56 protein-coding genes and 1 pseudogene (1 of these 57 running past the window's edge) are annotated in these 55,703 nt (G+C 63.3%); 40 read left to right on the top strand and 17 right to left on the bottom strand.

Features of this window, described 5'->3' with window-relative positions; genetic code table 11:
- Positions 1-99 precede the first annotated feature (99 nt).
- The gene (locus tag DCY11_RS15140) at positions 100-966 is read right to left on the bottom strand and encodes a hypothetical protein (protein ID WP_108683563.1); all 867 of its coding nucleotides are present in this window, start codon (positions 964-966) and stop codon (positions 100-102) included.
- Between the two features lie 126 nt (positions 967-1,092).
- Positions 1,093-1,995, bottom strand: a complete 903-nt coding sequence (locus DCY11_RS15135; protein WP_108683562.1) for an AraC family transcriptional regulator — start codon at positions 1,993-1,995, stop codon at positions 1,093-1,095.
- A 221-nt stretch (positions 1,996-2,216) separates the two neighbouring features.
- Here DCY11_RS15135 and DCY11_RS15130 point away from each other — a divergent pair, with 221 nt between their 5' ends.
- On the top strand, positions 2,217-2,951 hold the full coding sequence (locus DCY11_RS15130; RefSeq protein WP_108683561.1) for an SDR family oxidoreductase: 735 nt from the start codon (positions 2,217-2,219) through the stop codon (positions 2,949-2,951).
- Between the two features lie 5 nt (positions 2,952-2,956).
- On the opposite strand, the gene queC is transcribed toward DCY11_RS15130, so the two are convergent.
- On the bottom strand, positions 2,957-3,685 hold the full coding sequence (gene queC / locus DCY11_RS15125) for a 7-cyano-7-deazaguanine synthase QueC (protein WP_108683560.1): 729 nt from the start codon (positions 3,683-3,685) through the stop codon (positions 2,957-2,959).
- 126 nt (positions 3,686-3,811) lie between these two features.
- Between queC and eno the strand changes: the two genes are divergently transcribed.
- From eno to DCY11_RS15060, 13 genes are all read left to right on the top strand, one after another.
- On the top strand, positions 3,812-5,086 hold the full coding sequence (eno, locus tag DCY11_RS15120; protein ID WP_108683559.1) for a phosphopyruvate hydratase: 1,275 nt from the start codon (positions 3,812-3,814) through the stop codon (positions 5,084-5,086).
- Positions 5,087-5,158: 72 nt separating this feature from the next.
- Positions 5,159-5,482 (top strand): septum formation initiator family protein, encoded by a 324-nt coding sequence (locus DCY11_RS15115; RefSeq protein ID WP_069444744.1) that lies wholly within the window; start codon positions 5,159-5,161, stop codon positions 5,480-5,482.
- A gap of 123 nt (positions 5,483-5,605) precedes the next feature.
- On the top strand, positions 5,606-6,655 hold the full coding sequence (gene pdhA, locus DCY11_RS15110; RefSeq protein ID WP_371515050.1) for a pyruvate dehydrogenase (acetyl-transferring) E1 component subunit alpha: 1,050 nt from the start codon (positions 5,606-5,608) through the stop codon (positions 6,653-6,655).
- Positions 6,656-6,659: 4 nt separating this feature from the next.
- Complete coding sequence (locus DCY11_RS15105) at positions 6,660-8,102, top strand: pyruvate dehydrogenase complex E1 component subunit beta (RefSeq protein ID WP_108683557.1); 1,443 nt, start codon at positions 6,660-6,662, stop codon at positions 8,100-8,102.
- The gene (locus tag DCY11_RS15100; RefSeq protein WP_108683556.1) at positions 8,099-8,587 is read left to right on the top strand and encodes a hypothetical protein; all 489 of its coding nucleotides are present in this window, start codon (positions 8,099-8,101) and stop codon (positions 8,585-8,587) included. Before DCY11_RS15105 ends, DCY11_RS15100 begins: the two co-directional genes overlap by 4 nt.
- A 56-nt stretch (positions 8,588-8,643) precedes the next feature.
- On the top strand, positions 8,644-9,687 hold the full coding sequence (locus DCY11_RS15095; protein WP_245409533.1) for a dihydrolipoamide acetyltransferase family protein: 1,044 nt from the start codon (positions 8,644-8,646) through the stop codon (positions 9,685-9,687).
- 23 nt (positions 9,688-9,710) lie between these two features.
- Positions 9,711-10,301, top strand: coding sequence for an N-acetyltransferase (locus tag DCY11_RS15090; RefSeq protein ID WP_108683554.1), 591 nt, complete (start codon positions 9,711-9,713; stop codon positions 10,299-10,301).
- On the top strand, positions 10,298-10,903 hold the full coding sequence (locus tag DCY11_RS15085) for a GNAT family N-acetyltransferase (RefSeq protein WP_108683553.1): 606 nt from the start codon (positions 10,298-10,300) through the stop codon (positions 10,901-10,903). The genes DCY11_RS15090 and DCY11_RS15085 overlap by 4 nt, the downstream gene beginning before the upstream one ends.
- Positions 10,900-12,312: a dihydrolipoyl dehydrogenase gene (gene lpdA, locus DCY11_RS15080; RefSeq protein ID WP_108683552.1), complete on the top strand. Its 1,413-nt coding sequence runs from the start codon at positions 10,900-10,902 to the stop codon at positions 12,310-12,312. The genes DCY11_RS15085 and lpdA overlap by 4 nt, the downstream gene beginning before the upstream one ends.
- An 83-nt stretch (positions 12,313-12,395) precedes the next feature.
- Positions 12,396-12,629 (top strand): GlsB/YeaQ/YmgE family stress response membrane protein, encoded by a 234-nt coding sequence (locus DCY11_RS15075; RefSeq protein ID WP_069444752.1) that lies wholly within the window; start codon positions 12,396-12,398, stop codon positions 12,627-12,629.
- Positions 12,630-12,665: 36 nt separating this feature from the next.
- Positions 12,666-12,935 carry a GlsB/YeaQ/YmgE family stress response membrane protein gene (locus DCY11_RS15070; protein WP_069444753.1) on the top strand — a complete coding sequence of 90 codons (270 nt, stop codon included), beginning with the start codon at positions 12,666-12,668 and terminating at the stop codon, positions 12,933-12,935.
- A 21-nt stretch (positions 12,936-12,956) separates the two neighbouring features.
- Positions 12,957-13,919: a lipoyl synthase gene (gene lipA / locus DCY11_RS15065; protein WP_108683551.1), complete on the top strand. Its 963-nt coding sequence runs from the start codon at positions 12,957-12,959 to the stop codon at positions 13,917-13,919.
- Between the two features lie 15 nt (positions 13,920-13,934).
- Entirely contained in the window at positions 13,935-14,405 is a 471-nt protein-coding gene (locus tag DCY11_RS15060; RefSeq protein WP_108683550.1) for a type II toxin-antitoxin system RatA family toxin, read from the top strand.
- 8 nt (positions 14,406-14,413) lie between these two features.
- On the opposite strand, the gene DCY11_RS15055 is transcribed toward DCY11_RS15060, so the two are convergent.
- Together DCY11_RS15055 and DCY11_RS15050 are read right to left on the bottom strand one after the other, a co-directional pair.
- On the bottom strand, positions 14,414-14,914 hold the full coding sequence (locus DCY11_RS15055; protein ID WP_108683549.1) for a CinA family protein: 501 nt from the start codon (positions 14,912-14,914) through the stop codon (positions 14,414-14,416).
- Positions 14,911-16,086, bottom strand: a complete 1,176-nt coding sequence (locus DCY11_RS15050; RefSeq protein ID WP_245409397.1) for a bifunctional 2-C-methyl-D-erythritol 4-phosphate cytidylyltransferase/2-C-methyl-D-erythritol 2,4-cyclodiphosphate synthase — start codon at positions 16,084-16,086, stop codon at positions 14,911-14,913. The genes DCY11_RS15055 and DCY11_RS15050 overlap by 4 nt, the downstream gene beginning before the upstream one ends.
- A gap of 252 nt (positions 16,087-16,338) precedes the next feature.
- Between DCY11_RS15050 and DCY11_RS15045 the strand changes: the two genes are divergently transcribed.
- From DCY11_RS15045 to hflX, 6 genes are all read left to right on the top strand, one after another.
- Positions 16,339-17,457, top strand: a complete 1,119-nt coding sequence (locus tag DCY11_RS15045; RefSeq protein WP_108683547.1) for a nitrogen regulation protein NR(II) — start codon at positions 16,339-16,341, stop codon at positions 17,455-17,457.
- Between the two features lie 15 nt (positions 17,458-17,472).
- Complete coding sequence (gene ntrC / locus DCY11_RS15040; RefSeq protein WP_108683546.1) at positions 17,473-18,918, top strand: nitrogen regulation protein NR(I); 1,446 nt, start codon at positions 17,473-17,475, stop codon at positions 18,916-18,918.
- 194 nt (positions 18,919-19,112) lie between these two features.
- On the top strand, positions 19,113-21,473 hold the full coding sequence (locus DCY11_RS15035) for a PAS domain-containing sensor histidine kinase (RefSeq protein WP_159080063.1): 2,361 nt from the start codon (positions 19,113-19,115) through the stop codon (positions 21,471-21,473).
- Complete coding sequence (locus DCY11_RS15030) at positions 21,463-22,860, top strand: sigma-54 dependent transcriptional regulator (RefSeq protein ID WP_069444762.1); 1,398 nt, start codon at positions 21,463-21,465, stop codon at positions 22,858-22,860. Before DCY11_RS15035 ends, DCY11_RS15030 begins: the two co-directional genes overlap by 11 nt.
- A 169-nt stretch (positions 22,861-23,029) precedes the next feature.
- Positions 23,030-23,284 (top strand): RNA chaperone Hfq, encoded by a 255-nt coding sequence (hfq, locus tag DCY11_RS15025; protein ID WP_045367265.1) that lies wholly within the window; start codon positions 23,030-23,032, stop codon positions 23,282-23,284.
- 78 nt (positions 23,285-23,362) lie between these two features.
- Positions 23,363-24,697 carry a GTPase HflX gene (gene hflX, locus DCY11_RS15020; RefSeq protein WP_108683544.1) on the top strand — a complete coding sequence of 445 codons (1,335 nt, stop codon included), beginning with the start codon at positions 23,363-23,365 and terminating at the stop codon, positions 24,695-24,697.
- 8 nt (positions 24,698-24,705) lie between these two features.
- Here the strand turns inward: hflX and mazG are convergent, their stop codons facing one another.
- The gene (mazG, locus tag DCY11_RS15015; RefSeq protein ID WP_108683877.1) at positions 24,706-25,575 is read right to left on the bottom strand and encodes a nucleoside triphosphate pyrophosphohydrolase; all 870 of its coding nucleotides are present in this window, start codon (positions 25,573-25,575) and stop codon (positions 24,706-24,708) included.
- Between the two features lie 191 nt (positions 25,576-25,766).
- The gene (locus DCY11_RS15010) at positions 25,767-27,293 is read right to left on the bottom strand and encodes a leucyl aminopeptidase (RefSeq protein WP_108683543.1); all 1,527 of its coding nucleotides are present in this window, start codon (positions 27,291-27,293) and stop codon (positions 25,767-25,769) included.
- Positions 27,294-27,573: 280 nt separating this feature from the next.
- Between DCY11_RS15010 and lptF the strand changes: the two genes are divergently transcribed.
- The 7 genes and pseudogenes from lptF (at position 27,574) to rsmA (ending at position 35,151) form a co-directional block, all read left to right on the top strand.
- Positions 27,574-28,755 carry an LPS export ABC transporter permease LptF gene (lptF, locus tag DCY11_RS15005; RefSeq protein ID WP_069444763.1) on the top strand — a complete coding sequence of 394 codons (1,182 nt, stop codon included), beginning with the start codon at positions 27,574-27,576 and terminating at the stop codon, positions 28,753-28,755.
- Between the two features lie 8 nt (positions 28,756-28,763).
- Positions 28,764-29,873 (top strand): LPS export ABC transporter permease LptG, encoded by a 1,110-nt coding sequence (gene lptG, locus DCY11_RS15000; protein ID WP_108683876.1) that lies wholly within the window; start codon positions 28,764-28,766, stop codon positions 29,871-29,873.
- A gap of 209 nt (positions 29,874-30,082) precedes the next feature.
- Positions 30,083-32,281 carry an LPS-assembly protein LptD gene (locus tag DCY11_RS14995; RefSeq protein ID WP_371515049.1) on the top strand — a complete coding sequence of 733 codons (2,199 nt, stop codon included), beginning with the start codon at positions 30,083-30,085 and terminating at the stop codon, positions 32,279-32,281.
- A 5-nt stretch (positions 32,282-32,286) separates the two neighbouring features.
- Positions 32,287-32,655, top strand: a pseudogene (locus tag DCY11_RS16230) (hypothetical protein); the annotation flags it as partial.
- 212 nt (positions 32,656-32,867) lie between these two features.
- On the top strand, positions 32,868-33,224 hold the full coding sequence (locus DCY11_RS16015; RefSeq protein ID WP_245409394.1) for a hypothetical protein: 357 nt from the start codon (positions 32,868-32,870) through the stop codon (positions 33,222-33,224).
- Between the two features lie 53 nt (positions 33,225-33,277).
- Positions 33,278-34,306, top strand: a complete 1,029-nt coding sequence (gene pdxA / locus DCY11_RS14980; protein ID WP_108683539.1) for a 4-hydroxythreonine-4-phosphate dehydrogenase PdxA — start codon at positions 33,278-33,280, stop codon at positions 34,304-34,306.
- Positions 34,303-35,151, top strand: coding sequence for a 16S rRNA (adenine(1518)-N(6)/adenine(1519)-N(6))-dimethyltransferase RsmA (gene rsmA, locus DCY11_RS14975; RefSeq protein ID WP_108683538.1), 849 nt, complete (start codon positions 34,303-34,305; stop codon positions 35,149-35,151). Before pdxA ends, rsmA begins: the two co-directional genes overlap by 4 nt.
- A gap of 24 nt (positions 35,152-35,175) precedes the next feature.
- Here rsmA and gmk read toward each other — a convergent pair whose 3' ends face one another.
- The 7 genes from gmk to fabD all read right to left on the bottom strand — a co-directional run bounded on the left by gmk (position 35,176) and on the right by fabD (position 41,996).
- Positions 35,176-35,820, bottom strand: coding sequence for a guanylate kinase (gmk, locus tag DCY11_RS14970; protein ID WP_108683537.1), 645 nt, complete (start codon positions 35,818-35,820; stop codon positions 35,176-35,178).
- Between the two features lie 9 nt (positions 35,821-35,829).
- The gene (locus DCY11_RS14965) at positions 35,830-36,717 is read right to left on the bottom strand and encodes a YicC/YloC family endoribonuclease (RefSeq protein WP_108683536.1); all 888 of its coding nucleotides are present in this window, start codon (positions 36,715-36,717) and stop codon (positions 35,830-35,832) included.
- Between the two features lie 173 nt (positions 36,718-36,890).
- Positions 36,891-38,099 (bottom strand): endolytic transglycosylase MltG, encoded by a 1,209-nt coding sequence (gene mltG, locus DCY11_RS14960; protein WP_159080062.1) that lies wholly within the window; start codon positions 38,097-38,099, stop codon positions 36,891-36,893.
- Positions 38,100-38,415: 316 nt separating this feature from the next.
- Positions 38,416-39,681, bottom strand: coding sequence for a beta-ketoacyl-ACP synthase II (fabF, locus tag DCY11_RS14955; protein ID WP_108683875.1), 1,266 nt, complete (start codon positions 39,679-39,681; stop codon positions 38,416-38,418).
- 110 nt (positions 39,682-39,791) lie between these two features.
- Complete coding sequence (locus tag DCY11_RS14950; protein ID WP_045367288.1) at positions 39,792-40,028, bottom strand: acyl carrier protein; 237 nt, start codon at positions 40,026-40,028, stop codon at positions 39,792-39,794.
- A gap of 256 nt (positions 40,029-40,284) precedes the next feature.
- The gene (fabG, locus tag DCY11_RS14945) at positions 40,285-41,022 is read right to left on the bottom strand and encodes a 3-oxoacyl-[acyl-carrier-protein] reductase (protein ID WP_108683534.1); all 738 of its coding nucleotides are present in this window, start codon (positions 41,020-41,022) and stop codon (positions 40,285-40,287) included.
- 32 nt (positions 41,023-41,054) lie between these two features.
- Positions 41,055-41,996 carry an ACP S-malonyltransferase gene (gene fabD, locus DCY11_RS14940; protein WP_108683533.1) on the bottom strand — a complete coding sequence of 314 codons (942 nt, stop codon included), beginning with the start codon at positions 41,994-41,996 and terminating at the stop codon, positions 41,055-41,057.
- Positions 41,997-42,344: 348 nt separating this feature from the next.
- Here fabD and rpsF point away from each other — a divergent pair, with 348 nt between their 5' ends.
- From rpsF to DCY11_RS14880, 11 genes are all read left to right on the top strand, one after another.
- Positions 42,345-42,797 carry a 30S ribosomal protein S6 gene (rpsF, locus tag DCY11_RS14935; RefSeq protein WP_108683532.1) on the top strand — a complete coding sequence of 151 codons (453 nt, stop codon included), beginning with the start codon at positions 42,345-42,347 and terminating at the stop codon, positions 42,795-42,797.
- A complete protein-coding gene (rpsR, locus tag DCY11_RS14930) occupies positions 42,797-43,042 on the top strand; it encodes a 30S ribosomal protein S18 (RefSeq protein WP_045367299.1) in 246 nt (81 codons plus the stop codon). Before rpsF ends, rpsR begins: the two co-directional genes overlap by 1 nt.
- Positions 43,043-43,168: 126 nt before the next feature.
- Complete coding sequence (locus DCY11_RS14925; protein ID WP_108683531.1) at positions 43,169-44,146, top strand: DUF2232 domain-containing protein; 978 nt, start codon at positions 43,169-43,171, stop codon at positions 44,144-44,146.
- Between the two features lie 39 nt (positions 44,147-44,185).
- Complete coding sequence (rplI, locus tag DCY11_RS14920; protein WP_108683530.1) at positions 44,186-44,821, top strand: 50S ribosomal protein L9; 636 nt, start codon at positions 44,186-44,188, stop codon at positions 44,819-44,821.
- Between the two features lie 398 nt (positions 44,822-45,219).
- Positions 45,220-46,203 (top strand): cyclopropane-fatty-acyl-phospholipid synthase family protein, encoded by a 984-nt coding sequence (locus DCY11_RS14910; RefSeq protein WP_108683528.1) that lies wholly within the window; start codon positions 45,220-45,222, stop codon positions 46,201-46,203.
- Between the two features lie 104 nt (positions 46,204-46,307).
- Entirely contained in the window at positions 46,308-47,810 is a 1,503-nt protein-coding gene (locus DCY11_RS14905) for a replicative DNA helicase (protein ID WP_108683527.1), read from the top strand.
- Complete coding sequence (gene alr, locus DCY11_RS14900; RefSeq protein ID WP_245409393.1) at positions 47,807-48,961, top strand: alanine racemase; 1,155 nt, start codon at positions 47,807-47,809, stop codon at positions 48,959-48,961. Before DCY11_RS14905 ends, alr begins: the two co-directional genes overlap by 4 nt.
- 27 nt (positions 48,962-48,988) lie before the next feature.
- Entirely contained in the window at positions 48,989-50,371 is a 1,383-nt protein-coding gene (radA, locus tag DCY11_RS14895; protein WP_108683526.1) for a DNA repair protein RadA, read from the top strand.
- A 118-nt stretch (positions 50,372-50,489) separates the two neighbouring features.
- Positions 50,490-51,050, top strand: coding sequence for a CvpA family protein (locus DCY11_RS14890; protein WP_108683525.1), 561 nt, complete (start codon positions 50,490-50,492; stop codon positions 51,048-51,050).
- 63 nt (positions 51,051-51,113) lie between these two features.
- On the top strand, positions 51,114-52,613 hold the full coding sequence (purF, locus tag DCY11_RS14885; protein WP_108683524.1) for an amidophosphoribosyltransferase: 1,500 nt from the start codon (positions 51,114-51,116) through the stop codon (positions 52,611-52,613).
- Positions 52,610-53,323 (top strand): SDR family NAD(P)-dependent oxidoreductase, encoded by a 714-nt coding sequence (locus DCY11_RS14880; protein WP_108683523.1) that lies wholly within the window; start codon positions 52,610-52,612, stop codon positions 53,321-53,323. The genes purF and DCY11_RS14880 overlap by 4 nt, the downstream gene beginning before the upstream one ends.
- Before the next feature lie 24 nt (positions 53,324-53,347).
- On the opposite strand, the gene DCY11_RS14875 is transcribed toward DCY11_RS14880, so the two are convergent.
- Together DCY11_RS14875 and DCY11_RS14870 are read right to left on the bottom strand one after the other, a co-directional pair.
- Positions 53,348-54,145, bottom strand: a complete 798-nt coding sequence (locus DCY11_RS14875) for an MBL fold metallo-hydrolase (protein ID WP_108683522.1) — start codon at positions 54,143-54,145, stop codon at positions 53,348-53,350.
- Positions 54,142-54,948 carry a TatD family hydrolase gene (locus DCY11_RS14870; RefSeq protein WP_108683521.1) on the bottom strand — a complete coding sequence of 269 codons (807 nt, stop codon included), beginning with the start codon at positions 54,946-54,948 and terminating at the stop codon, positions 54,142-54,144. The genes DCY11_RS14875 and DCY11_RS14870 overlap by 4 nt, the downstream gene beginning before the upstream one ends.
- Positions 54,949-55,103: 155 nt before the next feature.
- Here DCY11_RS14870 and DCY11_RS14865 point away from each other — a divergent pair, with 155 nt between their 5' ends.
- Positions 55,104-55,451 carry a glutaredoxin domain-containing protein gene (locus DCY11_RS14865; protein ID WP_108683520.1) on the top strand — a complete coding sequence of 116 codons (348 nt, stop codon included), beginning with the start codon at positions 55,104-55,106 and terminating at the stop codon, positions 55,449-55,451.
- An 11-nt stretch (positions 55,452-55,462) separates the two neighbouring features.
- Positions 55,463-55,597: a hypothetical protein gene (locus DCY11_RS16075; RefSeq protein WP_256385625.1), complete on the top strand. Its 135-nt coding sequence runs from the start codon at positions 55,463-55,465 to the stop codon at positions 55,595-55,597.
- 93 nt (positions 55,598-55,690) lie between these two features.
- Here DCY11_RS16075 and DCY11_RS14860 read toward each other — a convergent pair whose 3' ends face one another.
- Positions 55,691-55,703, bottom strand: partial view of a hypothetical protein gene (locus DCY11_RS14860; RefSeq protein WP_108683519.1) — the final stretch only. Its footprint extends 536 nt past the window's final position; 13 of the gene's 549 nt are visible here — the last part of the coding sequence; its start codon lies beyond the right edge, outside the window; its stop codon occupies positions 55,691-55,693.

The raw sequence follows: 55,703 nt of genomic DNA, 5'->3' as shown, positions 1-55,703 counted from the left end.
CCATTGAAAATCGCCCAGGCACTAATCTTGCGCTAGATGCCAAAGGCTTGGTTGAGCGCAAATGCCTGGGCGATGATACGTCCTAGAGGCGCTGGAAGCCTACTCGGCCTGCCTCTCTTCAACGGGTGGGCTGTACTTGCCCGGGATGACCTTCTCAGGCGGGTTGGTGCCCGGAGGATTGATCGACCGGATGAAGGCGATGATCTGCCAGAGGTGGTCGGACGTCTTGATGACGTGTCCCATTTCCGGCATCGGCGCTTTCACGGTTCCGTACTGGTAGCGCGTGAATCCTTGCTTCTGCAGCTCCGCGGATCCGAGCGCGATCAGACGGAACAGCACGTCGTCGGTGTTGCCCCAGAACCAAACGCCTTGGCTGAGGGCAGGGCAAAAACCGCCGCCACCGCCGCCGCCATGGCACTCGTTGCAGCCCGGCAGGCGGAATTGCTTCACAAGATAATCGGGATTGTCCTTGTGTTCTTCCTTCAGCTCTTGCCAGTCGTAAGGGTTATGCAGTTCGCCTGGCGGCGTCTTGGCGATTAGCTCGAAGGGAGGCGTCTTGTCGCCCTTCTTGCAGCACTTGTCCTCTGCTTCCTCGGCCGCAAGTTCCGACTCGGCGGCTTCCTGAGCTTCGGCTTCCTCCGTGGCAACCGGATCCGTTGGAGGTTGTTCTGCTGGTTCTGATGCGGCTTCACCGTCGGCATCACCAGTGTCGGCCTGGGCAACGCGCATGGACGTGTCGGTCACGGTTGCACTGGAATCGGTTCCCGCTGCGCTCGGAGGCACATCGTCCCCGGCGCCATTGGACGGAGCCTGGGCTTCGGAGCGTTCGACCTGCTCAGCCACGGCCGCGAAGGCCATGTTGTCCTTGAACGGCTCGCTGGTCACGAGAGCCGCCCCCACAATAAACGCACCCGCCAAGAACAGGCCAAGCGCGCTCACCCATTTCGGGCGTTTGGGCTGGTTCATATTTTTCCTCTAATTACCTAGAAATTCTCACGCACCAGGACGGTGCGCAGTCCCCAACCTATAGCACAGGATTCCCATAGACGAGGGGAGGCGGCGACGTTCCCGCCGCAGGTTCGCGGGGCGCACTCAGGCGGCGACGAACCCGCCTGGAACCTCTTTCAGGCGGGCGATATCGCGTTGCGGTGGCAGGCCGAACAGGCGGCGGTACTCGCGGCTGAACTGCGATGGGCTGGCATAGCCGACGCTATGGCTTGCAGCCGCGGCGTCGCAGAGACCTTGAAGCATCAGCCGCCGCGCTTCCTGAAGCCGCATCTGCTTCTGATATTGCAGCGGGCTCATGGCGGTCACCGCCTTGAAGTGGTTATGAAGGGCGGACGCACTCATTCGTGCCACGTCGGCCAGATCCTCGACCCGGAACGGCTCGCGATAGTTGCGCTTGATGTAGTCGATGGCACGGCCGACCTGCTGCAGCCGGCTGTCACCGAGTGCAATCTCCCGAAGCTTCGCCGCCTGGTCGCCTTGCAGCAACCGGAACAGCAACTCGCGTTCGAACAGCGGCGCCAGGACGGGAATATCTCGAGGCGTCTCAAGCAGGCGAAGGAGGCGGACTGCGGTGTCCGTCAATTCGGGTGTGACCTTGCTGAGGCCGAGCGCCGGAGCTGGCTCACGGCTGTCCGGACCCGGACTTGTATCGAGCAGCAGCATCCCGAGTGTCGCGACATCGAGATTGAACTTCACGCACAGATAGGGCTCGGCCTCGGAAGCCTCGATGATTTGGCCGACGACCGGCACGTCGACCGAGATCACAAGATACTTGTCCTGATCGTACAGGTAGACCGCATCGCCCAGGATGGCCTGTTTGCTTCCTTGCGCAATGATGCAGACCGCCGGCTCATAGACCGCGTGCAAGGGCAGGGTCGGACGTGAACTGCGGATCACGAACAGCCGCGGGACGGCCGTTGCGTGGACTCCATCCGTCTTGGCCGATCGGTCAATCAGGCTGGCAAGCTCGGATTGGCTCGTGCTCATGAGAATTGTCTCGGAAGACTGCTGTGGCCGGGGAAATCTATGCCCTTTGATGCGCCGGGAAGAGGGGGCGCGCAAGAATGCCGCAGCCGGAGGAGCCCAAACGTGGAGGATTAGGCAACACTGCGCGAGCTTTGGTCTACCGCTGATCGGGGTCCCGGCACCACGTTCTGCCTCAGACGAGGCGGGACTCTCCCGCCGCATGAGGAAAGGAACGTGAGACCATGTCGAACATCGAAGGAAAAGTCGTCGCCATCACCGGTGCAAGCAGTGGGATCGGCGAATCCGCGGCAAGGCATCTGGCCAAGAAGGGCGCGCGTGTCGTCCTCGGCGCACGACGCACCGACAAGCTCGAGAAGATCGTCGGAGAAATCCGGGCCGCGGGCGGTACCGCCGAGTTCCGCCCCCTCGACGTGACGAGCCGCGAGAGCGTGGAGGAGTTCGTACAATTCGCCGACAAGACGTTCGGCAAGCTTGACGTCGTCGTCAACAATGCCGGGCTCATGCCGCTGTCGCCGCTCGAAGCGCTGAAAGTGGACGAGTGGGACCGGATGATCGATGTCAACATCAAGGGCGTCCTCTACGGTATCGCCGCAGGCCTGCCGATCATGAAGCGCCAGGGCTATGGGCAGTTCGTCAACATCTCGTCCATCGCCGCCCACTCCGTGCTGCCGACCGGCGCCGTCTATTGCGCCACCAAGTATGCCGTCAACGCGCTGTCGGACGGCCTGCGCCTGGAAAACGCGGACATCCGGGTGAGCGTGGTCTCGCCGGGCGTCACCGAGTCCGAGCTGGCCGACACCATCACGCATGGCGACACTAAGACGATGATCGACGAGTACCGCAAGACCGCGCTCCCGGCCCAAGCGATCGCCGACGCCATCGCCTACGCGATCGAACAGCCTGACAGCGTCGATGTGAACGAGATCATCGTGCGGCCGACAGCAGCCACGCGGTAACGCTCCTAACCGGCCTGCGCCATCTCTCGCCATTCACGGTAGCCCTTGGCGCGCAGATCGCAGGCCGGGCAGGTCCCGCAGCCATAGCCCCAATCGTGCTTGGTGGCGTGGTCGCCCCTGTAGCAGGTATGGGTCTCTTCCAGGATAAGATCGATGAAGGTGGCGCCCCCGAGCTTGTCCGCGAGGGCCCAGCTCTCAGCCTTCGATAGCCACATCAGCGGTGTCTCAATGGAAAACGGGATCTCCGTGCCCAAGCCGATGGCCGTCTGAAGCGCCTGCATCGTCTCATCCCGGCAGTCCGGATAGCCGGAATAGTCGGTCTCGCACATGCCGCCGACCAGCACGTTCAGGCCCCGGCGATAGCCGAGCGCCGCCGCATAGACGAAGAACACCAGGTTGCGCCCTGGGACGAAGGTGGAGGGCAGACCGGACTCCGTCATGACAATCTCGGCGTCGGACGTCAGCGCCGTATCCCCAATCGCGCCGAAGCTGGAGATATCGATCATGTGATCGGGACCGAGACGCGGGGCCCAGTCCGGAAAGCGCTCGGCAATGGCCGAGCGGACCCGTTGCCGGCACTCGAGTTCGATGCTGTGCCGCTGGCCGTAGTTGAAGCCGACGGTCTCCACGCGGGCGTAGCGGTCCAAAGCGTAGCCCAGGCACGTCGTGGAATCCTGGCCGCCGGAGAACAGGACCAGAGCGCCGGCCGGTTCTTCTGCGGGGGGTGATGCCATGAACTATCTCCCGATTGGGCCCAAGACGCGGGGACGCGCCTCCTGGACATATACGCCTTCCCGTTCTCGTCCGCCTAGGCTATGACGGCCTCAAAACATCACAGAGTTTCTTGGGGGGACACCCACATGGCAGCCATCGCGACCATCGTCGGCAGAGAAATCCTTGATAGCCGCGGCAACCCGACCGTTGAAGTCGATGTTGTCCTCGAGGACGGCCATCACGGCCGCGCCGCTGTTCCGTCGGGCGCTTCGACCGGCGCTCACGAAGCCCACGAGCTCCGCGACGGCGGGCCCCGGTATGGCGGCAAGGGCGTGAGAAAGGCGGTCGAGGCGGTCAACGGCGAAATCCGAAAGGCGCTGGACGGTTTCGACGCCGACGACCAGCGCGGCCTCGACCAATTGTTGTGCGACCTCGACGGAACCGAGAACAAGAAGCGGCTCGGCGCCAACGCCATTCTCGGCGTTTCCCTGGCTGCGGCGAAGGCCGCGGCAGCTGCCAGCGAGAAGCCGCTCTACGCCTATCTCGGAGGAGACGACGCAAACCTGCTGCCCGTGCCGATGATGAACATCGTCAATGGCGGCATGCACGCGGACAATCCCATCGACTTTCAGGAATTCATGATCGTTCCCGTCGGCGCGCCTAGCATCGCTGAGGCCGTCCGCATGGGCGCCGAGGTGTTCCACACGCTGAAGAAGGGCCTTCACGACGCGGGCTTCGGCACGGCCGTGGGCGACGAGGGCGGCTTCGCGCCTAATATCGAATCCACGCGCGCCGCGCTCGACTTCGTCATGAAGGCAATCGAGACCGCCGGCTACCATCCGGGCAAGGACATGTATCTCGCCCTCGACGTGGCGGCGACCGAGTTCTTCAAGGACGGGCAATACGTGCTGGCGGGCGAGAACCGCACGCTCTCCTCCGAGGAGATGGCGGCCTATCTCGCCGACCTTGCCTCCAACTATCCGATCTTCTCCATCGAGGACGGCATGTCGGAAGACGATTGGGACGGCTGGCGCACGCTGACCGAGGCAATTGGCGACCGCGTCCAACTCGTGGGCGACGATCTTTTCGTGACGAACGTTACGCGCCTAAAAGAGGGCATCGACAAGCACATCGCCAACGCCATCCTCATCAAGGTCAACCAGATCGGCACGCTGTCGGAGACGTTGGACGCGGTGAATATGGCACACGATGCGAACTACAATGCCGTCATGTCGCACCGGTCCGGGGAAACCGAGGACGCCACGATCGCCGATCTCGCCGTCGCGACCAACTGCGGACAGATCAAGACGGGCTCGCTGGCGCGTTCCGACCGGGTCGCCAAGTACAACCAGCTCATCCGCATCGAGGAGGAGCTTGGCCCCAAGGCGCGCTACGCCGGGACGACGATCCTGAAGGCCTAAAATCCGCAGGCCGGTAACCGCGCCTTAACGACCACGCAACGATGTTTGTGATTCGCTGCGTGGGGAGGAACGATGCGGTTCAGGGCGTTCATATTCCCGCTTCTGGCTTTGGGAGCGGGCGGCTATTTCGGCTACCATCTGCAAAATGGCGACCACGGGCTGGCGGCGAAGACCGACTTGCAGCGCCGTGCGGCCGTGCTGGAAGGGGAGCTCGAAGGGCTGCGCGAGGTCCGGCAGCGGATCGAGCGGGACGTGGCGCTCTTGGAGCCCGACAGCCTCGATCCGGACATGCTGGACGAGCGGGCCCGGGCCATTCTCAACCTGGCGCATCCGAGCGACCTCGTCATGATGAACAGACGACCGCCCGATCCCACGGGACCGCTGATCAAGCGCTGAAATCCGGCGCCGCGCCGGACTTTATGCAGCAGTCCGTGTCTTTGGGCTGACTTTGGAGTCGTGCTAGCTTCGGTGGCAAGCACGGTGTGAGTCGCAAGGAGGCCCGGATTGACCAGCCCAAGCCTGACGCCTGGAGCGGCCAATTTCTGGATGGACCAGAAGCCCTCCGAGAGCCCTAATGAGCCAACGCCTCCGGCCGGCTCCAATCTCACACCCGACGAGTACCTCACCGCCTACCGCAAGATGCTTCTCGTCCGCCGGTTCGAGGAGAAGGCCGGACAGCTCTACGGCATGGGCTATATCGGCGGCTTCTGCCATCTCTATATCGGCCAGGAAGCCGTGGTCACCGGCATGATGTTGGCCAAGCGCGACGGCGACCAGGTCATCACGTCCTATCGCGATCACGGCCACATGCTGGCCACCGGCATGGACCCCAAAGGCGTCATGGCGGAGCTCACCGGACGGCAGAGCGGCTACTCCAAAGGCAAGGGCGGCTCGATGCACATGTTCTCCGTGGAGAAGGGCTTCTACGGCGGCCACGGCATCGTCGGCACGCCGGCGCCGCTCGGTTCGGGCATCGCCTTTGCCAACAAATATCGCCGCAACGACAATGTGTGCCTGACCTTCTTCGGCGAGGGCGCAGCCAACCAGGGCCAGGTCTACGAGAGCTTCAACATGGCCTCGCTGTGGAAGCTCCCGGTGCTCTACATCATCGAGAACAATCATTACGCCATGGGCACCTCCGTCGAGCGCGCCTCGGCCCAAGCCCAGGACCTCCATCATCGCGGGCTCGCCTTCGGGATTCCGGGACGCGAAGTCGACGGCATGGACGTGGCGGCGGTGAAGGAAGCTGGCGAGAAGGCGCTCGCCCATATCCGCGCCGGCAACGGCCCCATGATCCTGGAGATGCTGACCTATCGGTATCGCGGTCACTCGATGTCGGATCCGGCGAAATATCGGACACGGGAAGAGGTGCAGGACATGCGTCAGCACCACGATCCGATCGAGCTCGTCCACAAACGCCTCACCGATCTCGGCCGTCCCGAAGACGAGATGAAGGCGATCGACAAGGAGATCCGGGCGATCGTCAACGAGGCCGCGCAGTTCGCCCAGGATGAGCCGGAGCCGGACGCAAGCGAGCTTTGGACCGACGTCGTGGCGACGAAAGGCTAAGGCGATGCCTACCGACATTCTCATGCCCGCACTGTCGCCCACGATGGAGGAGGGCACGCTCGCCAAATGGCACGTCAAGGAGGGCGATGCTGTCCAGACCGGCGATGTGATCGCCGAAATCGAGACCGACAAGGCGACGATGGAAGTCGAAGCCATCGAGGACGGTGTCATCCAGTCGATCCTCGTGTCGGAAGGCACCGAGCATGTGCCGGTCAATCAACCCATCGCCGTGATGCAATTGGAGGACGACGAAGCCCCGGCGGAAGGCGGGCCTGCGGTCGCGGCGCCGCCGCCCACTTCCACGTCGGCACAGGCTGAACCTGCGGCACCCGCCGCGCAGGAGCCGCCACCGGACTTTGGCGAAACCGAGCCTGCAGTCGAGACCGCTCCCGCAGGCCCGCAAGCCGCACCGGCCGAGCCTGCCCCTGAACCCGACATCCCGCCCGGCACCGAGACCGTGGACATGACCGTGCGCGAAGCCTTGCGCGATGCCATGGCCGAGGAGATGCGCCGCGACGGCGACGTCTTCGTCATGGGCGAGGAGGTGGCCGAGTATCAGGGGGCCTACAAAGTCACCCAGGGGCTGCTGGAAGAATTCGGCGACCGCCGCGTCATCGATACGCCGATCACGGAGTATGGCTTTGCCGGCATCGGTGTGGGCGCGGCCTTCGCGGGGCTCCGGCCGATCGTCGAGTTCATGACCTGGAACTTCGCGCTGCAGGCCATCGACCACATCATCAACTCCGCCGCCAAGACGCTCTATATGTCGGGCGGCCAGATGCACTGTCCGATCGTGTTTCGCGGCCCCAACGGGGCGGCTGCCCGCGTCGCGGCCCAACACAGCCAGGACTTTTCCGCCATCTACGCCCAAGTTCCCGGACTGAAAGTCATCGCGCCGTACAGCGCATCCGACGCAAAGGGGCTGTTGAAAGCGGCGATCCGCGAGAACAGCCCTGTGGTGTTCCTGGAAAACGAAATTCTCTACGGCCAGACCTTCCCGGTTCCCAAACTCGACGACTTCGTTCTGCCGATCGGCAAGGCGCGCATTGCACGGCCAGGACGCGACGTGACGCTCGTCTCCTATTCGCGTGGCCTGGCCTACACCATCGACGCGGCCGAACGATTGGCGGAAGAGGGGATAGACGCCGAGGTCATCGACCTGCGCACCTTGCGGCCGCTCGATATCGACACCGTGCTGGCCTCGGTGCGGAAGACCAACCGCATCGTGACCATCGAGGAAGGCTGGCCCATCTGTTCCGTCGGCACTGAGATTTGCGCGCAAGTAACGGCAGGCGCTTTCGACTATCTCGATGCGCCGCCGCTCAAGATCACAGGCGCGGACGTTCCCATGCCGTACGCCGCCAATCTCGAGAAGCTGGCGCTGCCCTCCGTGGACCTTGTCGTCAGCGCGGCCAAATCTGTTTGCTACCGTGAGGATGCCGCATGACGGACTTTTGGCTGACCGACGAGGAAATGGACAAGGAAATTGAGGCCAACCGGGCGGTGTGCCAGCGGCTCGACGACTACGACCGGGACGAGGACGGCTGGGAGGAAATCTGGGAGGGCGTCTTCGCGATCCTGGTCGAGCATATGGACGAAGTGCGCGAAGTGTTCGACCTCGACCCGCGCAAGTCGGAACTATTTTCGGAGTTCCCGGATCTTCTCTGGGCGGCCTGCGACCCGCAGCAGCCCATCATCTACTCGCCCGTGTTCCGCGAATTCGGCATGCCTGTGTTCGACGGCGGGCCGGCCATGACCACGCTGCGCTACGATCCGTGGACAGGCAAAGCGCTTCCGCCGTCCGTGCGCGATGAGTTCTTCGAAGAGGCCGAAAAGATCCTGGGCCATGAGGTCGGCGTGCTCGACGAGGAACTCGATACGCTCCCCGACGCTTATCAGCGTGAGACTTGGTGGATCGAGAAGGGACTTTGACCATGAACGTCCCCGTGGGTCACAATGGTCCGCACGACAGCTCTGCTGAGCATGTGATGGACCGGATCGCGGAGCAAATTCTGGGAAGCTCGCAAGACGGAAACGCCGGCGCAGGACGTCTGTTCGCCTCTCCGCTCGCACGGCGCATCGCTCGCGATCGCGGCATCGACCTTGCCGCGCTGACGGGCTCCGGCCCCCACGGCCGCATCGTCCTCGCCGACGTCGAGCGCGCCTTGGCGGAACCGCAACCGCCGAAAGCCGCGCCAGTCGAAGGCGCACCGGCGGCTGAGCCTGAAGCACCCGTCCATGGTGAACTCATGCGAGCGCCGTCAACCGCGGCCGTCCCAGGCATGGCGCAACCCATGCCGGACAAGCAGATCCTCGCGCTATACGAGCCGGGGCGCTACGAAGTCGTGCCGCACGACACGATGCGCCGCTTCATCGCCGACCGGCTCACGCTCGCCAAGCAGACGATCCCGCATTTCTATCTCAACATCGAATGCGAACTCGATGCGTTGCTGGCCGCCCGCGAGCGGTTGAACGACATGGCGCCGCATGAGGGGCCCCGCGCCTTCAAGCTCTCGGTGAACGACTTCATCATCAAGGCAATGGCCATGGCGCTGCAGACCGTGCCGGCCGCGAACGCGACCTGGACGGAGCAGGGCATCCTGCGCCATCGCCCATCGGATATCTCCGTGGCCGTGGCGCTCGAAGGCGGCGGGCTCTACACGCCCGTGATCCGCGACGCCGAGCTCAAGAGCCTGTCGGAGATCTCCAACGAGATGCGCGATCTCGCGTCCCGTGCTCGCTCCAAACGTCTCGCCCCACACGAATATCAGGGCGGCGCGACATCGATCTCCAATCTCGGCATGTTCGGCATCGACAGCTTCGACGCGGTCATCAACCCGCCGCACAGCTCGATCCTCGCCGTGGGGCGCGCGGAGAAGAAGCCTATCGTGAAGGACGATGCCATCAAGATCGCCACGATGATGGGCGTGACGCTGTCTTGCGATCATCGGGTCATTGACGGTGCGCTGGGCGCGGAGCTCCTTGCCGCCTTCAAGGCCTATCTCGAAGACCCCGTGACGATGCTGGTCTAGCGGGGAGGCCGTCCGACTCTTCCATGGCGCTCGAACCCACATTCCGCCCGGCGACGCTGGCAGACGCCGCCGCGCTGGCCGTGCTCGTGGATATCGCGGCCAATGGCCTGGCGAACCAAATTTGGCTGGATCAGGCCGGTCCCGCTCAATCGGCGCTTGAAGTGGGGCGTCAATCGGTGCGACGGCCCGAGGACGTGGACTCCTATCGCAATGCGACAATCGCCATGATGGGCCCGGAAATCGCCGCCTGCGTGATCGGCGGACTGCCGGAGGCTCTCTATGACGCGTGCCGACTGGACGAGAAGCCAGACATCTTTCGCCCGGTTGGACGGCTCGCGCTGCAAGCGCCGGGGACCTGGTTCATCGACGTCATTGCCAGTTTCGCCGAGTTCCGGGGATACGGTCTCGGGTCGAAGCTTCTCGCGCTTGCGGCCACGAAGGCTCGGGAGGCCGGCGCTGCCGGCAACAGTCTCGTCGTCGGCAGTTGGAACACCGGCGCCGAACGCCTCTATAGACGCTGCGGATTTCTACCGGTGGCACGGGAGCCCGCAATCTTGCCGGAGTCGTACCCGCAATCTGGAGACTGGATCTTGATGCAAAGGCCGCTGACGTGACAACGCCGCCGACATTCCGCCCGGCGACGCTCGCGGATGCTGCGGCGCTGGCGATGCTCGTGGACATCGCGGGCGAGGGCGCGCCGAACCGGCTGTGGCTCGACATGGCGGGCCCTGGCCACTCGGCGCTCGAAGTCGGTCGCGAGCGCGCGCGCCGTGAGGAGGGCGGTTTCTCCTATCGCCACACCACCATTGCCGAGATCGGCGATGAGATCGTCGCGTGCCTCATCGGCTACCGGCTGGATGACCCGTACGACCTCTCCGGCGTCGACGAACTGCCCGCCATGTTGCAACCGCTCGTGCGCCTCGAAGCCCAGGCCCCCGGCACATGGTATGTGAACGTGCTGGCGACGTTTACGGAGCACCGCGGAATGGGCCTCGGCATGAAGCTTCTCGATGTCGCGAACGAGCGGGCGCGTGAAACCGGCGCCCCGGCCGCAAGCATCATCGTGGGCAGTTGGAACGAGGGAGCCGGGCGGCTCTACCGGCGGGCCGGATACGAGCAGATCGCAAGTGAACGTGCGGTGCTTCCGCCGGACCTGCCGCAATCTGGAGACTGGATCTTGATGACACGGCCAGTGACGACGGGGGCGCTCGCATGACCTCCGGCACGGAATTCGATCTCGTCGTCATCGGCGGCGGACCCGGCGGCTACGTGGCGGCGATCCGCGCCGCCCAGCTCGGCATGCGCACGGCCGTCATCGAGCGGGAGCACCTCGGCGGCATTTGCCTGAACTGGGGATGCATCCCCACGAAGGCGCTGCTGCGGACCTCGGAGCTCTACCGGCAGATCAAGGAAGCCGAGGCGTTCGGCCTGCGCGTCGACGGGCTCGGCTTCGATTTCGGCCAGCTCATCCAGCGCAGCCGCAACGTGGCCGACAAGCTCTCCCGCGGCGTCGCCTTTCTGATGAAGAAGAACAAGATCGCCATGTTCGATGCAACGGGACGCCTCGAAGGCCCCGGACGCGTCGCACTCAACGCCAAGGACGGCACCATCCTGCCGTCGGTCACGGCGCAACACATCGTCATCGCGACCGGTGCGCGGGCCCGCAGCCTTCCCGCTCTGGAACCCGACGGGGTCCGCATCTGGACCTACAAGGAAGCGATGGTGCCGCCGCGTCTGCCGCAATCGCTTCTCGTCATCGGCTCGGGCGCGATCGGCATCGAGTTCGCGAGCTTCTATCGGGCGCTCGGCGTCGAGGTGACGGTCGTCGAAGTCCAGGATCGCATTCTGCCGGTGGAGGACGAGGAGATCTCGAAACTCGCCCATATGGCTTTCACCAAACAGGGCATCGCAATCCATACCGGCACGACCGTCGAGAACCTGCACCATACCGACGAAGGTGGCGTCTCGGCCCGGCTGCGTGCCGCCGACGGCAACACCACCGACGTCGCCGCCGAGCGCGTCATTCTGGCGGTCGGGATTACCGGCAACGTCGAAGGCCTCGGCCTCGAACAGCATGGCGTGACGGTCGACCGGGGGCACATCGTCATCGACGAATGGTGCCGCACGGGCGCGCCTGGTGTCTATGCCATCGGAGACGTGGTCGGACCGCCATGGCTCGCCCACAAGGCCATGCATGAAGGCGTCCTCTGCGTTGAGAAGATCGCGGGCATCGAAGGCGTCCATCCGCTCGACCCGCGCAACGTGCCGGGCTGCACGTATTGCACGCCGCAGATCGCGAGCCTTGGCCTGACCGAAGCCGCTGCGCGCGAGGCGGGTTATGAGCTCAAGGTCGGGCGTTATCCGTACTCCGCCAACGGCAAGGCCATTGCGCTGGGCGAGACCGACGGTCTCATCAAGACGATTTTCGACGCCAAGACCGGCGCTCTACTCGGCGCGCATATGATCGGCGCCGAAGTCACGGAACTGATTCAAGGATTTGCCATCGGCAAGACGCTCGAGACGACCGAGGCCGAACTCATGGCCACGATCTTTCCTCATCCGACATTATCGGAGATGATGCATGAGTCGGTTCTGGACGCATTCGGGCGTGCCTTGCACATTTGAACGCGCCAGTCCTGAACGCGCCGAAGCGACCCACGGCAAGGTGGCGCACCAATTTGAGCCGGACCAACGGCAGGAGACCTGAAATGTCGCTCATTATCTTCCTTGTGGTCGGCCTGATCGCCGGCGTTCTCGGCTCATACCTGATGGGGCGGAAGAACGATCTTCTCACCAATCTCTTGATCGGCGTCGTCGGCGCTGTCGTGGGCGGCTTGCTGGGCGGCTTCGTCGGCATCACAGCCTCGAACCTCCTCGGCCAGGTCATCATCGCGACCGCAGGCGCGGTTCTGTGTATTTGGCTTTGGCAGCGGATGCGTTAGGTTCGGCGCGAACGGACAACACATAGGGAGGCGAGCATGGAAGCTCACGGTTTGTTTTCGATGCCGGGTGTCGGCTTTATCGGCCTGATCATTATCGGCATCTTGGCCGGTTACATCGCCGAGAAGATCACCGCCAGCGACCACGGCCTATTCACCAACTTCCTGGTCGGTATCGCCGGCTCGTTTCTCGGCGGCACGCTCGCGCGCATCATCGGCGTTGAGTTCTACGGCTGGGTGGGCAACCTGATCGTAGCCTCGATCGGTGCCGTCATCGTCATTTGGCTTTGGCGCAAGATCAACCCATAGCCCACGCACTCAAGAACACGCATGGTTACACTGCTGAATACGGTTCAAGAGACAAAAGGACGGCCGCGCCATCCCGAGAAGGCGCGGCTTCCCGATACGCCCGTCATGCGCAAACCGGAGTGGATCCGCGTGAAGGCGCCGGGCAATCACGCTCTCGACGGCACGCGCGAGACGTTGCAGCGCCACGGTCTCCACACGGTCTGTGAAGAAGCCGCGTGCCCCAACATCGGAGAGTGCTGGTCGAAACGGCACGCCACCGTAATGATCATGGGCGATGTATGCACGCGCGCCTGCGCCTTCTGTAACGTCGCCACGGGCAAGCCGGCGCATCTGGATCCGGACGAACCCATGCGTACGGCGGACGCGATCGCCGAGCTCGGCCTGACCCATGTGGTCGTCACCTCCGTCGACCGGGATGACCTTGCCGACGGGGGCGCGGCTCATTTCGCGCGCACGATCACCGCCATACGCAAGGCGGCGCCTGAAACCACGATCGAAGTCCTGACGCCCGACTTCATGCGCAAGACGGGCGCGCTTGAGATCGTGCTGGAGGCGCGCCCGGACGTCTTCAACCACAATATCGAAACGGTGCCCTCGCTCTATCGGCGCATTCGTCCGGGTGCGGAATTTTCACACTCCGCGCGGTTGCTGAAAGAGGCAAAGCGCATCGATCCAGCGGTGTTTACGAAATCAGGCATCATGGTGGGCCTTGGCGAAACCGACGACGAGGTCGAGAGCGTGATGGACGATCTGCGTGCGGCCGACGTGGATTTCCTCACCATCGGCCAGTACTTGCAGCCAACGCGCAAACATGCCGCCATCGACCGCTTCGTCACACCGGAGCGCTTCGCGGATTACAAGCGCCTCGCCGAAGCAAAAGGCTTTCTCCTTGTCGCCTCGACGCCGCTGACACGCTCGTCCTATCACGCGGCGGAAGATTTCGTGCAGCTGAAGGCGGCGCGGCTTGCGAGCCTCGCCGGCTAGCTCAAAAAACCAAGCATGCAGACTTTCGAAACCCGTCACCGCGTCGCCCATGGGGCCGACGACATGTATGCGCTGGTCGCGAACGTCGAGGACTATCCGAAGTTCCTGCCGCTCTGCGAAGCGCTCAGCATCGTGCGCCGCGAGACCGTCGACGACAAAGAGGTTCTGACCGCCAATATGGAGGTCGGATACAAGCTGATCCGCGAGCGGTTCACTAGCCGCGTGACGCTCGATCCGGCAGCACTGTCGATCCTGGTCGAGTATGTCGACGGGCCCTTCGAGCATCTTGAAAATCGTTGGATGTTCGAACCACAAGGCACAGGCGAATCGGAGGTCGATTTCTACATCGCCTATCGGTTCCGCTCGCGCATGTTCGAGCGGCTGGTCGGCAGCCTGTTCGACAAGGCAGTCCGAAAATACACGGACGCCTTCGAGGCGCGTGCGGACGAGGTCTATGGCGTGAAGGGCCGCGCGCTCACCAGCTAAGCGCCGCGCTAGGCGAGAGCGCGCAACATGAGAAGCGCACACTCGACGCTTAAGCGGCGAATCTCGTCGCGGCCAAGATCGCCAAACTCAACACGTTGATGCTGTGTCGGTACGTCCCGGCGTTCGGCCGCGAAATGTACCAAACCGACCGGCTTGTCGTCGGTTCCGCCGCCAGGCCCCGCAATTCCCGTAATGGCCACAGCCATCGTCGCGTTGCTGTGGGCCAAGGCCCCTCCCGCCATGGCGCGCGCGACCTCCTCACTCACGGCGCCATGTTTCTCGATGAGCCAGAAGGGAACGCCCAGCATTTCGGACTTGGCGGTATTCGTATAGGTCACGAACCCGCGGTCAAACACGTCCGAGGATCCCGGAACGGATGTGAGGGCGGCCGAGACCAGCCCGCCAGAGCATGATTCCGCCGTCGCGATCAGATCGCTGCCGGCACGTGCGGCCTCGAGGACCTCCGCCGCCAGCGCCGTCAACGCTTCATCTGAAGGGACGTCGCTCATGGAAGCATCACCGTCGCTGTGGCCATGGCCGCGATGCCTTCCTCGCGGCCGATAAAGCCAAGCTGTTCGTTCGTGGTCGCCTTCACGCTGACTTGGTTGAGGCCAAGACCGAGGATGTCCGCAATGGCCCCGCGCATGGCGTCGCGATGCGGACCGATCTTCGGCGTCTCGCAGATCAGCGTGACGTCGGCGTGCACGATCTTGCCGCCGAGCGCCGCGATCCGCTCGCCGGCGTCTTTCAAGAACATATCGGAACTTGCACCGCGCCACCGCGCATCCGTGGGCGGGAAATGCGCGCCGATATCCCCATCGGCGATCGTGCCGAGCAGGGCGTCGGTCAGCGCATGCAGCCCCACATCGGCGTCGCTGTGACCAAGCAACGTCCGCGTATGGGGAATAACCACGCCACAGAGCGTGACGGCATCGCCGGGCCCCAGCCTGTGTACGTCATATCCCGACCCGACACGCATGGTGCCGGCGGGTGCGCTTTGCCGCATCAGTTGATCGGCGATCATCAAGTCCTCCGCCGTCGTCAGCTTACGATTGTGCTCCGAACCTTCGACGATCGCCACGTTGATCCCGAACCACTCCGCTACGGAGGTATCGTCCGTGAACTCCAGTGTCGAATCCCGGGCGGCCGCGCGGTGCGCCGTCAGGATCGCCTCGAAGTTGAACCCCTGCGGTGTCTGCGCGCGCAAGAGACCCTCACGCGGCACGGTGCCTGCGACGTGACCGGCGTCGGCCCGTTTCAGCGTGTCGGTTACGGCCAGACAGGGCAGGGCGCCGGGCGAGGCCTCGAGCGCATCGATGACCCGAGAGACCAAGGCTTCGTCGGCAAACGGCCGCGCAGCGTCGTGGATCAGAACCTTCGTTGGCGCCTTGTCCGCGAGAGCCTCCAACCCAAGACGTACACTGTCTTGTCGGCGGGCACCGCCCATGACGGCCGGCAGGATGTCCGATGCAAAGAGTGCGCTGGCCTCGCCATACAACGCCACATCGTCTGGATGAATGACGACCAGGATATCGTGCACGCCCGGGTGGGCCGCGAAGACCGATAGGGTGCGAGCCAGCATCGGCGCGCCGCCGATCTCGCAGTACTGCTTTGGCTGCGCCGCGTCAGTGGAGGCCCGCGCGCCACGCCCGGCGGCAACAATCAGCGCTGCAACAGTCACAAAACATCTCCCAAGGACTGCAACAAGAGTGCCCATTTCTGGGTCTAAGTCGCTGATTCGCAAGGTTGTTGCACTGCGGCATATCGATTATTGCCCCAACGAAAAACACACGTATGTTGCCCAATAATAGTTCATGACTCATCGGTGCTTATATTTTATGCACGCTCAATTGGGCCACCGGACGCGGCGGCGAGGATATAGGCTTTGACGCTCTCTACCAAAACACCAGGGGCGGGCCAGAACTTAAAGGGTATGGCGTGCGAGGCTCTCGTGGAGGCCCTGCCGCATCCGCTTTTGGTCATCGGCAAGGGCCTTGCCATCGAGTATGTCAACGCGGCGGCTGAAGACTTCTTTCAGATGAGCGCCAGCGTCCTCTCCCGTCACAGCCTGCCGGACGTGGTTGCCTTCGGCTGTCCTCTGATCGCGCTCGTGGAGCAGGTTCAGCGCAACGGCACGACCGTCAACGAATACGGCGTGGAGCTGAGCTCGTTCCGTTTCGAATCCACCAAGCTTGTGGACCTTTATGGCGGACCGGTCGCAGTCGGCGACAGCACGGTGATGGTGATGATCCAGCAGCGCAGCATGGCGCAGATGATCGAACGCCAGTTGACCCATCGCGGCGCCGCGCGATCCGTCTCCGGTCTTGCCGCGGTTCTGGCACACGAGATCAAGAACCCACTCTCGGGCATTCGCGGGGCAGCGCAGCTTCTCGAGGGTGAGTGCGACGAATCCGACCGTACACTGACGCAGTTGATCTGCTCGGAGTCGGACCGCATCTGCAAACTCGTGGACCGCATGGAGATCTTCGGGGACGAGCGCCCGCTGCAACGGGAACCTGTGAACATTCACGACGTACTCGACCATGTGAAGCAGGTGGCTTCGACGGGCTTCGCCAGCCACATCAAGATCGTCGAGAATTACGATCCGTCGCTTCCGCCGGTGCCCGGCAGCCGCGACAAGCTCGTGCAGGTGTTCCTGAACCTCGTTAAGAATGCCGCCGAGGCGATCGGCGACTCCCGCAAAGACGGTCAAATCACCTTGTCGACCGCGTTCCGCCCCGGCGTGAGGCTTTCGGTGCCGGGAAGTCAGGCCCGTGTGAGCCTCCCGCTGGAAATCGCCGTCGAGGACAATGGCAGCGGCGTTCCCGCCGACCTGATTCAACACCTGTTCGACCCGTTCGTCTCCACGAAGCCTTCCGGGACGGGCCTCGGCCTTGCCCTGGTCGCGAAGATCATCGGGGACCACGGCGGCATCATCGAGTGCGATTCACGGCCGCGCTACACAGTGTTCCGTGCACTGATGCCGATGGCGAGCCGCGATGGGACAACGCGGGCCGCCGAAACAGCGGAACAAGACGAAGCACATATCTAAGAGACAGACCGAAGTATGGGAAAAGGCAATATCCTGATCGCCGACGACGACGCGGCAATCCGAACGGTCCTGAACCAGGCCCTTGCCCGCGCAGGCTATGCGCCGCGCGCGACCGGCAACGCGGCGACACTGTGGCGTTGGGTCAGCCAAGGTGACGGGGACCTCATCATCACCGACGTGGTGATGCCGGACGAAAGCGCGTTCGATTTGATTCCGCGCATCAAGAAGCTGCGGCCGGACCTACCGATCGTCGTCATGAGCGCCCAGAACACCTTCATGACGGCCGTAACAGCGGCAGAGCGGGGGGCTTACGAATACCTGCCCAAGCCGTTCGATTTGAACGAGCTGATTTCGGTCGTGAGCCGCGCACTGGCGGAGCCGCGCAAGAAGGTCCAGCCGCTCTCCGCCGAGTCCTCGGACGGCATGCCACTGATCGGGCGCTGCCCGGCGATGCAGGACATCTATCGCGTCCTGGCGCGTCTGACCCAAACCGACCTCACCGTCATGATCACGGGCGAGTCCGGCACCGGCAAGGAACTCGTCTCGCGCGCGCTGCACGAATACGGCAAACGGCGGAACGGCCCGTTCGTGGCCATCAACATGGCGGCCATTCCGCGGGAACTCATCGAATCCGAGTTGTTCGGACACGAGAAGGGGGCCTTCACTGGGGCGCAGACCCGTCATGTGGGCCGTTTCGAGCAGGCCGAAGGCGGCACGCTCTTCCTGGACGAGATCGGCGATATGCCGATGGAGGCGCAAACGCGTCTCCTACGCGTGCTGCAGGAAGGCGAGTACACGACCGTGGGCGGACGAACACCCATCCGAACCAATGTCCGGATCATCGCCGCGACAAACCGCGACCTGCAGCAGCAGATCGATCAAGGTTTGTTCCGCGAGGATCTCTACTACCGGCTGAACGTCGTGCCGCTGCGCTTGCCGCCCTTGCGCGAACGGCTTGAGGACATTCCCGACCTCGTGCGCCACTTCCTCGCGATCGCCGAGAAAGAGGGGCTGCCGCCCAAGAGCTTCGAAGCCGGTGCGATCGAGAGGCTCAAGCGGCATAACTGGCCGGGCAATGTGCGTGAGCTCGAGAACCTGGTCCGCCGACTGTCGGCCATCTACACCCAGGACATCGTGACCGTCGACATGGTGGAAAGCGAGTTCGCACCGACCGCGCGCGCGGCCTCGTTCAGCGATACGCCCGAGGCCGCGGCGGATTTGTCCGAAGCGGTGGAGCGCTACCTCAGCGACTACTTCATGAGCTTCGGCCAGGAGCTGCCGCCGGCCGGGCTCTACACGAGGATCCTGCGAAAGGTTGAATCGCCCCTGATCACGGCGGCCTTGGCCGCGACCCGCGGCAATCAGATTCGCGCCGCCGATCTATTGGGCGTGAACCGCAACACGTTGCGCAAGAAGATCCGCGACCTCGGGATCAAAGTCATCCGGACTCCCGCCGCCTAGCCCTGGTCAGGGCTACTCCCGCATCCCATATGACCGCGGTGCATGTCCTTCGGGGCGCGTACAGTCATGCACCGTCCGCCTGTCGCCAAAGCGCCACATTGTGATCTTATTGCATCATGCCTGTGGTCAAAATGCCGCACGGATGACAATCGGCCCGAACCGAACCAGGGACTTGGGAGGGAGAGCAGCACACCTTGCGCGACCCCGAGCCAGATACGAAAATAACTAAGGCAGGCAGCAAGTTATCCGCTCCACCAAAAGTCGCGCGTGAGCGCGATCCTGAGGGGCAGACCACGGTTCCGGCCAAGCGCCGGCGCCTTCAATTCACACTCGGCCTGATCATCATGGTGCTGTCCCTCTGTGCGGGACTAGCCACCTACCTGGTTCTGACGGGCCTGACGCCGATCGTGCCGACGCAGCAGGTGGTCGTCACCACCTTGCTCATCAATGCGGTGCTCGTGGTCGCCATGCTGGGGCTGATTGCCTGGCAGGTGACGGGCCTGTGGCTCGCCAGGCGGCGTCACGAAGCTGGCGCCCAGCTTCACGTTCGGATCGTCAGCCTATTCAGCGTTATTGCCGTCGTCCCCGCGATCGCTCTTGCGATTTTCGCCAGCGTGTCGCTCGACCGCGGCCTCGATCACTGGTTCTCGAGCCGCACGAAATCGATCATCCAGAATTCGATCGACGTGGCCACGGCCTATCTTCAGGAGCACGGCCAGGTCATCCGCGCCGACACGGTCGGCATGGCCAAGGACATCGACGAGGCCGTGGAACTCGTCCGGGCACGGCCGCAAGGCTTCGGAAGCTTCCTGCGCGCCCAGGCCGGCATCCGTGCCATCCCGGCGGCCTATCTGATCGACAGCAAAGGCAAGATGCTGGCGACGGCTGCCTCCATGCCCAACATTCCCTATCGCGCGCCGCCGGCCGAAGCGATGGACCTTGCCAAGAAAGGGCAGGTCATCGTGATCGCGCCCGGCAAGACCAGCCTGGTCGGCGCGATCAAGAGCTTGGACAATTTCGACGACACTTACCTCTACGTCATCCGCCCGGTGAACGCGCGCGTGCTGCAGCAGCTGCGCGCAACGCGCGCCAATGTCGCCGAGTACCAATTGCTCGAGCAACGGCGCGCCGGTGTGCAGGTCGCCTTCGGCCTCATGTATGTCACCATCGCGCTGACGCTGCTGTTGTCCGCGATCTGGATCGGCATGTGGTTCGCCAACCGCCTGGTGGCCCCGATCGGTCAACTGATGGGTGCCGCCGAGGAGATCAGCCACGGCAATCTCGGGGTGAAGGTGCGCGTGAACCCGGCCGACGGTGATCTCGCGGTGCTCGGCTCGACGTTCAACACCATGGCCTCCGAGCTCAAGACCCAGCGCGATGAATTGGTGGGCGCCAACGCGACACTCGACGAACACAACCGCTTCATGTCTGCCGTGCTCTCCGGCGTCACCGCAGGTGTCGTCGGCGTCGATGCAGACGGCACCGTGAACCTCGTGAACCCATCGGCGGAGGAACTCCTTGGCCTGAAGGGGGACGACCTTATCGGGACGCAGCTGGCCGACGCCGTCCCCGAGTTCGGGCCGCAGCTCAAGCGCGCCCGCAAGCCGGCGCGGCGCCCGGGAACCGATCAAATCACGCTGCGCCGTCGCGGGTCGGAGCGCAATTTCGCGGTCCGTGTGACGAGTGAGGGCGACGGGCAGGGCTACGTCGTCACCTTCGACGACATAACGGAGCTGGTCATTGCGCAGCGCTCCACCGCCTGGGCCGACGTCGCGCGCCGCATCGCGCACGAGATCAAGAACCCGCTCACGCCGATTCAGCTATCCGCCGAACGAATTCGCCGGAAATACGGGAAGGTCATTACCGAGGACCGCGAAATCTTCGAACAGTGCACGGACACGATCGTGCGCCAAGTGTCGGACATCGGCCGGATGGTGGACGAGTTCTCCGCCTTTGCCCGAATGCCGAAGCCCGTGATGGAATTGCATGACGTGCGTGAGATCGTGCGTGAGGCCGTCTTCCTGTTCCAGGTGAGCCGCCCGGACATCGATTTCACGCTCGACCTTCCTGACAAGCCGGTCAAGACCATGTCCGACCAGCGCTTGCTCACCCAGGCCGTGACCAACCTGGTGAAGAACGCGAGCGAAGGCATCGATACGGCGATCGAAAACGATCCAGACCGCGCGGGAACCGGCGAGATCACCGCGACGGTGGCCGCCAAGGGCGACCGCGTTCACATCACGATCATCGACAACGGTTGCGGCCTGCCCAAGGAGGACCGTGACCGTCTGATCGAGCCTTACATGACGACCCGTGTCAAAGGCACGGGACTTGGATTGGCCATCGTGCAGCGCATCACCGAGCAGCACGGAGGCAAATTGCGGCTGGCCGATGCTCCGAAGCGCGGCGGCAAAGTGGAGGGGGCATCGGTGCTGATCGATCTGCCGATCGTGACGCGCGAGGATACGGACAAGGACGTTGCCGTTGAGTCCGCATCCGAGCCCGAGACGAGTCAAAAGTCTGCCGAAGAAGAGGAAGTAACTCATGGCGTCTGACATCCTGATCGTCGACGACGAGGCCGATATCAGGGAGCTCATTTCCGGCATCCTGGAGGACGAGGGTCACGGCACACGGCTCGCGAAGGACAGCGACGAAACACTGCAGGCCATCGAGGAGCGGCGGCCCTCGCTCGTCATTCTCGACATCTGGCTCCAAGGCTCGCGGCTCGACGGCCTCGATCTTCTGGAGGAGATCAAGAAGGCCCATCCGGATCTGCCCGTCATAATCATAAGCGGCCACGGCAATATCGAGACGGCCGTGTCAGCCATCCAGCGGGGCGCCTACGACTATATCGAAAAGCCCTTCAAGGCCGACCGGCTGGTGCTCATCACTGCGCGTGCGCTCGAGACCTCGAAGCTGAAGCGCGAGAACAGAGAATTGCGGGAGCGCAGTTCCTATTCCTCCGACATGATCGGCAAATCCGCCGCCATCGGCCAGCTGCAGCAGGCCATCGAGAAGGTCGCGCCTACGAATAGCCGCGTGCTGATTAGCGGCCCCTCCGGTTGCGGCAAGGAACTCGCCGCGCGGGTGATGCACGCCAAGTCACACCGGGCCGACGGGCCGTTCGTCGTCCTCAACGCGGCCGCGATGGTCCCGGAGCGGATGGAACTCGAACTCTTCGGAACGGAGGAGGGGACGGGCTCGGGCCCCCGAAAGGTCGGTGCGCTCGAAGAGGCCCATGGCGGCACGCTCTATATCGACGAAGTCGCCGACATGCCGCTTGAGACCCAAGCCAAGATCCTGCGGGTGCTGGTCGAACAGCGCTTCCAGCGCCTCGGGGGTGGCACCAAGGTCCACGTGGACGTGCGCGTGGTCTCCTCGACCAGCCACGACCTCCAGAAGGAGATTTCGGCAGGGCGCCTACGCGAGGACCTCTACCACCGCCTCAACGTGGTGCCGATCCGCATCCCGGGGCTCTCCGAGCGCCGCGAGGACGTGCCCGACCTTGTGCGCTACTTCGTGCAGACAATCTCCGTGGCCTCGGGTCTGCCGCCACGCCGGATCGGCGAGGACGCCATGGCCGTTCTTCAGTCGCACGAATGGCCGGGCAACGTCCGTCAGCTGCGCAACAACGTCGAGCGTCTCATGATCCTCGTGGGCGGCGACGCGGACACCATTGTCACCGCCGACATGCTTCCCGACGAAATCGTCTCGCCGGTGCCGCTGACGCCCAACGGGGCAGGCGGGGAGCACCTGATGTCGCTGCCGCTGCGCGACGCACGCGAGATTTTCGAGCGGGAATACCTCCTCGCCCAGGTCAACCGGTTCGGCGGAAACATCTCCCGGACGGCCGAATTCGTGGGCATGGAACGCTCCGCACTACACCGGAAACTTCGCGCATTAGGTGTCAATTCGAATGAAAGAAACGCCGCAATGCGTTAGCATAGCTCAGTGACTCGCTTTACGGGGGAGGCACACATACGGAATTCGTCCTAAGTCGAATATCTTACGGTCGCACATTGTGGTTGCGTCTTAACAGGACCACGAGCCGGTTCGTCTCAAGCCGGCGTCATTTTTGAGACCAAGCGTGAACCAAAGGGACAACAAGCCCATGCCGACAGAGCGCACGCAAAGCTTGCAAGACACTTTTCTCAATCACGTTCGCAAAGCCAAGATCCCGCTCACGATTTTTCTGGTGAACGGCGTCAAGCTTCAGGGTGTCGTGACTTGGTTCGACAATTTTTGCGTTCTGCTGCGCCGGGACGGACACTCGCAGCTCGTCTACAAGCACGCGATTTCGACCATCATGCCCGGTCAGCCTATTCAGCTTGCCGACATCACCGATGCGGAAGGTACCGCGGAGTAATTGCGTCCAACTGACCCCAAACAGCTCGCAAGCAAGAAGGGACAACGAGAACGCAATGGGGAGCGCGCGGATCACCGCGTGCGTGCGGTTGTCTTCGCGCCAATCCTCGACGCGAGGGCAGGCCGGCCCCGGCGCGAAAGGTCTCTCGGCGCAGGTGCCGAGGCCCCGGACCGGACCCCGCAAGCCCGGCTCGAAGAAGCCGTCGGTCTCGCGGCTGCCATCGATCTCGACATTCGCGCCAGCGGCGTCGTTCCCGTACCGCAGCCGAAGCCCGCGACCCTGTTCGGATCCGGCAAGGTCGAAGAGCTCGCAGGGCTCGTCCGCATGGAAGAAGCCGAGCTTGTCATTGTCGACCATCCACTGACACCCGTGCAGCAGCGCAATCTCGAAACGGCCTGGCAGGCAAAGGTGCTCGACCGGACCGGGTTGATCCTGGAGATCTTCGGCGAACGCGCCAGGACGCGGGAAGGGCGCCTGCAGGTCGAGCTGGCCCATCTCGTCTATCAGAAGAGCCGGCTGGTTCGCTCCTGGACCCACCTGGAGCGGCAACGGGGCGGCTTCGGCTTTCTCGGCGGTCCCGGCGAAACCCAGATCGAAACCGACCGGCGCTTGCTTTCCGAGCGCATCACCAAGATCCAAAACGAGCTGGAGCACGTGCGCCAAACGCGGACGCTGCACCGGAAGTCGCGCCAGCGCGTGCCGTATCCGGCCGTGGCGCTGGTGGGCTACACCAATGCCGGCAAGTCCACGCTGTTCAACACGCTGACCGGCGCCGAGGTCCTCGCCCAGGACATCCTGTTCGCCACGCTCGATCCCACTATTCGCGCGCTCCAGCTGCCGAACGGATCGAAATCCGTCCTGTCCGACACGGTGGGCTTCATCTCGGACCTGCCGACCACGCTCGTGGCCGCGTTCCGCGCGACGCTCGAGGAGGTGCAAGAGGCGGACCTCATCCTCCATGTTCGGGACATTTCAGACGGCGCGACGGCGAGCCAGCGCGCGGACGTGAACGCGGTTCTCGCCGATCTCGGGATCAACGCCGACGAGGAGCCGGACCGCGTGCTCGAAGTCTGGAACAAGGCCGATCTACTCGACCCCGACACCCTGGAGCATGCCCGGAACGAGGCGGCGCGGCACGGCGCCATCCTGGTCTCCGCCGTGAGCGGTGAGGGCCTCGACGCCTTGCTCGCCGAAATCGAAACCCGCCTGAACCGACGCCGCCAGACTCTCGAGATCGTGGTGCAGCCGCAAGAAGGCGCGCTGTCGAACTGGATCTACGAAAACTGCGAAGTGATCAGCCGCGCAGATCTTGGAGAGGGCGCTGTGTCCTTGCGTATTCGCGTGGCGCCGGAGAAGCGCGACAAGCTCGCGCGTGTTGCCGGTGCATCGCGCTTGCAGACCGCGGTCGAGTAGGGGGCTCCCTACTCCGAATCCCCGCAGGAAGCGTCTTGGTCTTGTTTCGCGGCTTTCTCCGCAAGCTTGGCCGCGTTCCAAAGCGCCTCCATCTCCTCGAGATCTGCATCTTTCGGCGTGCGGCCCTCGGCGGCCAGCGCGGTCTCGATGTGCTGAAACCGGCGGATGAACTTGTTGCAGGTGCCCCGCAAGGCGGATTCCGGATCGACCTGCAGATGTCTGGCCACGTTGGCCAAAACGAAGGCTACATCCCCGAACTCGTCCGCGATGCGCTCCTGAGGCTCGTTGTGGGCGATGGCGTCCTTCAACTCGGCAAGCTCTTCCTCGACCTTCTCGATAATCAGTCCGACGTCAGACCAATCGAACCCGACATCTGCTGCGCGCTTCTGGAGCTTAGCTGCACGCGTCAACCCCGGCATGCCCACGGGCACATCGGTGAGGATGCTGGTTGCATCCGTGGCTTCACCACGCCCCGCCTTTTCCTCAGCCTTGATCTGTTCCCACAGGCCCGAGCCTAGGAACTCATCGCGGCGGGTAGGGTCCTCGAACACGTGCGGATGCCGCCGGATCATCTTCCTGGTGATGGCATCGGCGACGTCCCCGAACGCGAAAGCGCCCGTCTCGTCGGCAAGTTGCGCGTGGTAGACGACCTGCAACAGCAGATCCCCGAGCTCGTCCTTCAGACCATTCATGTCGCCACGCTCGATGGCGTCGGCCACCTCGTAGGCTTCCTCGATGGTGTAGGGCGCGATGCTCTCGAAGCTCTGCTTCACGTCCCACGGACAACCCGTTTCAGGGTCGCGCAGCCGCGCCATGACGGCCAGCAGATCGGCCAGCGTATAGGTCTTGTCGTCCGGTTTGATGCGCGAACCGGTCATGAATTCCATCCCATAGCGCTCAACCTTGTAGGTTCAATTTTAGACGCTAGATCATGGCCTTGGGGGAGCACCCTGAGATCCCCACAACCCATACCCGGAATTCGCATAAGGTATATTATGGAAAATATCGGATATGGGGCTTGGTGGGCTGACGGCGCTTCCACAGCGCCGCCGTCTGCCCGTGCAGCGATCTATCGGCGCTCGTACTGATCCCGGATAAAGCGGTCGAGCAAACGCACGCCGAAGCCCGATCCCCAGCTTCGATTGACCTCGGTCGGCTCCGACGCCATGGCGGTGCCGGCGATGTCCAGATGCGCCCACGGCGTATCCGGCTTGATGAAGCGCTGCAGGAATTGCGCGGCAGAGATCGAGCCGCCCCAGCGGCCGCCCGTGTTCTTGATGTCCGCAACCTTGGAGTCGATGAGCTTGTCGTATTTCGGGCCAAGCGGCAGCCGCCACAGCGTCTCGCCGGTCTCCTTACCCGCGGCGGTCAGTTGCTCGGACAGTTCGTCGTTGTTCGAGAAGAGACCCGCATGCAGCTTGCCGAGCGCCACCATTACGGCGCCGGTGAGCGTCGCAAGGTTGATGACGGCCTTCGGCTTGAATTTCTCCTGGGCGTACCAGAGGCAGTCGGCCAGGACCATGCGCCCTTCCGCGTCGGTGTTGAGCACTTCAATCGTGGTGCCCGACATGGACTCGACCACATCGCCGGGGCGCGTCGCCGTCCCGCTCGGCATGTTCTCCACCAAGCCGATCACGCCGACCACGTTGACCTTCGCCTTGCGTTCGGCAAGCGCGAGCATGAGCCCGGCGACGCAGCCCGCACCGCCCATGTCGCCTTTCATGTCCTCCATGCCGGCGGCGGGCTTCAGAGAGATGCCGCCCGTATCGAAGGTCACGCCCTTGCCGACAATCGCGATCGGATCGCCGCCCTGCCGACCGCCGCCTTTCCACTGCATCACCGCGACATGGCTGGTGTTCTCACTGCCCTGCCCAACGGCCAGAAGCGCGCCCATGCCGAGCCGCTTCATCTGAGCCTCGCTCAGGACGGTGACTTGCACGCCGGCCTTGGTCAGCGTCTTGGCGCGGGCCGCGAACTCGGCCGGGTTCAGTACGTTGGCCGGCTCGTTGACGAGATCGCGCGCGAAATTGACGCCATCGAGGATGGCACGCTCAGGCGTGTAGGCCCGTCCGGCCGCCCGCGGGTCGGCGCAATGGATAACGAGACGCTTGAGTGATTTGTCGTCATCGTTCTTCGTGGGCTTCTTGGATTTGTATTTGTCGAACGTGTAGTTCCGGAGCTGCGCCCCAAGCGCGAAGCTCGCGACGTCCTCAGGCGTGATGTCGTCTTTCGCCGTCTCGAGATAGACATGCGCCGTATCCCCTTCCCGGCCTGTCAGCTTGCCGCGAACCGCGCCGCCGAAATTGAGCCAGTCGTCGTTCGCGTAGTCCTTGAGCTTGCCGAGACCCACGAGAACGATCCGCGCGAACTTGACGCCTTGTGGTGCGAGCACATCGACACTCGTTCCCTGCTTGCCCTTGAAGCCGGCGATTTTCGCGGCCTGTCTCAGCAGACCCTTGGTCTTCTTGTCGAGATCCTGCGCGGCCGGCGTGAGCTTGGGGCCCTCCTCGGCGAAGACAACAGCGATACCGTCGGCGGCGGCGCCGGTCGGGCTGGCAAAGGACAACGTCGTCGGTTTGGTCAAGGCAAACTCCATCGGTGTGGGTCACGCCGCCTCCAGGAAAGGCGGCGGTCGGCTGGAAACAGCCTTCGCGGGCGCCCGCGCGCCCGTGGTGCAACAATGCAACAGCGGCAGGAAATCGTCCGACCTTCGTAAGTGTTGCGTGGGGCGAAAGCAACCCATAGGGAATGGCCGAAATTCCGCCACGTTAAACTGGTCAAATTCCCGATAGAAACCAGCCGCTTGACGTGAATTTGGGGGCATCTTCGCGGGGCTCGGTTTTGGGACGTTTAGGGGACACCGAAAATTCAGGCTCATGACGCTCTTTAGCCGATACATGTTTCGGCAGGTGACGAGTGCGTTTCTCCTCATCCTGCTGACGCTGACGGCCATTATCTGGCTGGCTACAGCGTTGAAACAGCTCGACCTTATTACCTCGCAAGGTCAGGGCCTGATTATCTTTTTTCAGATGACGGCGCTCAGCCTGCCGAGCCTCATCACCCTGATCGCCCCCAATGCCGTCCTCATGGCGGCGCTCTACACCCTCGACCGGATGAACGGCGACAGCGAGATCATCGTCATGACGGCCGCCGGCGCCACCGTCTGGCGGATCTGCCGGCCCCTCATCGCCCTGGCGCTGATCGTGAGCATGCTGATCCTGCTGGTGAACGTGTTCGTCAATCCCGCCTGCATGCGGGCACTCCGCGACCTCATCACGCAGGTTCGCGCCGATCTGATCTCGCAAGTCCTTCAACCAGGACGGTTTTCCAGCCCCGAGCGGGGTCTGACCTTCCATATTCGCGGCCGCTCCCAGGACGGCGAACTGCAGGGGCTTCTGTTCCACGACGAGCGAGATTCGAAGCAGGTTATGAGCTATCTCGCCGACAGAGGGCGAATTCTCAGCAATGACGAAGGTAGCTTTTTGATAATGTTCGATGGATACGTTCATCGATACAACGCCAAGGACAAAGATAAATCGGTTCAGATAATTGCGTTCGATCAGAACATGGTCGATCTATCCAAGTTTACAGAAGGCGGAGACAAGCGAAATAAGCTTGAGCCCAAACAAATGCCAATCATGAGCCTCATAGATCCGCCTACAGAAGACGGGCTCTCAGATAAAGATTATGGGCTTCTGCGCTATGAATTACATGAACGACTGGCAACGCCGCTCTATCCTCTTGCCTTTATCTTTCTCGCCATTGCGCTGATGGGCCAGGCGCGGACAACGCGCGAGAGTAGATGGGGGCAGATTCTCACGGTTTTTGGGCTTGCAGTCGCCATCAGGGTCGCCGGCATAACAGTCGGAAATCTGGTCACGCTGAATGCGTGGGCGGTGATCCTCGTATATGCTATTCCAATCGGGGCGATTCTGATTGCGGCGTGGACGGCGCACGTTAGAATGTCGCCAGAACTGCGGTCCAAGCTGAACTTCGAGCTCAAGTTTCAGCCCAAAAACATAAAGTTGTGGACCGCACGAGGGGTACAGACGGGGTGAAGGCGCAGATGCCAGGCATCAGTGCACGTGGAACGCTCGCGCGCTATTTCTCTGCGCGTTTCCTCGCCGCTATGGTGGCGATGTTCCTAGTCTGCTGCGTGCTGATCTTCTTCGTGGACTTCATCGAGATTCTACGGCGCTCGGGAAAATACTCGAACGAAGCGTCTGGTTTTCTTTTGGTGTGGATCACGCTGTTGCGTCTGCCGTCGTTCTCCGAACTCACCCTACCCTTCGCAGTTCTCATCGGGACGATCGTGATCTTCCTGATGCTCAGCCGCACTTCCGAACTTGTCGTCTTGCGGGCCGCCGGCGTTTCGGTTTGGCAGTTCACCCTTCCTGCCATCCTCGTCGCCTTCCTGCTCGGGATCGGATTCGTGACCGTCTACAACCCGGTCGCGGCGTCCGCACGCGGCGAAGCCGAACGGCTTTATGCGGCGGCGTTCGGAAAAGGCGACTCCTTCCTGCAATCGGCAGGAAGTACCGGTGCGTGGTTGCGTGAAGATGGCGCGGACGGCCCCTCCGTCGTCCATGCTTTGCGCGTCCTCAACCAAGGACTCGAACTGCGCGGCGTCTCGGTGTTCCAGTACAGCCCCAGCCACGAACTGACCGAGCGCATCGAAGCCAAACGCGCCGTCTTGAAGAACGGCCGTTGGGAACTGGAGGAGGCTTGGGTCAGTGCCCCGGGCCGTGAACCGGTTCTGTACGAAAACTATCTGCTGAGTACCTATCTGACCCCGACACAGGTGCGCGACACGCTCGGCACCGTCTACTCGATATCGTTTTGGGATCTTCCGAACTTCATCGAGATTGCCGAGCGTGCCGGATTGCCAGCCACTCAGTACCGCGTGCAGTACCAGTTGCTCTTGTCGCGACCGTTCTTGCTCGTGACCATGGTGCTCATCGCGGCGACATGCTCGCTGCAGAGCTTCCGGTTCGGCAACGTGCAGATCAACGCCGTGTTCGGATTGGCCGCCGGATTCGGGTTCTTCGTCTTCGCCGAGATCTCGCGAAACTTCGCCATGTCGGGCCTCACCTCCGCGGTCGCGGCGGCGTGGATTCCGGTCATCGTCGCAATGTCACTCGCACTCACTGTGCTCTTGTACAAAGAGGACGGATGACGATGCGCGTGAACCTCACAGTCCTCCGAACGATGCGCCGGGCCCTGCCCGGCCTTGACGCGTCTTATGGGCGACGGTTGGCGTTGCCGGTCCTGGCGCTTGCGGTAACGCTTGGCGTCCTGCTTGCCACGCACGAGCGCGCTCATGCGCAGGCGCAAACAGGCCTCGAGCAGATCGTCAAAGCGCCCGACGTGAAGTCGTCGGACCCGATGCTGCTGCAGGCGGACGAGTTGATCTACGAGAACAACAACTCCCGGGTCACCGCGCGCGGCAATGTCGAGGTCTATTACGGCGACTATACGCTGCTCGCCGATCGCATCGTCTATGACCGCAGCGCCAATACGCTTGCGGCCGAAGGCAATGTCCGGATGAAGGACCCCGACGGTGCCGTCATCACCGCGAACGAACTGACCCTGACCGACGACTTCCGCGACGGCTTCGTCGACGCCTTGAGATTCGTGACACAGGACGACACGCGCATCACCGCGCAGTCGGCTTCGCGCGAGGCCGGGAATGTCACGGTGTTCCAGAAGGGCATGTTCACGCCTTGTAAGATCTGCCGCGAGAACCCCGACAAGGCTCCGACCTGGCGCATCCGCGCCGGCAAGATCACGCACAAGCGCGATCAGGCGAAGATCACGTTCAACAACGCGACCTTCGACCTCTTCGGTGTGCCGGTTCTCTGGGCCCCCTATTTCGAGACCGCTGACCCCACGGTCAAACGCAAGTCCGGCTTCCTGATCCCGTCCTACAGCCACTCGAACGAGCTCGGCAACTCGATTCAGGTGCCCTACTACTTCGCCCTGTCCGACTACTACGATTTCACCTTTGCCCCGATGTGGACGGAGAATGCCGGCACGTTGCTGCTCGGCGACTGGCGGCAGCGCACGGCGAACGGCGGCTTCAACATCGAGCTCGCAGGCGTCTTCGACAACGTCAACGACTACAGCAGCCCCGCCTATGGCGACGACTTCCGCGGCAGCATCAAGACCAAGGGCGTGTTCGCGCTCGACCCCTACTACTCTGTGGGTTGGGACGTCTTGCTCGAAACCGACGAGACGTTCCGGCGCTACTACAACCTCGACTCGCGCTTGCGCACCGATCGCGTCTCTCAGATCTATCTCGAGGGCCTGCGCGGACGGAACTATTTCTCGACGCGCTTCTACAACACGCAGAGCCTGCTGTTCACTGACGAGGAGTTCTCCGAGGCCGTTGTCTATCCGATCATCGACTACGACTACATCGTCGATAAGCCGGTTCTCGGCGGCGAGCTGAGCTTCAACAGCAACACGATGGTGTTCTCCAGCGCCGACGGTACGGACTCGAACCGCTTCATCATGGAGGCGAACTGGCGCCGGCAGATCACCGACGGCATCGGCCAGGTCTTTACACCGTTCGGACGCGTGCGCGGCGACGTCTATAGTCTCGACAATCCGGGTGTACTCGAATTGGGCGGCACCGAGGATCTCACGATCGACGATCCCTACAGCGTGCTTTCCGACAACCGGGACAACGGCACGATCTGGCGCGGCAACGCGGTCGCCGGTCTTGAGTATCGCTATCCGTTCGTCACCACGACCGGCATGGTCACGCACACCATCGAACCCATTGGGCAGATCATCGCTCGACCCGACTCCATCGGGGACCAGCAGGAGATCCCCAATGAGGACGCTCTAAGCTTGGTGTTCGACGATACGATCCTGTTCGATATCGACAAGTTCTCCGGCTACGACCGGATCGAAACGGGCACGCGGATCAATGCCGGCTTCGGCTATACCGCCCAACTCGCGAGCGGCGGTTACGCTCGTGCCGTCTTCGGTCAAAGCTACCAGGTCGCCGGCGACAACGAGTTCGACAACGCGTTCTACCAGAACAGCGGCCTGTCGACGAGCAACTCGGATTACGTTACGGGTGTCTATGTCCAGACCGTGAGCGGCTTCGCCTTTACCGGCCAGGCGCGCTTCGATCAGGATAATTTGGACATGGTCCGGACCGATCTCGGCTCCAGCCTCAACTACGGCCCGGTTCAGGCGCGGGTGAACTACGCGAAGGTCCCGGGCACGATCGAGACGAGCGACATCACGCCGAACCTCACCAACGTCGTGAACGCGGACGACAGCGAGGAAATTCTGCTTGCCGGCGCACTGGCCATCACCGACGAGTGGTGGCTGCTCGGCAATCTGCGGTACGACATCGCGGGCAGCCAGACGATCACGGACGGTCTCGGCCTTCGGTACCAGGACGATTGCTTCAAGATCGATGTGACCTACCAGCGTTCGTTCATCCGCGACCAGGATATCGAGCCGGATGAGCGCTTCGTCTTCACCTTCGCCCTGAAGCACCTCGGCGAGTACACGGCCTCGGCCGATGCCGGTGCACTCGGCACCAGCGATAGCGGAGGGCTCTAGCAGCGATGAGCCTTGCACCGTCAAACCTGAAGCGAGTTTTCGCCGCCACCGCGGGCGTGCTGCTGTTGCTGCTCGCCGCATTCGGCGCCCAGGCGCAGGACGTGAAGATCAAGCTGTTGGTCAACGACGATCCAATCTCCGACTACGACATCGCACAGCGAGAGAGATTTCTGCAGCTGACCGCCAAGGCGCAGCCTGGTCCGGAACTCACTAAGAAGACCACGGAAATGCTGATCACGGAGCACCTCCAGCTCCAGGAAGGCCGGAAGCTCGGCATTACGCCCAGCGACGCGGAGGTGACCCGGGTTCTGGATGGCATGGCCTCCCAGAACAATCTCGATGCCGCCGGTCTGACGACGGCTCTGGCACGTTCGGGCGTCAACATCCGTACCTTGAAAAACCGTATCAGTGCCCAGATGGTCTGGCAGCGCGTCGTCCAGCAAAAATTCCGCCGTGAAGTGAACGTGAACGACGCTCAGATCGACGAAGCTTTGGCGGAGACCGGTGGCGGGTCTTCTTCGGGGGCATCAAGCAACTGCGCCTCCCCCTCTCCAATGGCGCCAACCAAAAGACCGTCGCGGCCAGAGTGGCGGAAGCCGAGAACCTACGGGCCCAGTTTCGGGGCTGCGGCAGCGTTCAGACCCTCGCCAAAGGCGTACAGGGCGCCACCATCCGTAACCTCAAGGTCCAGGACGCCACGACGCTCGGATCTCCCGCGCGCATCCTGGTCCGCAACGCCAAGGTAGGGCAGATGACGCCGCCCACGGTGAGCCGTGCCGGTGTCGAGCTCTATGCCGTCTGCGGCGGGGCGTCCGCCGCGGCCACAGGCGACCTCAACATCCGCGACGAAACCGAGCGGAAAATCATGAATGAGGAGCTCAAAGAGAAGGCGGAGCAATACCTGGTAGAACTCCGCGAGAAGGCGTTCATCGAGTACCGCTGACCGCGCGCTGCGCACGATGTTCCTAAGCTTCCAGGCATGCTAGGCCATTGCGCATGTCAGTCTCGGTCCCCAAGCCCCTCGCCCTGACCATCGGCGACCCAGCCGGCATCGGTCCGGACATTACGTTGCTTGCCTTCGAGGCACGGCACCGCGAACAGCTGCCTCCCTTTGTCTATCTCGGCGACAAAGCCATACTGGAAGCGCGTGCCAAGCAGCTCGGCCTCTCCGTACGGGTTGAGACGGTATCGCGCCCCATGGAGGCGGTCGACGTCTTCGCCGACGCCTTGCCGATCCTTCCGATTCCCGTACCGGTTCCGGTGCAGCCGGGTACGCCCGAGCCCGGATCCCAGGCCGCCGTGACAGCCTCCATCGAAGCAGCCGTCGAAATGGTTCAGTCCGGCGAAGCGCGGGCCGTCGTGACCAATCCGATTTCCAAATCGAATCTGTACCAGGCGGGCTTCACCTTTCCGGGGCATACGGAATATTTGGCTGCGCTCGCCTCGGCGAACGGCCAGGCCCCGCATCCCGTCATGATGCTCGCGTCCGACATTCTGAAAGTCGTCCCCGTGACCATCCACATCCCGTTGAAAGATGTGCCATCCGCGTTGACGCGTGATCTGTTGATGAAGACGATTGCGATCACGGACAGAGACATGCGCCGGCGCTTCGGGCTTGCGCGGCCAAGGATCGCCGTGAGCGGCCTCAATCCGCATGCCGGAGAGGACGGCAGTCTCGGCCGCGAGGAGACCGACATCATCGCGAGCACGATCCTCGCGGCGCAAGACGCGGGTCTCGATGTCCATGGCCCCTACCCGGCGGACACGCTGTTTCATGAAGCGGCTCGCGAGCGCTACGACGTGGCGATCTGCATGTATCACGATCAGGCCCTGGTGCCGTTCAAGACGCTCGCCTTCGAAGACGGCGTCAACGTCACGCTCGGCCTGCCCTTCGTGCGCACCTCGCCGGACCACGGCACCGCCTTCGACATCGCCGGCACCGGCAAAGCCAACCCGAGAAGCCTCATCGAAGCCCTGCGGCTGGCAGACGCCATGACCGCCGAGGGCACAGGTTCTCGCGCATGACCGCGCCGGACGGTCTGCCGCCCTTGCGGGAGGTGATACGGGCGGCGGGCCTGTCGGCAAAGAAGAGCCTCGGTCAGAACTTTCTGCTGGATCTCAACCTCACCCGGCGCATCGCGCGCTACGCAGGGCCGTTGGAAGGCGTCACCGTAGTCGAGGTGGGCCCGGGTCCCGGCGGCCTGACCCGTGCCCTTCTCATGGAGGGCGCGGCCAAGGTTATCGCCATCGAACGCGACGAGCGCTGCCTGGCGCCGCTCCAGGACATCGCCGCGGCCTATCCGGACCGGCTGGAGATCATGAGCGCCGATGCCCGCGAGGTCGACTACGGCGCCTTACCGATCCACGGCCCTGCGCGCCTCGTCGCCAACCTTCCCTACAGTGTCGGCACACCCCTTCTGATCGGTTGGCTTAAGAGCAGTCCGTGGCCGCCGTGGTTCGACAGTCTCGTGCTGATGTTTCAGCGGGAGGTCGCCGACCGCATCGTTGCCGCGCCGGGCGGCAAGGAGTACGGACGCCTCGCGGTTCTGTGCCAGTGGCGCACGGATCCGCGCATCCTGTTCTCGCTGCCGCCGGACGCCTTCACGCCGAAACCGAAAGTCGCCTCGGCCGTGGTCAAGCTCGTGCCGAAGGAGCATCCCGAGCCCTCGTGTGATGTGAGTGTGTTGGAGCGCGTGACGGCCGCCGCCTTCGGACAGCGGCGCAAAATGCTTCGCGCGAGCCTTAAGCAAGTCACGCCCGATCCTGAGAGCCTTCTGACGGGGCTTGGTCTCGATCCCAAAGCCAGGGCCGAAACGCTCGACATCGCCGACTTTTGCCGTATCGCGAATGCGCTCACTCAAAAGGGATAGCGGCTGGCTGGATCCGGCTAGCGACTAAAGCTCGGTCAGGAGCCCCTGCACGAACCCGTCCAAGCCGGTCAGCCGTGTGCGCTTCAAACGCTCCGCCGCCAGCACCGCATGCACTGCCGCGACGGACTGGTCCACGTCGAAATTGACGAGCACATAGTCGTAAGCGGTCCAATGCTGGATTTCGTTGCTGGCCCCCGCCATGCGGCGTGCGACCACGTCGTCCGAATCCTGCGCGCGAGCCTTTAGGCGTTCCTCGAGCGCGCCCGCCGTCGGCGGCAGGACGAACACCGAGACGACATCGTCATTGGCTTGCTCGCGAAGCGAGTCGGCCCCCTGCCAATCCACGTCGAACAGCACGTCGCGGCCGTCCGCCAACGCTTCGTCCACGGGTGCCCGTGTGGTGCCGTAGAAATTGTCGAACACGAGAGCCCATTCCAGGAAGGCCTTCTCGTCCCGCATCTTCGTGAAGGTCTGCTTGTCGATGAAGTGGTAGTCCCTGCCGTCGACTTCTCCGGGGCGCCGCGCGCGCGTCGTGTGCGAGATCGAAGCGGCAATGCCGGGATCCTCGTTCAAGACCCGCCGCGCGATCGTCGTCTTACCCGCGCCGGACGGCGACGACAGCACCAGCATGAGGCCGCGACGTTTGATCGTCTCCATGGGAGCGCTCATCTATTCGCCTCACTCGATGTTCTGAACCTGCTCGCGCAGCTGATCGATGACGGATTTGAGCTCGAGCCCGATCCTGCTGATCTCGATATCGGCTGCTTTGGAACAGGTGGTGTTGGCTTCACGGTTGAACTCCTGCGCCAGGAATTCAAGCTTGCGCCCCGCAGGCTGGCCGCTCGCAATCAGCTCGCGGGCGGCGGCGACATGAGCGATCAGCCGGTCGAGCTCTTCTTGTATGTCGGCCTTCGCGGCCAAGAGGAGCCCTTCCTGGTGCAGGCGCTCGGGATCGAGCGAGGCGCCGGCTTCATCCAATCGGGCAATCTGCTCACGCAGCCGCGTCGCGATCAGCTCCGGCTGCTTCGCCATGATGGCCTTGGCCTGGGCAACGAGAGACTCGATGGCCGAGAGCTGCGCTTCAATGACCTCGGTGAGCCGCTCACCCTCTGCGACACGCGCGGCAACAAGCTGATCGAGAGCGGCGGACAGCCCCGCGAGCAGCGCGGCGGCGAACGCCTCCCGTTGCTCGTCGCTTTCCTCCGGCTCCGCGACTTCGACGACCCCGCGCATGCCGAGAAGCGTGTCGAGCTTCGCCGGTTCGAGAAGAGTTTGCTTCTGCGCCTGATCCGCCACGGCGAAGGCCTCGGCCAGCGCCGCCTCATTTAACCGGATTTCCAATTGCCCGGCGTCGCGCTTCACCGAGAGCGACATGGTGCAATTGCCCCGCGCCAGTTGCTCTTGGCAGCGCGCCCTGACCTGGGGCTCGAGCCGCTCCAATCCGGGGGGAAGCCGCAACCGCAGGTCCAACGAACGGCCATTGACGCTCCGGATCTCCCAGAACCAACTGGTGTCGCCGTGAGTCCCGTCGGCGCGGGCAAAGCCAGTCATGCTTTTCAATGTCATTGGTCTTGCCCACCCCTCCCCGACGCGGTGCGGCCCGCCCTAGCGAACCGGCATAGCCGGGACTTATACCCGAGTCGGGACCGAATCGGCCACGAAGCATGCTCCGGCGTTACCGCGTTCTCACTCGTTTGCGCGTGCATGGATGTCGCGTCAGACCGATCGCCGCCGAACGGCTATCGGATCGGGTTGCGATACGGCCACCCGACAGGTCCACCGGGCGGCGTCAGGCCGTCTTCGCCTTCCGGCAGGAGCATCCCACGTTCGGCCGCCAATTTGGCGGCCTCCTCCTCGGCCTTTTGCCGCGCGCGGATCTCGCGCTCGATCTTCCGCCACTTCACGACGTTCCGATTATGCTCGGCGAGCGTCGTGGAGAAGATATGGCCGCCGGTGCCGTCGGCCACGAAGTAGACCTCATCGGTCTTCGCGGGTTTCAGAACCGCCTCGATCGCGGCCCGGCCGGGATTGCCGATCGGCGTCGGCGGCAGGCCATCGATTTGATAGGTATTGTAGGGATTTTCCTGCTTCAGCTCATCCTTGGTTATAGGATGATCGCGGTTCCCCGAGCCGCCGAAAATGCCGTAAATGATGGTGGGATCGGACTGCAGACGCATACCCTTGCGCAGCCTATTGTTAAACACGGCCGCGATGCGCGGACGCTCCTCGGCGATGCCCGTCTCCTTCTCCACGATGGAGGCCAGGATCACGGCCTCTTCGGGCGTCTTGACCATGATGTCCGGATCGCGCTCTTCCCAAACCTGGGCCAGAAACTTGCTCTGCGCGGCTTGCATGCGCTGGAGGATATCCTCCTTCGAGTCCTTCGTCCCGAAGCTATAGGTGTCGGGCAGCAAGGACCCCTCAGGCGGGATGGCGCTCACGCCGCCGTCGAGCTCTTCGTTCGCGGAAATCCGCTCGACGATCTGCTGACTGGTCCAGCCTTCCGGAAACGTGATTCTGTACTGAACGGATTTTCCGTCGACCAGCGTGTTGAGCACCTCGCGCATGGTCGCCTGCTTATCGAACTGGTACTCGCCGGCCTTCAGCGTGCCCTCGCCCTTGAGCCGCATGAAATAGAAGATGGCCGCCATGAAGATGCGGCGATCCGTGATGACCCCTTCCTCGGTGAGCCGGTTCGCAATGGACGTAGTGCTGGCCCCCTTCGGCACCGCGAAGATCGTCGAGACTTGGAGAGGGCCGGGGCGGTCGAATTCGACACGCAGGAAGTAGAAGAAAGACGCCACCAAGACAGCCACGATCAGAACGAAATTGAGAAGCCCGTCGAACAACCGCATGACCGGATGCGAGTTGTCGTCTTCGTCGTCCTGAGGCGGCAGTTCCGGCGGCCGCTGCGGCACCAGTGCCTCGGCAGGGCTGGTCGCCGCCACGTTCGCGGCTGCACGGGGCGCGACCGGAGGCTTGGGATGAGGCTGCTGTGGTGGAGTTGCCGCTTGAGGCTGACCGGGTTGTTGACCGGGCGGCTGATACGGAACCTTGCGGCCTGTGGCCGGATCCTCGACGTATTTCCGTCCGGTCTTCCGATCGACGAAAATACGGCGCCGCGTTCCTTGCGGGGGCGCAGGTGGAGGGGTGTTCCGCGACGAAGTCATACTAGATGAGCGCGAACCTTAAGGATAACGGCACCACAATCCGGGGTAATATGGCGAAAGGGTGTTTCGCCTGGCAAGCAAAAGGACCGGCCGTCTAGGCGGCGTAGCGGCGCATCACCAACGAGGCGTTGGTGCCGCCAAAGCCAAACGAATTTGACAGGACGGTATCGATCGTGCGCTGCCGCGCCTTGTGCGGCACCAGGTCGATTGCCGTCGAGACCGACGGGTTGTCGAGATTGAGCGTCGGCGGCGCGAGGTTGTCCCGGATCGCCAGGACCGAGAAGATCGCCTCGACGGCACCCGCAGCCCCGAGCAAATGGCCGGTGGCCGACTTCGTCGACGACATGGATACCTTGCCGGCCGCATTTCCGAACATGCGCTCTACGGCGCCAAGCTCGATCTCGTCGCCCATGGGCGTCGAGGTGCCGTGGGCGTTGATATAGTCGATATCGGCCACGTCGATGCCCGCCCGTTTCACCGCAGCGGTCATGCAGCGATAGGCGCCGTCGCCATCCTCGGCCGGAGCCGTGATGTGGAAGGCATCGCCCGACAGACCGTAGCCGATGATCTCGGCGTAGATCTTCGCGCCGCGCGCCTTGGCGTGCTCGAGTTCCTCGATCACGACCACACCGGATCCCTCACCCATGACGAAACCGTCGCGGTCGCGGTCATAGGGACGGGATGCCTTCTGGGGCGCGTCGTTGAAATTCGTGGACAGGGCGCGGCAAGCGGCAAACCCGGCGAGCGACAGGCGGCACACCGGCGATTCCGATCCGCCGGCGACCATGACATCCGCGTCGCCGAAGGCGACCAGCCGGGAGGCATCGCCGATCGCGTGCGCACCGGTGGAGCAGGCCGTCACCACCGAATGATTGGGACCTTTCAGTCCGTGTTCGATGGAGACATAACCCGAAGCCAGATTGATCAGGCGTCCGGGAATGAAGAACGGGCTGACCCGGCGCGGCCCTTTTTCGTTGAACAGGAGCGAGGTCTTCTCGATGCCTTGTAGACCGCCGATGCCCGACCCGATCAGAACGCCGGTGCGGGTCTGATCTTCGTAGGAGGTGGGCTTCCAACCGGCATCTTGAAGAGCCTGTGTCGCAGCACCCATCGCGTAGATGATAAAATCATCGACCTTGCGCTGTTCCTTCGGCTCCATCCAATCGTTCGGATTGAACGAGCCGTCGCTGCCGTCGCCCCTGGGCACCTGACAGGCAACCTGGCACGACAGATCGGACACGTCGAATTCTTCGATGTGTTTGGCGGCATTTTCACCCGCCGTCAGACGCTTCCACGCAGACTCATAGCCGGAGCCGAGGGGTGAAACGAGACCGAGACCTGTAATGACGACACGTCGCATCGCGGCTTTGCCAGATCCTTTAGCAGAGAGTTCGAGGATCGGGCCCTTTCGGGCCGGATCGCTCATGGTCTGAAATACGTGATCAACCGCCTGGGCTGATCGGGGCCTATCTAGGCCGAGTTCTTCTCGAGGAACTTGATGGCGTCGCCGACCGTCAAGATCGTCTCAGCGGCATCGTCCGGAATCTCACAGCCGAACTCTTCCTCGAAAGCCATCACCAGTTCGACCGTGTCGAGGCTGTCCGCCCCGAGATCATCGATGAAGCTTGCATTGTCAGTCACCTTGTCGGCTTCAACACCGAGATGCTCGACAACAATCTTTTTTACGCGCTCAGAGATATCGCTCATGTCCTCCTCACCGTCCCTTCAACTCTCATAGATCCCTATTGGCCTCGCGTACCTCAGAGCATGCTGCCCCCGGCCCAAGACACCCTCTAATGGCTAGTCAGGAGGGTTGATCGCGGCGGGATTGTCCTTTGTCAAGCCCCCGCAAACGGCCGATTGCGTAGCATACTCTAATTGACTTTGCCAGAAGCCCCTAACTCGTAGTCCCGTTTACAAAAATTCCAGATCACGTCCGTGCCGGACGCCGCCGCCATGGCCATCAGACCATGATCATCCCGCCGTTCACATGCATCGTTTCGCCAGTGACGTAAGATGCTTCGTCGCTTGAGAAAAACACGACTGCGGCCGCAACGTCCTCCGGCTGGCCGAACACCTGCGCCGGAATGGCGGCGGCAATAGCCTCGGTTTGCTTCTCGGTCAAGGCGTCCGTCATGGGCGTGGAGATGAAGCCCGGCGCGATGCAGTTGGCGGTGATGCCCCGTGCCGCGACTTCGCGGGCCAGCGACTTGGTCATACCCACCAGACCGGCCTTGGAGGCGGCATAGTTGCCCTGCCCCGGATTGCCGAGCACGCCCGAGATCGACGCGATATTGACGATACGTCCGCCACGGCGGCGCATCATGCCGCGCAGCACACCGCGCGTGAGCGTGAAGACGGAGGTGAGGTTGACCGACAACACGTCGTCCCACTCCTCGTCCTTCATCCGCATGAAGAGATTGTCCTTGGTGATGCCCGCGTTGTTCACGAGGATATCGACTTGACCGAGGGCCTTCTCCGCATCGTCCGCGAGCGCGGCAACGGCCGTGCGATCACGCAGATCGCAAGGAAGCACAAAGACCCGGTCACCGAGTTCGCCGGCGAGCTTCTCCAGCTTCGCAGCGTTGGTGCCCGAAATCGCCACGGTCGCGCCCTGGTCGTGCAGAGCCTTGGCGATCGCGCCGCCAATGCCGCCCGTCGCGCCCGTCACCAGAGCACCCTTCCCTTTGAGGTCGAACATAATCGAATCTCTCCCTAAAGCTTTGCGCCCGCCTAGCCGTTCAATGCGGCGGCGGCGCTCTCCAATTCTTCCGGCGTGCCGACGCTGCTCGCGTCGACACCGTCGAGGCGCCGCGCCATTCCCGTCAGCACACGGCCCGCGCCGACCTCGTACATCTTGTCGACGCCGTTCTCTGCAAGGAACTGCATTGTCTCCCGCCAGCGCACCATGCCGGTCACCTGCTCGACGAGACGGGTCCGAATGGCTTCCGGATCGGTAACGGGCTCGGCAAGCACGTTCGCGACAACCGGCACGCACGGCTCCGAAATAGTCACATCCGCCAGCGCCGCGGCCATGGCCTCGGCGGCGGGTTGCATCAGCGCGCAATGGAACGGTGCACTCACGGGCAGCAGGACCGCGCGGCGCGCGCCGAATTTGGGTGCGAGCGCAACTGCTCGTTCGATGGCCGTCTTCTTGCCCGAAATCACGACCTGGCCCGGCGCATTGTCGTTAGCGGCCTGGCAGCACTCGCCCTCGCTCGCCGCTTCCGCCAGCTCTTGCGCCTGCGGCAAATCGGCCCCGAGCAGCGCAGCCATGGCGCCCTCGCCCACCGGAACCGCTTCCTGCATCGCCTTGCCGCGGATCTTCAGCAGCCGCGCCGTGTCGGCAAGGCTCAGCGCACCGGACGCGGCCAGCGCCGAATACTCTCCCAAAGAGTGTCCCGCTACATAGGCGACCTTGTCCGGCAACGAGAATCCCGTCGATTCCAGAGCCCGCATCGCCGCGAGCGAGACCGCCATCAGCGCCGGCTGGGCGTTTTCCGTGAGGGTCAGATCGCCTTCCGGCCCTTCCCACATCAGCGTGGAGAGCTTCTGGTCCAGGGCCTCGTCTACCTCGTCGAAAACAGCCTTGGCCGCCGGAAAAGCCTGGGCCAATCCAGCGCCCATGCCGACAGCTTGGCTCCCCTGGCCGGGAAAAACGAAGGCAATACTCATTATCTTGAAAGAACGGCGCGTTGTTTATCGGAAGGTCGCCAAAGACACTGTTTCAATCTGGCCTGTCAAGCGGGCATAAGTACCGTCCCACAGGCGTCCCCATTTGCCTTGCAAACACGGCCCAAACCACTATAAAGCCCAGCTTCCAGTAGCCGCTCCGGTCGGAGGCTGAACGGAGGACCGTTTTTTGGCTCATGAATAATGGGCCTGACGGCAGGAGAAATCCGCCCTCCCGTGTCTCCGCTCTTCTGGGCTTGCGCTCTTTAGAGCTACTTCTTGGGCCTTTCCTTCATAGCGCCCACGACGAGGCTTCGCGCCGGAGCAACAAAGAAGAAGGAAAGGCACACCATGCCTCTCTATGAACACGTGTTCCTGGCGCGCCAGGACGTTTCGACACAGCAGGTCGAAGGCCTGCAGGAGACCTTCCGCTCTCTGATCGAGGAGAATGGCGGAAAGATCGCCAAGACCGAGTATTGGGGTCTCAAGTCCCTCGCCTACCGTGTGAAGAAGAACCGGAAGGCGCACTACACGCTGATGAACATCGACGCCCCCCACGAGGCCGTGGCCGAGATGGAACGCCAGATGGGTCTGTCCACGGACGTTATCCGCTTCCTGACCGTTCGTGTGGACGAGCACGAGGACGGTCCCTCCGCGATGATGCGCCGTTCCGACCGTGATGAACGCGACAGCCGTCGTGGCCCGCGCCGCGATCGCGATCACGACCGTGGCGATCGTCCCTCGCGCGACTCCCACTCCGATCGGAGCGCCTCCAGCAGAGACGATAACGAGGACAATTCCTAATGAGCACGACCACGATCCAAGCGCGCCGCCCGTTCTATCGTCGGCGCAAGACCTGCCCCTTCTCCGGCGACAAGGCCCCGAAGATTGACTACAAGGACGTGAAGCTGCTGCAGCGTTACGTCTCCGAGCGCGGCAAGATGGTGCCGAGCCGGATCACGGCCGTGTCCGCCAAGAAGCAGCGCGAACTCGCGCGCGCGATCAAGCGAGCGCGCTTCCTCGGCCTGCTGCCTTATCTGATCCAGTAAGGCTTCGGACTTAGAAGCAAGTCAGAGCTTGGGCCTTCGGGCCCGGCGATACATCGAATCGAAAGTTGGGGTGGGCGCACGTTCCACCCCTAACCGCCCCAGAAGGCAAGCGGGACAGCGACATCAATGCCGGCACATCTTCTCATAGGCGCAGGCGCAGGCCTGGTTTCAGCGGCACTGTTTGCGTCCGCCGTCGTCTCGGCGGCGCTGGCCGGCCTCATTCTCTATCTTTGTCCGTTGCCGCTGTGCCTCGCGGGTCTCGCCTGGGGCAGGCAGTCCGTCACGCTCGCCGGATTCGTGGGAGCGATCCTCACCCTACTCGTACTCGGCGCTTCGCCAGGCATCGTCTACGCGGTCACCGTGGCAATCCCGGCCACGATCCTGGTCCAGCTCAGCCTGCAGCATCGGACCGTTCCCGACCCCGCCGGCAACGCCAAGCAGATCGTCGCCTGGTACCCAGCCGGCCGCATCGTCGCCGCCGCCGCTATCATGGCCGGCGTGATCGCCTCGTTGATGGTCCTGCTTCTCGGCCCCGACATGACCCGTTACCAGGCGGCCATCGATCAAATGATTCCGGTGATCCACGAAACGCTGGGCGCGGACAACGAAGTCTGGACGCCCGAGGCCACCGAGAATTTGCGGACTCTCCTGACGCGCGCCCTTCCCGCGGTCATGGCGATCGTCTGGATCACCATCGCGCTGTTCAACATGTGGCTGGGCGGTGCGATCGCAAAAGGCTCGGGCCACGCTTTGCGCCCGTGGCCGAACTTTCACGCCCTCGAACTTCCCAATGCGATGGTCATTGCCTTCGCCGTGGCCCTGGCCCTGTCCTTCGTTCCCGGAATCCTCGGCTTGATCGGCACCGGGTTCGCAGGTGCGTTCTTGATTGCCTACCTGCTTCAGGGCCTCGCGGTCATTCACTTCTACACGCTCGGCATGCCGTTCCGCACGGTCCTGCTGGTGGTCCTCTATCTCGCCGTTTTGCTTCTCGGCTGGGTGGCGATCCTCGTCGCCATTCTCGGACTTGGCGAACCGGTGTTCGGCCTACGGGGACGCGCTTCGGCCGCCCCGACCAAAACTGACGACGACAATACCCACGACTAACACTGACGACTGAAAGACAAAGACTAGGAGTACTGAACCATGGAAATCATCCTGCTGGAGCGCATTGGCCGCCTCGGACAGATCGGCGATGTGGTCAACGTAAAGGACGGCTACGCCCGCAACTTTCTTCTGCCGCAAGGCAAAGCTCTCCGCGCAACCGAAGCCAATCGCGCTCATTTCGAAAACGAGCGCGCGCAGCTCGAAGCGCGTGACCTGGAGCGCAAGACCGAAGCCGAAGCCGTGTCCGGGAAACTGGCCGGCGAGCGCTTCGTGGTCATCCGCCAGGCCGGCGACACCGGGCAGCTCTACGGCTCCGTGTCGACCCGCGACATCGCCACGGCCGTCACCGAAGGCGGCTTCTCGATCGAGCGCCGCCAAGTGCTGCTCGACAAGCCCATCAAGACCCTTGGTCTTCACGAAGTCCGCGTCGCCCTGCATGGCGAGGTCGTTCCGACCGTGATCGTCAACGTCGCCCGCACCGAGGACGAGGCCGAGCGCCAGGCACGCGGTGAAGATGTGACCCAGGAGCTGACCGACGAGGAAGAAGAGGCAGCCGAAGCGCTTGCCGCCGGCGAGGCGCTCTTCGAAGAAGGCGTGGAGCCCGAGGAAGCCGACGAGGCCGCCGAAGAAGCCTCCGAGGAGGAGACGAAAGAGGACGGCGCAGAGTCCGCATAGCGCGACAATACGCGACACGAACCATTAGGTATTCGAGGAGGCAGGTTGTTGTTTCGCCTGCCTCCTCTGCCTAGGATATGCGAGGCTCAACTTCGGTAACAACGGGCCCCGAACACATGATCTGTCGCGTGATCTGACATGTTTCGCCCGCTCAAACTCATTCTTGGGCGGACCATCAAGACCGGCCACCTGCAGTTGGTAGACGCCGAGGGCAGAATTCATGCGTTCGGCGATGGCACCGGCAGCCCCGTCATCGCCCGCATTCAAGACAAACGCACCGAGAGGCAGATCTTCTTCAATGCGTCCCTCGCGGTGGGCGAAGCCTACATGGACGGGCGCCTCGTTCTCGAACAGGGCACGCTCTACGATCTTCTCGAACTCGTACTGATCAACGCGTCGTGGCAACGGCGCCCCGGCTGGGTCCAGGCGCTCGACAGCATTCGCGGCGCGGCCCTGCGATTGCAGCACTACAACCTCACCAAACGCTCCGGCGGAACGTCGCGCACCACTACGATATCGACGGCTCGCTCTACGACCTGTTCCTCGACCCGGACCGTCAGTACTCCTGCGCCTATTTCGAGGAGGACGGCCAGTCGCTCGAGGATGCGCAGGAAGCCAAGAAGCGCCACATCGCCGCCAAGCTCAATCTGTCGGATGGAATGCGAGTCCTTGATATCGGTGCGGGCTGGGGTGGACTGGCGCTGTATCTCGCCAAGACCGCCCATGTGGACGTGACCGGAATCACGCTGAGCGAGGAGCAACTAAAAGTCGCCCGCGACCGCGCGGCCGCCGAGGGACTTTCGAAGGCTGTCCGCTTCGAGCTATGCGATTTTCGCAATCTCGAGGGCCAGTTCGACCGCATCGTATCGGTGGGCATGTTCGAGCATGTCGGGACCGCTCACTACCGGCAGTTCTTCCGGCAATTGGATCGGTTACTGACCGACCAAGGCGTCGCTCTCGTGCATTCGATCGGTCAATTCGATGCTCCTACCGCAACAAATCCGTTCATTGCGAAGTACATCTTCCCGGGCGGCTACATCCCGGCCTTGAGCGAGGTTATGCCTGCGATCGAGCGCGAAGGCCTGCTCACCACGGATGTGGAGATCCTGCGGCTGCACTACGCGACGACGCTGCGCCACTGGCGGCAGCGCTTCCGTAGCGCCTGGCATACGGCGGCGGAGAAATTCGGCGAGCGATTCTGCCGGATGTGGGAGATGTATCTGGCGTGTTCGGAAACGGGCTTCCGCTACCAGAAGCTCATGGTCTTTCAGATCCAGCTGGCCAAGTCAGTGGACGCTCTGCCCCTGACTCGCGACTACATGACGGACCGCGAGCGGGACCTGCGGGCCCGAGCGGACCAGACGCGCGCCGCGCGCTCGTAAGGCGCGGCCTGAGCGCCAAATTAGCCTGTGAGTTTGGGCAGGATCTCCCCGTTGTTCACAGGACTGACATCTGGTCGGCCCCTGGCAATTGTCTACTGTTGCGTATGACCGCACTGATTCGCCAGACGCCCCAGGGGCCGCATCACGAGCCCCACCCCGAGGCCCCGGACTACCGGGAAGCCCCTAATAATCTGGAGGCCGAACAGGACCTGCTCGGCGCGATCCTCGTAAACAACGAGGCGCTGGACAGGGTCTCGAGCTTCCTGAAGCCCGATCACTTCTTCGATCCGCTTCATGGGCGCATTTTCGAAAGCGCGGCCAAACTGATCATGGGCGGCAAGCGCGCAACGCCCATCACGCTCAAGACTTTCTTCCAGGCGGACCCGCCCGTCGGCGATCTCACCGTTCCGCAATATCTGGGGCGCCTTGCCGCCAACGCAACGACGATCATCAACGCCGAGGACTATGGCCGCACCGTCTACGATCTGGCCGTCCGCCGGAACCTGATCGACATCGGTGAGGGCATGGTCAACACGGCCTATGACTCGCCGATCGACGCGGAGCCGTCGAAGCAAATCGAAGAAGCCGAGCAGCGCCTGTATGAGCTGGCGGAGACCGGCAAATACGGCGCCGGCTTCGAACCGTTTTCGTCCGCCCTCACCGACGCAATCGACATGGCCGCGAACGCCTACCAGCGCGATGGCGGCCTGTCTGGACTTGCCACCGGGTTCGCCGACCTCGACCAGCGCATGGGCGGCCTTCAGGCCTCCGACCTTGTGATCCTCGCGGGACGTCCCTCCATGGGCAAGACGGCGCTCGCGACCAACATCGCCTATCACGTGGCCAAGGCCTACGCTGCCGATCCCAATTCCGGCGAAGCGACGGACGGCGCTGTGGTGGGTTTCTTCTCCCTGGAAATGTCGGCGGAGCAGCTGGCCACTCGTATCATTTCCGAGCAGTCCCAGATCTCCTCGGAGAAGATCCGCCGCGGCCGTATCGACTCCAACGATTTCGACCGCATCGTCGAGGCCTCCCAGGAACTTCAGAACCTCCCGCTCTTCATCGACCAGACGGGCGGTATCTCCGTGGCTCAGCTTGCCGCTCGCGCGCGGCGCCTGAAAAGGCAACGAGGGCTTGGGTTTGTTATCGTAGATTACCTTCAGCTCTTAACAGGGTCCTCCCGCCGCGCCCAGGAGGGCCGTGTCCAGGAGGTCTCCGAAATCACCACTGGGTTGAAAGCCCTGGCCAAAGAGCTCCACGTGCCTATTCTCGCGCTCTCACAGCTCTCCCGTCAGGTCGAGCAGAGGGATGACAAGCGGCCGCAGCTGGCGGATTTGCGTGAATCGGGGTCCATCGAACAGGATGCCGATGTGGTAATGTTCGTGTTCCGCGAGGAATACTACCTAGAGCGCAGCCAGCCGCGCGAGAACACCGAAGAGCACAGACAGTGGCAACAGGACATGGAAGCGGTCATGGGCAAGGCCGAGGTCATCGTGGGCAAGCAGCGCCACGGACCGACAGGAACGGTGACGCTGCAGTTCTCTCCGGAGTTCACCCGCTTCTCCAATCTCGCGGCCTCGGAGCGTCTGCCGGATCGGATGGAGTGACCGGCGCGGCAGCGCGGCCACAGAGCCCCGGCACCGCCGACAACGATACGCACGAGACGGCGATCCTGACGATCGATCTCGGCGCCCTCGCCCAAAACTATCGCGACCTGTGCGAACGTACGCACCCGGCGGAATGCGCGGCCGTCGTGAAAGCGGATGCGTACGGTCTGGGTATGGCGCAAGCCGCTGCCGTGCTCTGGCGCACCGGTTGCCGGACCTATTTCGTGGCGACCATCAGCGAAGCGATCGACCTGCGCACCCTGTTGCCCGAGGCGGTGATCTATGTGCTGAACGGCCTGATGGCCGGAACCGCCGCGACCTTCCACGCCCACAATCTCCGTCCGGTGCTCAACAGCGCCAGAGAGGTCCGCGAGTGGGCCGGTTATTGCACCCATGTCCGCGAGGCCCTGCCCTGCGCCATCCACCTCGATACCGGCATGAACCGGCTCGGGCTCTCCGGAGCCGACATCGACGAGGTCAGCGGCATCGCCGGGCTTTGGCAGACGGTGGCCTTGTCCCTCGTCATGAGCCACCTGGCCTGCGCCGACGATTGCACCCACGCCAAGAACACGCAGCAGCGCGCCCGTTTCGACGTGCAGCGCGCGATATTCCCGGAAGCGCCGGCGAGCCTTGCAAATTCCGCCGGAATTCTGCTTGGACGCGACTATCACTACGATCTGGTGCGGCCGGGCGTTGCGCTCTATGGCGGCCACCCTCAGCGGCAGGGCGAGAGCCCGTTCCGCTCGGTGGTGCACTTGATGGGCCGGATCCTGCAGATCCGCGATGCCGAAATCGGCGAGACCGTCGGCTATGGCGCGACTCGGACCCTCGACCGCCCGACCCGTATCGCGGTGGTGTCAGCCGGCTACGCGGACGGTCTGTTCCGGGCCCTCTCTGCTGGCGACGGCGAAACGGGCCTGACCGGCTATCTCGGGCCCTACCCGGTGCCGATCCTCGGACGCGTCTCCATGGACCTCATCAGCGTGGACGTGTCGGACGTTCCGGAAGCGTTTTGCCAACGCGGCGCCTGGGTCGAACTTCTCGGTCCCAATGTCAGCGCGCACGCCATGGCGGCTCAAGCGGGAACCATCGACTACGAAGTACTGACGAGCCTCGGAAACCGGGCCTCGCGCCGCTACATCGGCAGCTAAGTAGGGGCGCGTAACGCACTCAGGACCATGGCAAAACCCTCCAAAGCTTACGTCTGCCAATCCTGCGGCGCCGTCGCCGCGCGCTGGTCGGGCAAATGCGCCGCCTGCGGTGAGTGGAACTCCCTGATCGAGGAAGCCTCGACGCCCACGCAAAGTCCGGCGCTCGTCGCCATCAAGGGAGGCAAAGGCCGGCAGGCGCAGTTCGAGACATTGGACGCGAAGACCGAGGATGCACCGCGCCTCAAGACCGGGATCGCTGAGCTGGACCGCGTCCTCGGCGGCGGCTTAGTGCCGGGAGCCGCCGTCCTCGTGGGCGGCGATCCGGGCATCGGCAAGTCCACGCTCCTGCTTCAGGCGGCGGCGGAGCTCGCACAGCAGGGGGCGCCCGTCATCTACCTGTCGGGCGAGGAAGCCACCGCCCAAGTGCGGATGCGGGCCGGACGTCTCGGAGTCGCGGGCGCTCCCGTCGCGCTCGGGACCGAGACCAACGTCGCCAACATCATCGCCACCCTCAGCAGTGGTCCGCCCCCTGCTCTGGTCATCATCGACTCTGTCCAGACGCTTTGGTCGGAAGGCATCGAATCCGCGCCGGGGACGATCTCCCAGCTGAGGGGCTGTTCCGCCGCGCTCATCAGCTACGCGAAGGCCAGCGGCACCACCCTGGTCCTCGTTGGCCATGTGACGAAGGACGGCCAGATCGCCGGACCCAAGGTCATCGAGCACATGGTCGACACGGTGCTCTATTTCGAGGGACTCAGCGGCCACCAGTTCCGGATCCTGCGGTCGGTGAAGAACCGCTTTGGGCCAACCGACGAGATCGGTGTGTTCGAGATGCGCCTGGAGGGCCTGCGCGAGGTCGAGAATCCTTCGGCGCTGTTCCTCAACGATGCCGACCGGGGCTCACCGGGGACCGCGGTGTTCGCCGGCATGGAAGGCACTCGGCCCATCCTCGTGGAGATTCAGGGCCTCGTGGCACAAAGCGTGCTGGGAACGCCGCGCCGCGCCGTGGTCGGTTGGGACCAGAACCGCCTCTCGATGCTGCTGGCCGTGCTCGAGGCGCGCTGCGGCGTGCGGCTCGGCGGTCACGACGTCTATCTCAACGTGGCCGGTGGCCTGCGGCTGAACGAACCGGCCGCCGACCTTGCCGCGGCCGCGGCGCTGCTCTCTTCTTTCACGGGGCGCGCGGCCCCCGAAGACACGGTCTATTTCGGGGAAGTGAGCCTGACCGGCGCCGTCCGCGCGGTCGGCCACACGGAGCAGCGTCTCAAGGAATCGGCCAAGCTCGGCTTCGTCCAGGCCGTTGCGCCCGCGAGCAAGGGGCCTGCCGAACACGACGCAGCAGGTATCGTGCTCAACCCCGTGTCCCAGCTCGAAGAACTCGTGACCTGGTTTGCCCTGCCCGAGGGTTAACCCAGTCGTGGATTGCGACGAAGTGTGACCCCCAAGCCATTGCACAACGGGGCCCATTCGTGCTTCATCCGCGAGAATCGTGATAGGTTAGTAACTCTTCCGAGGGAGCAGTCGTGGCATGCCGATTTCCTGGCTCGATATCATTTTGATCGTCATCATGCTCATCTCGGGCTTCCTCGCCATGGTGCGCGGTTTCACCCGCGAGGTGCTGTCGATCTTCTCCTGGGCCATGGCGGCCGTCGCCGCGCTGTACTTCACGCCGCGCTACTACGAAGTCCTTTCCCCCTACATCGACAATCCGAGCATCGCGCAGATCGCCTTCGCCGCGGCGGTGTTCATCGTCACGCTGATCGTCGTGAGCCTCATCACCTTCCGCATCTCCGACAAGGTGCTCGACAGCCGGGTTGGAGCGCTCGACCGCTCGCTCGGATTCGTCTTCGGCCTGGCCCGTGGCTTCCTCCTCGTGGCCATCGTCTTCATTCTTTTCACCGCGCTTGCCAGAGACCAGCCAGAGTGGGTCACCAGTGCGCGTTCTTATCCTGTCTTGCAGCGCACCCAGGTCGCCATCGAGTCGCTGCTGCCGACCAATCCCGAGGAGTTCATCCCCAAGAAGGAAGAGGAAGGCAGCGACGCGGCAACGGATGGTGAGCCTACCCAGCAGCAAGACGCGCCGCTCTAGTTAGGTGCTTGCGTCAAAGTATCCAGTTGCGTGGCATTGAAGCCCCGGATGGGGCGACTATTTATGGATGACGAAAGGTCCTCGCCCGTGACAGACCAACACGAAGAAACGACGCCACTTCAATGGCTTGAAGAAGACCGGCTCCACGAAGAGTGTGGCGTCTTCGGCATCTTCAACCATCCCGACGCCGCGGCCCTCACCGCGCTCGGCCTCCACGCGCTTCAGCACCGCGGCCAGGAAGCCGCCGGTATCGTCAGTTTCGACGGTGAGCACTTCCACACCGAACGCCGGATGGGCCTCGTCGGCGACCACTTCACATCCCGCCCAGTCATCGATCGCCTGAAGGGCGACATGGCCGTGGGCCATGTGCGCTACTCCACCACGGGCGATGCGGTCATGCGCAACGTCCAGCCCCTCTTCGTCGACCTGGAGTCCGGCGGGTTCACTCTCTGCCACAACGGCAACCTGACGAACGCGCTCACCTTGCGCGAGAACCTGATCAGCAAGGGCGCCATCTGTCAGTCGACCACGGACACGGAAGTCATCCTTCACCTCGTCGCCCGGAGCGAGAAGCGCAACTTCGTCGAGCGTTTCGTCGAGGCCCTGCTGCAGGTGGAAGGCGCCTACGCCTTCGTCGGCATGACCAACAAGAAGTTGATCGGCGCGCGCGACCCGTATGGCATTCGCCCCCTCGTCCTCGGCCGTCTCGGCGAGGCCTGGGTGCTGGCGTCCGAGTCCTGCGCGCTGGACATCATCGGCGCGGAATTCGTCCGCGAGGTCGAGAACGGCGAAGTGATCATCGCGACCAAGGATGGTCTCGAGAGCCATCGTTTCGTGCCGAAGAATCCGGCCCGGCTGTGCATCTTCGAATACATCTATTTCGCCCGGCCCGATTCCATCATCGACGGCCGCTCCGTGTACGACGTCCGCAAGGCCATGGGCCGGCAGCTCGCCCTGGAAGCGCCGGCCGATGTCGACATGGTCGTTCCCATTCCCGATAGCGGCGTGCCGGCGGCCATTGGCTATGCTCAGGAGTCCGGGCTCCCGTTCGAATACGGCATCATCCGGAACCACTATGTGGGCCGCACCTTCATCGAGCCCGAGCAGCAAATCCGGCAGCTCGGCGTCAAACTGAAACACAGCGCCAACGAGCTGCAGGTTCGAGGCAAACGCATCGTCCTGATCGACGACAGCGTGGTGCGCGGCACCACATCCCTCAAGATCGTGCAGATGATGCGCGAGGCCGGGGCCAAGGAAGTGCATATGCGCATCTCCAGCCCGCCTATCACCCACCCCGACTTCTACGGCATCGACACGCCGAACCAGGACAAGCTTCTCGCGGCCAACCGCACACTCGAAGAGATGCGCGAATTCATGGGGGCTGACTCCCTGGCCTTTATCTCCGTCGACGGCATCTACCGCGCCATGGGCTTTGACGGCCGCGACGACGACAATCCTCAGTTCACGGACCACTGCTTCACCGGCGAATACCCGACGCGGCTGCGCGATCGCGAAGGCCCGCCGCAGCAGAAGCAGCTTTCGTTCCTTGCCGAGGTCGGTTGACCGACCCTGTTCTCAAAGACCGCATCGCCCTGATCACCGGCGCCTCCCGGGGCATTGGGCGCGCCACGGCAAAGCTTCTGGCGGCTGACGGCGCCCATGTGCTTCTGCTCGGCCGCAATCAGAAGAGGCTCGAGACCGTCGACGACGAGATCACCGCATCGGGCGGCAAGGCCACGCTCATTCCGCTCGACCTTGCGGACGGTGCCGCGATCGACCCGCTCGGGCCCTCGCTCTACGAGCGCTTCGGCCGTCTGGATATCTTTGTCGGCAACGCCGCCATTCTCGGGGGCTTACGTCCGCTCAATCACATTCCGTCGGAAACCTGGGAGAAGGTGCTGGCGGTCAATCTCACCGCGAATTGGCGCCTGATCCGCACGCTCGATCCGCTACTTCGCCTTTCCGATGCCGGCCGCGTCGTCTTCGTGACGTCCTCGCGCGTGGCGGCGCAGGGCCGGCCCTATTGGGCGCCCTATTCGGTCTCCAAAGCCGGATTGGAAACGCTGGCGAAAACCTACGCCAATGAGGCGGCCGACAGCACGGTCAAGGTCAACATCGTCGATCCCCGTGCGACCGCGACCTCCATGCGGGCCGTAGCCTATCCGGGAGAAGACCAGAGCACGATCAACAGCCCCGAGCAGGCGGCCGAGACGATCGTCAAGCTCTGCCTGCCGTCCGTGACCGAAACTGGCCAGATCGTCCCCGTCGCCTAACAAAAAACGCCAGCGGATCAGAGCCTAGCCGGTGGTAACGACCATCCCGTCGTAAGCCGGCTCGATGCCGTCGGGGAGCTGCTCCTTGAGCGTCTCGTAATCCAGATCCACATGCATATGGGTGAAGATCGCCCGCTTCGGCTGCATGCGCCTGACCCAGCCTAGCGCCTCATCCACACTCAAATGGCTGGGATGCCCGGTGTAACGCAGCGCATCGAGGATCCAGATATCGAGCCCTTCGAGCGTCTTCAGAGACTCCTCGGGGAAGTCGCTCACGTCCGGGGAATAGGCGAGCCCGCCGAAGCGATAGCCGAGCGAGTCCGTCGAACCGTGCTGCTGCAGAAACGGAACCGCCTCGATCTGACCGCCGGGTCCGTCGATGACGATAGGTTCGCCGGGCATAACCTCGTGCCCGTTCAGCACCGGCGGGTACTCGCTGCCGGGAGGCGTGTCGAAGCAATAGTCGAAACGCTGGCGCAACACGTCGCCCGCCTCTTTCAGATAGTACACGTCCACGCGGCGGTGGCCGTTATAGGCGACCATGCGCAGGTCATCGATGCCGTGGACATGGTCGGCATGGTCATGGGTGTAGAGGACGCCGTCCACGAGTCCGACATCGGCGTCGTTCAACTGCTCGCGCAGATCGGGCGGCGTATCCACGAGCACGCGGGTCACGCCGTTCTCCCCTTCCCGCTCCACCAGCAGCGCGCAGCGGCGGCGGCGGTTCTTCGGGTTCGACGGGTCGCAGGCCCCCCATTGATTGCCGATCCGGGGCACGCCGCCGGAGGTCCCGCAGCCGAGAATGGTGGCTTTCAAGCTCATGCGGCGTCTGAGTGCTCTTTGAGAGCAGAACGCGGCACCTTGCTGAAGAGCCTGAAGAAATTATCGGTCGTCAGCGTCGTCAATGCGTCGAGCCCAAGCCCGTGCACTTCCGCCAGCCGCGCAGCCGTCTTGGCCACATAGGCCGGCTCGTTCGTCTTCCCGCGGAACGGCTCGGGCGCGAGATAAGGCGCGTCCGTCTCCACGAGTAGCCGGTCCGCCGGCACCGACGCCGCGATGTCACGCAGCTCTTGCGCCTTCTTGAAGGTCACGACACCGGAAAACGAGATGTAGCCACCGAGCGCCAGGCCCCGCCGCGCCAACTCCGGCCCGCTCGTGAAGCAATGCAGGATGAACGGAAACGCGCCCTTCGCACTCTCCTCTTCCAGGATGGACGCCATGTCCTCGTCGGCTTCGCGCGAGTGAATGACCAGCGGTAACCCGGTCTCGCGGGCGGCGGCGATATGGGCACGGAAGCCCTTCGCTTGGATCTCGGGCGGCGCGTAGTCGTAGTGGTAGTCGAGCCCCGCCTCCCCGATGGCGACCACTTTCGGATGGCGCGCGATCTCGATGAGCTGCTCGGCGGTAGTGTCCGGCTCCTCGGCCGCGTTGTTCGGATGTGTGCCGATGGAACAGAAGATGTTGTCGTGCGCCTCGACCAGCTCCTTCAGCTCATCGAACTTCGACACATAGGTGGAGATCGTCACCATGAGCCCCACGCCCGCGTCCTGGGCGCGCGTGAGCACCCCCGGCAGGTCCGATTTGAGCTCCGGGAAATCGAGGTGGCAGTGGCTATCGATCAGCATCACGGAAAGATGAAATGTCGTTAAGGTTCAATATGCTAGCTTCGCCGAAGCGAACCTGAGTCGTGTCTTTGTGCAGCACTTTCGCAGACGAAACAAGCCGACGAAACAAAAGGACGGCCTCGGTCGCCACGCACGGACGACCGCGCCCCAAGACAATGCCCGAAAGCCTCGACAGAACAGACTTCTCCGCGCGCCGGATTACCCTCGCGCTCACGGCCGCCATGGCGGCAGCTACCCTGCTCATGCTGCCCATGGGCGCCGCGCAGGCAGCCTGCAGCAAGCGCGTCTACGTCTACAGTGCCGACTGGTGCGGCACCTGCCGCCGCCTGCGGTCCTATCTCGATCTTAACCGCATTCGCTACACGCTGTTGGATGCGGACAACCCACGCGTTAAGGCAGACATGCAGCGGCGCTTCGGCAACCTCGCCGTGCCCCGCACCCTGATCGGCCGGTCCGTTGTCAGCGGCCTCGACACAGCCAAGATCCAGAAGCTTTGCCGCTAGGAGAACTTCCCATGGAAAGTGCGACCGAGAACGGAACCGAATTCATGGATCCGCGTTTGCCCTGTATGACAATCGCACTCGCCCTTGCCGGTACTCTGGTCTTCGCGGTCCTCGTCTCGGCCTTCTTCGACAGCGTCGGCAACTAACCGGCTCGCCGGTTCGACTGCCGGGCACCGACTCGATCCAAGCAAGGTCGAGTTGCCCCGTGGCGTTGTGGCTGCGGCGATCCTCGCCGAGCGTCACGCGATCCCA

It is taken from the genome of Methyloceanibacter sp. wino2, from assembly GCF_003071365.1.
GTDB lineage: Bacteria > Pseudomonadota > Alphaproteobacteria > Rhizobiales > Methyloligellaceae > Methyloceanibacter.
This window is presented reverse-complemented; position numbering and strand designations above follow the sequence as displayed.

What these genes read in the sequence shown, in the direction of transcription:
- DCY11_RS15140 (WP_108683563.1), bottom strand. Translation starts at nt 966, where the DNA reads ATGAACCAGCCCAAACGCCCGAAATGGGTGAGCGCGCTTGGCCTGTTC.
- DCY11_RS15135 (WP_108683562.1), bottom strand. Translation starts at nt 1,995, where the DNA reads ATGAGCACGAGCCAATCCGAGCTTGCCAGCCTGATTGACCGATCGGCC.
- DCY11_RS15130 (WP_108683561.1), top strand. Translation starts at nt 2,217, where the DNA reads ATGTCGAACATCGAAGGAAAAGTCGTCGCCATCACCGGTGCAAGCAGT.
- queC (WP_108683560.1), bottom strand. Translation starts at nt 3,685, where the DNA reads ATGGCATCACCCCCCGCAGAAGAACCGGCCGGCGCTCTGGTCCTGTTC.
- eno (WP_108683559.1), top strand. Translation starts at nt 3,812, where the DNA reads ATGGCAGCCATCGCGACCATCGTCGGCAGAGAAATCCTTGATAGCCGC.
- DCY11_RS15115 (WP_069444744.1), top strand. Translation starts at nt 5,159, where the DNA reads ATGCGGTTCAGGGCGTTCATATTCCCGCTTCTGGCTTTGGGAGCGGGC.
- DCY11_RS15105 (WP_108683557.1), top strand. Translation starts at nt 6,660, where the DNA reads ATGCCTACCGACATTCTCATGCCCGCACTGTCGCCCACGATGGAGGAG.
- DCY11_RS15100 (WP_108683556.1), top strand. Translation starts at nt 8,099, where the DNA reads ATGACGGACTTTTGGCTGACCGACGAGGAAATGGACAAGGAAATTGAG.
- DCY11_RS15095 (WP_245409533.1), top strand. Translation starts at nt 8,644, where the DNA reads ATGGACCGGATCGCGGAGCAAATTCTGGGAAGCTCGCAAGACGGAAAC.
- DCY11_RS15090 (WP_108683554.1), top strand. Translation starts at nt 9,711, where the DNA reads ATGGCGCTCGAACCCACATTCCGCCCGGCGACGCTGGCAGACGCCGCC.
- lpdA (WP_108683552.1), top strand. Translation starts at nt 10,900, where the DNA reads ATGACCTCCGGCACGGAATTCGATCTCGTCGTCATCGGCGGCGGACCC.
- DCY11_RS15075 (WP_069444752.1), top strand. Translation starts at nt 12,396, where the DNA reads ATGTCGCTCATTATCTTCCTTGTGGTCGGCCTGATCGCCGGCGTTCTC.
- DCY11_RS15070 (WP_069444753.1), top strand. Translation starts at nt 12,666, where the DNA reads ATGGAAGCTCACGGTTTGTTTTCGATGCCGGGTGTCGGCTTTATCGGC.
- lipA (WP_108683551.1), top strand. Translation starts at nt 12,957, where the DNA reads ATGGTTACACTGCTGAATACGGTTCAAGAGACAAAAGGACGGCCGCGC.
- DCY11_RS15060 (WP_108683550.1), top strand. Translation starts at nt 13,935, where the DNA reads ATGCAGACTTTCGAAACCCGTCACCGCGTCGCCCATGGGGCCGACGAC.
- DCY11_RS15055 (WP_108683549.1), bottom strand. Translation starts at nt 14,914, where the DNA reads ATGAGCGACGTCCCTTCAGATGAAGCGTTGACGGCGCTGGCGGCGGAG.
- DCY11_RS15045 (WP_108683547.1), top strand. Translation starts at nt 16,339, where the DNA reads ATGGCGTGCGAGGCTCTCGTGGAGGCCCTGCCGCATCCGCTTTTGGTC.
- ntrC (WP_108683546.1), top strand. Translation starts at nt 17,473, where the DNA reads ATGGGAAAAGGCAATATCCTGATCGCCGACGACGACGCGGCAATCCGA.
- DCY11_RS15030 (WP_069444762.1), top strand. Translation starts at nt 21,463, where the DNA reads ATGGCGTCTGACATCCTGATCGTCGACGACGAGGCCGATATCAGGGAG.
- hfq (WP_045367265.1), top strand. Translation starts at nt 23,030, where the DNA reads ATGCCGACAGAGCGCACGCAAAGCTTGCAAGACACTTTTCTCAATCAC.
- mazG (WP_108683877.1), bottom strand. Translation starts at nt 25,575, where the DNA reads ATGACCGGTTCGCGCATCAAACCGGACGACAAGACCTATACGCTGGCC.
- DCY11_RS15010 (WP_108683543.1), bottom strand. Translation starts at nt 27,293, where the DNA reads ATGGAGTTTGCCTTGACCAAACCGACGACGTTGTCCTTTGCCAGCCCG.
- lptF (WP_069444763.1), top strand. Translation starts at nt 27,574, where the DNA reads ATGACGCTCTTTAGCCGATACATGTTTCGGCAGGTGACGAGTGCGTTT.
- lptG (WP_108683876.1), top strand. Translation starts at nt 28,764, where the DNA reads ATGCCAGGCATCAGTGCACGTGGAACGCTCGCGCGCTATTTCTCTGCG.
- DCY11_RS14995 (WP_371515049.1), top strand. Translation starts at nt 30,083, where the DNA reads ATGCTGCTGCAGGCGGACGAGTTGATCTACGAGAACAACAACTCCCGG.
- pdxA (WP_108683539.1), top strand. Translation starts at nt 33,278, where the DNA reads ATGTCAGTCTCGGTCCCCAAGCCCCTCGCCCTGACCATCGGCGACCCA.
- rsmA (WP_108683538.1), top strand. Translation starts at nt 34,303, where the DNA reads ATGACCGCGCCGGACGGTCTGCCGCCCTTGCGGGAGGTGATACGGGCG.
- gmk (WP_108683537.1), bottom strand. Translation starts at nt 35,820, where the DNA reads ATGAGCGCTCCCATGGAGACGATCAAACGTCGCGGCCTCATGCTGGTG.
- DCY11_RS14965 (WP_108683536.1), bottom strand. Translation starts at nt 36,717, where the DNA reads ATGACATTGAAAAGCATGACTGGCTTTGCCCGCGCCGACGGGACTCAC.
- fabF (WP_108683875.1), bottom strand. Translation starts at nt 39,681, where the DNA reads ATGCGACGTGTCGTCATTACAGGTCTCGGTCTCGTTTCACCCCTCGGC.
- DCY11_RS14950 (WP_045367288.1), bottom strand. Translation starts at nt 40,028, where the DNA reads ATGAGCGATATCTCTGAGCGCGTAAAAAAGATTGTTGTCGAGCATCTC.
- fabG (WP_108683534.1), bottom strand. Translation starts at nt 41,022, where the DNA reads ATGTTCGACCTCAAAGGGAAGGGTGCTCTGGTGACGGGCGCGACGGGC.
- fabD (WP_108683533.1), bottom strand. Translation starts at nt 41,996, where the DNA reads ATGAGTATTGCCTTCGTTTTTCCCGGCCAGGGGAGCCAAGCTGTCGGC.
- rpsF (WP_108683532.1), top strand. Translation starts at nt 42,345, where the DNA reads ATGCCTCTCTATGAACACGTGTTCCTGGCGCGCCAGGACGTTTCGACA.
- rpsR (WP_045367299.1), top strand. Translation starts at nt 42,797, where the DNA reads ATGAGCACGACCACGATCCAAGCGCGCCGCCCGTTCTATCGTCGGCGC.
- DCY11_RS14925 (WP_108683531.1), top strand. Translation starts at nt 43,169, where the DNA reads ATGCCGGCACATCTTCTCATAGGCGCAGGCGCAGGCCTGGTTTCAGCG.
- rplI (WP_108683530.1), top strand. Translation starts at nt 44,186, where the DNA reads ATGGAAATCATCCTGCTGGAGCGCATTGGCCGCCTCGGACAGATCGGC.
- DCY11_RS14905 (WP_108683527.1), top strand. Translation starts at nt 46,308, where the DNA reads ATGACCGCACTGATTCGCCAGACGCCCCAGGGGCCGCATCACGAGCCC.
- radA (WP_108683526.1), top strand. Translation starts at nt 48,989, where the DNA reads ATGGCAAAACCCTCCAAAGCTTACGTCTGCCAATCCTGCGGCGCCGTC.
- DCY11_RS14890 (WP_108683525.1), top strand. Translation starts at nt 50,490, where the DNA reads ATGCCGATTTCCTGGCTCGATATCATTTTGATCGTCATCATGCTCATC.
- purF (WP_108683524.1), top strand. Translation starts at nt 51,114, where the DNA reads ATGGATGACGAAAGGTCCTCGCCCGTGACAGACCAACACGAAGAAACG.
- DCY11_RS14875 (WP_108683522.1), bottom strand. Translation starts at nt 54,145, where the DNA reads ATGAGCTTGAAAGCCACCATTCTCGGCTGCGGGACCTCCGGCGGCGTG.
- DCY11_RS14870 (WP_108683521.1), bottom strand. Translation starts at nt 54,948, where the DNA reads ATGCTGATCGATAGCCACTGCCACCTCGATTTCCCGGAGCTCAAATCG.
- DCY11_RS14865 (WP_108683520.1), top strand. Translation starts at nt 55,104, where the DNA reads ATGCCCGAAAGCCTCGACAGAACAGACTTCTCCGCGCGCCGGATTACC.
- DCY11_RS16075 (WP_256385625.1), top strand. Translation starts at nt 55,463, where the DNA reads ATGGAAAGTGCGACCGAGAACGGAACCGAATTCATGGATCCGCGTTTG.